Genomic DNA, 57,671 nt, shown 5'->3' with positions numbered 1-57,671 from the left:
CCTTTGTTGAACATGGGGAGATCCTTGTATGTGAATCGAAAACAAATGGTGGCGCCTCAAGGCGCCGACGCTTTCAGCGTGCCTGGCACGATTTTGCCGCCAAAGTCGCGCACCATGCTTTGCACGAAAGGATCGTCCAGAATCAGGCGCTCGGCTTCTCGCTGGCGGGCACTGGCGGCAGCGGCCAGCCGACGCGCCGGTGAGTCCCTGACGGGCCCAACCTCAATCGCCAGTTCAACGCCGTGGCCATAGGCCCGCAAAGCTGCGCTCAGGCGATCCCGGCTGCCGCCCTGTGTGAGTGACTCGCGCTCGACTCGCAGCACCCAGCGCCCAGCATCGCGCGCCACCAGCTGAGATTGCAGCGCCAGCTCGCGGGCCAGCGCGGTTACCGCTTCGGCCTGCACCAAGGCTTGCACCGTGACCAGCCAGAAGTCGCCCTCGGCCGTGGTTTCTGGCTCGGCATTGGCGTCGCCTACTGGCGCCTCGCGCCGCTGATCCAGTCGGTCGGAGGGACCGTGGTCGCGCACGGGCACCGCCAGCACACGCTGAGGAAAAGGCGCCGGCATGGGTGCGCTCGGCGGTTCATCGTCCCAAGGCGGCGGCGAAGGTGCGGCATCGGGGTCCAGGCGGTCATCGTCGCCAGCCGCGCCGCCTGCGGGCGCAGGCCTGAATGCTGCCGAGAGCACCGGGGCTGATGCGCGCATGGGTGACGCCGGAGGCTGCGGGCCGGGTCGAGCACCCGCCGCGATCCGGTCAGGCGCAGATGCAACAGCCACGGGCCTGGGTGCTGAGACACGCAGCGCCGCCGGCGCTGGCGAAGGGGTACGGACGGGCTCAGGCCCGGATTTCAGGGTTTTTTTTTCCGCAGCAGCCGCGGTCGCGGCACCGGGTGGCTTGAAGGCCAGCAGCCGCAGCAGCACCATGCTGAGGGCCGCGTACTCGTCCGGCGCCAGGCCCAGCTCGGCCCGCCCGTGCAGGCACAGGCTGTAAAGCAGCTGGGTCTCGTCGGCCGGCAAGGCGTCGGCCAGGCGTTGAATTTCAGCCGCATCGGGGTCATCGGCCTCGCCTTCATGGCTGCGCGAAGGAACCGCCTGCAACACCGCCATCCGCTGCAGCAGTCCCGTCATTTCTTCCAATGTCGACGCCGCGTTCAGCCCATGCGTGCGCAGGCTGTCGATTGTTTCCATCAGCGCGGCGCCGTCGGCTCGCGCCAGCGCGTCGATGAGCCGGAACACATAGGCGCGGTCCACCGCTCCCAGCATCTGGCGCACACCCGCCTCCTGCAACTGGCCGTCGCCAAAGGCAATGGCCTGGTCTGTGAGGGAAAGCGCATCGCGCATCGACCCGCGCGCCGCGCGCGCGATCAGGCGCAGCGCCTGCAGCTCTGCCGGCACTGCTTCGGCCGCGAGCACCTGCTGGAGGTGATCCAGCACCGTCTCCGGCGGCATGGGCCGCAGGTTGAACTGCAGGCAGCGCGAGAGCACCGTGACCGGCACCTTTTGCGGGTCGGTCGTGGCCAGCACGAACTTGAGGTACTCGGGCGGTTCTTCCAGCGTCTTCAACATCGCGTTGAACGCGGTGTTGGTCAGCATGTGCACCTCGTCGATCATGAAGACCTTGAAGCGCCCCTGCACCGGTTTGTAGACCGCCTGCTCCAAGAGCGACTGCACCTCGTCCACACCCCGGTTGGACGCCGCATCGAGCTCGGTGTAATCCACAAAGCGACCGGCATCGATGTCGGTGCAGGCCTGACACACACCGCAGGGCTCGGCGGTGATGCCGCCCTGGCCGTCGGCGCCCAGGCAGTTGAGCGATTTGGCCAGAATGCGCGACACCGTCGTTTTGCCAACGCCGCGCGTGCCGGTGAAGAGGTAGGCGTGGTGCAGGCGCTGGCTAGTGAGCGCGTTCGACAAGGCCTGCACCACATGCGCCTGGCCCACCATTTCCGCAAAATTGCGCGGACGGTATTTGCGGGCCAGGACAAGGTAAGACATGGCACCGATTCTAAGCGGCGCCCCTGGGCTTCCCCTCGACGCTTCGTGCACCGATGGCCTACAATCAGCGGGGACGGGCCTTCCCGCATGGTGAAGCGGCCAACCGGGTCAGGTGGGGAACCAAGCAGCCCTAACTGTGTAGCCAGTGCCGGGGTCAAGGCTCGTCACCTTATCACTCGCAAAGCCAAGCGGGGCGCGGTCTCCAGCGTTTATGCGGGGTCCGAGGCGGTTTGTGTGTCAGTGTGGTGTGTCACTTTGAGAAACCCACATGACCAAACCATGCGTTGCAAAACCTCTTGGCCTATTTCTCCGCGCTGGTGTGTACCAGGTCCGCGTGATGATCCCCCTCGCTCTGCAGCCCGCCTACGAGGGCCGCAGCAAGCTCATCCGAAGCCTCAACACCACGGACCGCAAGGAAGCCGACAGGCTGGGCACAGAAGCCCGCGCTGCCCTCCTCGCTGAGTTCGATGACAAGGCCCGCCAGCTCAACCTGGAACGCACCCTGCGGCACTTTGAAACGCAGCACCCTGGGGTGCCCCTTAGGGACATCTCGCGAGGCATGGAATACCTCTACCGTACGTGGCTGCTGGAGACCTGCAAGACGCCCAAGACTGCGCGGGATCGGCTCGCGGGCATCAACTCGTTGTTGAAGTACGCCTCCCGTGATCTGGAGTGGGCCGAGCACCATAAGTGGGAGGATCTGGACATCAAGGCCAAGACATCGGCCCGCCGTCGCTCATTCACCGATGACGAACTGAAGAAGTTGTTTTCCACGGGACTGCACATGCGGTACGCCATGGGGGTGCGGACCAAATGCCGACCTTGGGCACCAGCGAGAACTTTCACTCGGCGCAGCCTGCCACTACTGGTTTCAGCGGCAACTCCCACGCAATCATATTCACTCGCGAACTCCTGTTCAAACGCTTGACACATCTAGCCCGTAGCCTCTTGCTATGAAAACAGCAACTTCACCCGCAATTCCAGTGCAAGCATTGAAGGATCTGGACCGTCTTTTCAAAGCTGCGATAGCCCAAAGCAATGGTGGGATATCACCGATTTCATTGTTGCGTGCGATGAGCGATTGGATCCTCAACTTGGCCGAATCTCCGGGTGCTCAAGCCAGACTCGCCCTGGACGGCAAGTTTCTGTTTGATCAGTGGATCGCCGAATCGCTCCTGTCACTCAAGCCCGTTGTGTCAAATGCCAGCACACGGGTCTCCGCTCACGAAGGTGAGTATCCCTCCCTTGCGCTTTCTGCAGCGATCGCCAATGACACCAGGTTCAGCAGTCCTACATGGCACCAGTTTCCGTGGAGCATGCTGGCGGCGGGCAACAAGGCCCTAGAAATCTGGTGGCAAGAAGCCACAGCACTTGACGGCATGGAACCCCATTCCAAAGAGCAGATGCGGTTTTATGCCAAACAAACCGTTGACATGATGTCGCCTTGCAATTGGCTGTTGTCCAACCCCGAAGCGCTCCAACGCGCTGCTGAGACCAGCGGCACCAGTTTGCTTGCGGGTCTGATCAACGCACGAAACGAGTGGTCCCGCAAACATGGTCTGCTGCCGCCGAATGAAGCAGAGAACGATCTGGGACCCGGAAAAGCCTTGGCCACCACACTGGGCCAAGTGGTGATGCGCAACGAATTGATCGAGCTGGTTCAGTACCAGCCGAGCACGGCTCAGGTGCGACTTAACCCAGTCTTGATCATACCCTCGTGCATCATGAAGTTTTACATTCTGGACCTGTCACCGGCAAACTCCATGGTTCGCTGGTTGGTCGCACAGGGGCACACTGTCTACATGGTTTCTTGGCGCAATCCTAGCCATGATGACGCGCTTCTGGACATGGACGACTACGTGCGCCTGGGTGTGCTCAGCCCGATGACCCATGTTCACGCGGCGACACAAGAACCGGTACACCTTGCTGGCTATTGTCTGGGCGGCACCTTCGCATCCATTGCTGCAGCGGCACTGGCGGCGCAAACCCAGTCATTCGATGCCGGCGGTCCACAGATGGCCAGCCTGACCTTGATGGCAGCCGAGACGGACTTTTCCGAGCCCGGTGAAATGAGCGTGCTTATCGATCAGGCGCAGGTCGAGCAACTCGAAGCTCTGACTGCAGCACAGGGCTTCCTGAGCGGACAGCAGATGGCCGCGTCGTTCCAATTCCTGCATTCCCGGGAGCTCATCTGGTCTCAGCGCACACACTTGGTGTTGATGGGTGAGCCAGCGTTCAGCAACGACCTGATGACCTGGAACGCTGACGTCACCCGCCTGCCGGCCGTGATGCACAGCGAATACCTGCGCCACATGTACCTGAACAACGATCTTGCAGAAGGTCGCTACACATTTGAGGGCCAGCTGATTTCTCTGCACGCCATCCGTGTGCCCGTGTTTGTGATCGGCACAGAGAAAGATCACGTCTCGCCATGGAGGTCTGTATTCAAGATCCATCAACTTGTGCCAACTCCCATCACCTTTGTTTTGACCAGCGGTGGGCACAATGCTGGCATCGTTTCCGAGCCTGGGCATACCGGCCGGCACTACCAGATGCATTGCACAGATACCTCAATAGATCAGCCATCACCTGACCAGTGGATGAACTCGGCCGCCAAGCATGCGGGTAGTTGGTGGCCGGCATGGAGCGATTGGCTGGTGGCTTCAGGGTCTCAGACTTTGATCGAGGCACGCGTCCCCTTCAAAGATCCTGAGCTGGGCCCCGCACCTGGCCGTTTTGTGATGGTCCGCTACCAGGATTGAGCACTGCAGATCACGGGCTACGCCAGCTTACACGCCGGCCGCTTCGATCTGCCCGTCGCTACGCCGGACTGAGAACGTTAACGTCGGCGATGGTTTACGACATTCGATGCGCCACCAGTTGGGCCAATACGGCCGAAGCCACCCGGGCCTTTGGTCCTTCGGAACGGCTGCTCAGTGCAATGGGCACCCGGGCGCCCAACACCACTCCCGAAGCGGTCGCTCCTCCAAACGTTTGCAATTGTCGAGCGAGCATATTGCCGCTTTCGAAGTCCGGCGACAGCAGTACATCGGCCTGTCCTGCAACGGCCGAATCGATTTGGCGCAGATGAGTAGCCTGGATGGAGATGGCGTCGTCAAAGGTCAGCGGTCCGTCGATCAAGCAACCGGTGATCTGCCCCCGCTCGGCCATCTTGCACAGCGCCGCCGCATCGATCGATGAAGCTACCGCCGGATTGACAATTTCGACTGCGGACAATACTGCCACCCGGGGCACCTCCAGGCCGACCGCGTGGGCGCACTGAATGGCGTTGCGCAGAATGTCAGCCTTCTGTTCCAGGTCAGGCCGCATGTTGAGCACCGTATCTGTGATCAGCAAGGGCTTGGCGTAGAGCGGCACATCAAAACGGTACACATGTGAGAGCAGACGACCAGTGCGCATAGCGGCACTTGCCTGAACCGCGTGGATCAATTCGCCGGTGGACAGGCTACCTTTTATCAGGGACTGCACCTGCCCTTGCACCGCGAGTGCCACGGCTTGTTCTGCAGCGTCGTGACTGTGTGCAGCAGGAATCATTGTGATGCCCTGCAAATCCATCCCTATTTCTTCGGCGATCGCTCGGAGCCGGAATTCGGGACCGACCAACAGTGGCTCAATCACGCCATGTCGAGTGGCATCCAGCACCCCCTTGAGTGAGTCGGCATCGCAGGGATGCACCACAGCGCATCGCACCGGTGGCAGACCATCGCCCAATGCCAGCAACTCCCGGAACCTGGCCAGCGGATCGAACAATCCGATCTGCGGTGCGTGCATGCGAGGCAGTCGAACTTTTTGTGTCGGGGCGATAACGCGGGCCAAGCCGTGCAATACCCTTTCGCCGCGCTGATTCAATACCTGACAATCCAACTCAATGCGATTCTTTTCGGCATCTTTGGCGCTGACCGTGGCCAGCACCGTAAGCGTGTCGCCGATGCGAACGGGCTTGCTGAAATGCAGGACCTGCTCAAGGTAAATGGTGCCCGGGCCGGGAAACTGGGTTCCGAGCAGAGCAGAGATCAGGGCGCCGCCCCACATGCCATGCGCGATGAGGCCATGAAACATCGACGCGTTGGCGTAGTCTGCGTTCAGGTGGGCCGGATTGACATCGCCCGATACGGCGGCAAAAGCCTCGATATCGCTGGGCTTTAGCTTGCGCACAAGTTGGCCACTCTGACCTATTGAGAGTTCGTCAAAAGTGAGGTTCTCGATCCACTCACTGGTTGAGGCCGCTTCTTGGGCTATTGGTGTCAAGCGCATTTGGGGTGCTTTCGGGTTCAAACTCAACCGAACGGGTTCAAGCCACGGCGTGACAACCAGCGTCCACGTAAATCGTCTGGCCGGTCATGCCCGTTGCCGCGTCGCTGCAGAGAAAGCTGCACAGACCTGCGATCTCATCGAGCGTCACCAAGCGTCCCCGCGGAGCCTTTTGCTGTGCGTGCGACATCAACTCATCAAAGTGATTGATGCCCGAAGCTGACCGCGTCTGGATTGGCCCCGGTGACACTGCGTGCACGCGGATACCCTGTGGCCCTAACTCAACCGCCATGTAGCGCACCAGCGACTCCAGCGCCGCCTTGACCGGGCCCATCAGTCCATAGTGAGGCACCGCCTCGTCTGCGCCGAGATAGCTCATGGTGACCAGGCTTCCGCCGGCCGACATGTGCGGCGCACATAGCCGCGCCAAGCGCGCAAACGAATGGCAAGACACGTCCATCGCGCGTGCAAATCCGGCGCGACTGCTAGCAACCACAGGGCCGTGCAAGTCAACCAACGGCGCCCACGCGATCGAATGCACGACAAAGTCGATTCGCCCCATTTGCGCGGCCGCCTGCTCAACGGCTTGCTCAAGCGCACCGTCGTCTTCCACATCGCAGTTCAACAATGTGATGTCCAGCGGATTCGTCAGTGGCTCGACATAGGTGCGAGCCTTGTCATTGAGGCAAACAGCCACGAGATCGGCACCTTGCTCGCGCGCATTTTTGACACATCCCCAGGCGATGCTGTGCTCATTGGCCAGGCCCAAGATGAGTCCCTTTTTTCCCGACAGGCCAGATGGTTTTCGATCGTTCATGAAGGGACCTCAATTCTTGGTGCATTGCTTTCAGGGTGCCGTTTGTCTGCGGGTTTTGCCCTGAGTATTCGGAGGCGCTCGATGAGCGCCTCATCAGCGACGCTCATGGTCTCGACCTTCCCGGCATAGACCTGCCCTTCGTTTCCGTCCAGCGTGATGACATCGCCCTCGAACAGGGTTTGGGCCCCCAGCTGTATGCATCGGCTGGGCTCATCGATGCGCAGGGTACTGCAGGCGACCAGACACACCTTGCCCATCTGGCGCGCAACCACCGCGGCATGAGATGTTCGGGCACCGCGTTGTGTCAACAGACCGCCCACTGATTGCAGTGCAGCAATATCGCTGGTCTGGGCGTCCTGTCGCACCAATACCGCCGAAACACCGAGGGCCTGACGCTCTTGCGCACGCGCAGCGTCCAGCGCGATTTCACCGGAAACCACACCATTGCAGGCCGGCAGGGCAGACGCCAAGGGTTCGATGATGCTCGTGTTTGTTCCTTGAGCTACCAGATGTAGCGTGGCGAGATCTTGGTGTCGCAATGCAGCGGTGCGCTCCAACGCTGTGTTTGTGTCGATAATGCCGTCGTCACACAGATCGAGGGCGATACGCGCAGTCGCCAAAGGTGTGCGCTTGCCCGATCGCGTTTGCAACATGTAGAGCTCGCCATCTTGCACAGTGAACTCAAAATCTTGCATGTCCTCAAAATGCTGCTCTAGGCGGGTCGCTACGTTCTGCAACTCCTGCCAGGCCAATGGCGCCACTTGCTCAAGCGCGGCATGGCCATGGGCATTGCGTTGACCCGACACCACGTCTTCACCTTGAGCATTCACCAGAAAGTCGACCCAGAGGCCAGGCTCGCCGGTGGTCGGGTTACGGGTGAAACCCACACCGGCTCCTGCATGTCCACCCGAATTGCCGAACACCATTTGCTGCACCGTCACCGCAGTGCCCATACGCTCATCAATGTTGTGAATCCCTCGATACGTGATGGCTTTGGGCTGATCCCACGAAGCAAACACGGCTGCCACAGCGCCGCTCAATTGGGTGTTCACGTCTTGGGGAAACGGCTCTCCTGCCAGTTCACGGTAAATCACCAAAAACTGCTGAACCAAATCGCGCAGTTCACTGAAATCAAGTGTGCGCTCATCCCGCCCTTGTGTCTTGGCGGTGATGGCGTCTTCGAACAATGCCCCCGATACCCCCGCCACCACTTCGCCATAGGTCGCAATCAATCGACGGTATGCATCCCAAACCAAACGAGGGTTCCCGGTCTGGCGAAGCAGTCCCGGTAACGTGGCATCACAAAGGCCCACATTGAGCAAGGTTTCCATCATGCCTGGCATGGACACCGGCGCGCCCGAGCGCACCGATAAGATCAGTGGCTGGCGCACATCGCCGAACTTCAAGCCAGTAACGGTTTCGAGTTCAGGCAGCCCCACGCTGAACAGGGGGAGCATGGCATCTTCAGGCGCGCGCGTGAAATGAGTTCCGATGACCAATGCTGGCGGTACCGGCAAGCCGATGCCCGTCATGCGAAGCAGGTTGTGTGCTTTGGAGCCCATGTTTTCCTTCGTGGGCTGATGGTGTACCGGCGTAGCATCGCGTGCAACCAAGTAAAAATGTTTGGGCCAATGTGGCAAGGTGCTCATTTGATTGCTCCGTTCAAGTCGTTGCGAACAGGTTTCTGGCGAGGGCCGGGCGACTATGCCGACATGCCAGATTTCTTGAAAACAAGCTTGCGAAGCCCATAGCCTACCGAGAGCAGGCTGTCACTAGCCCGCTCTATCGTGACGGCCAACTCATTGGCTAACGCGAACAGCGGTGGATGCTTCCCCAGAGTGCGTACGATCTCTTTGCGGGCGTCTCTCAACTGTTCATCGCATACTCGCTCAGCTCTCAAGATGCGCCAAAGGGTTTGCAAAAACACATCGCTATCCGTGGATTCACTGTGGTCGCTCATATCGCGGGCAATCTCAATCGCCTTGATCTGGTCTTGGATCGCCGCCAGCGTCGTATCCGCCAAGCGCCCCAAGACGCTAGCCACTGTGGCTGGCAGGGAGTTCGAAGGCACCATCTGAATCATGCTGTAGACGAAAGTAGCTTCCTCCAGGTCGTCAGCGATATCGTCCATCCGGTCGAGCAATTCCACCATTGGCAACCAGCGAGGTTGGCGCTCGGCTCGGCGCCGCGCCTCCGTCAACACCTGGTCCGCCTTACGCTCCCATTCCTTGGCACGTTGTGTGGCTTCTTCTGCAGGAAGCCGAGCATCGATGAGTTCACTCAACAACTGAGCCAAGGCGTGGCAATACGCCGCATGCTCGGCCAAAAGATCGAACTCGAACGTGCGCCGCTGCAGTACCCGCGCAAGCAGCAACCGTGCCTCGTCTGCGACCAGTGCCGCTGGCTGCTGCTCCCGCAGTTTGATGCTGGCCAGCCGCAGCAGGTTGCTTAAAAAATCTTGGGCGGCTGCGTCGCCCAACACCTGATCCAAGCGATCGCCGATGCGAAAGGCTTCGCCGTCCACCGATTGCATTGCCTCGAATACCAGCTTCTCGCCGCCAGCCAACAGCCATGCCATGTGACCAACATCTTCGTCAGCAGCTTGTTTGAGCACCGCGATGGCCACCGATTTGCGCACAAAAGGCTGGAGCCGTTTTCGCGCGCGGTTCCAGTCAATCACAAACACGATCCGAGAAGCCACCGCTTCTAGGCCTTGCAGCAGCGCAGCAAGGTCGCGAGCATCAAGCTCCGCATGACCAACCGTGTAGGGCTTACCTTGGTTGAGTCCCTCGGTCGTGCGGGGACTGAAGACATCCCATGAGAATCCATGGCGCTCCAGCAGTTGCTTGAAGAAATCAAAGCGGGCAGGATGCAGATCAGAATAGGTTAACGAAATCTTCAGCGCCTCGACTTCAATCACCAAGACGTGCGCGTCGTTGGTGCCAATGTCATTCTGGATCAACAGCGTTTTCCCATTTCTGGTGGCCGCCGTGTCGAGTCCAGGATGGTTGAACTTCAGTGGAGCGGTACGTGACAGTCCCCGCATGAAAGCCTCGATCAACGGCCGGTCTTGATCGTCGATCTGCCAGACATGGGCACCGTCAATGTCTTCGGTCGACAGCTCGACTGCCATCGCGTTCAAACCTCTGTGCAAATCCATGACCAGCAAATGAAAGCTGTCGGTGCCGCGTCGGTCGCCGCGAGTCAGGTCGCCCAGCGCCTGGGGGTCTAAGCCCTCTTCGCTTTCCATCTCCTCAATACGTCGAAGCCAATGATCCCGACGCTCGCTCAGTGTGCGATCCCTATGTCCGTCCAGATCGCAGAGCGGACGCGCCATCAAGCTGAGATCGGCGGCCAGCGCGCCAAGCCACTGTCCCAGGTTGGGAACGATCAGGATCTCGTCCTGCAGATAGCTGGTGGTGACGAGGTCTTTGATCCAGAGCGCGTTGGTCAGCCCGAGATGGGCGATTTCATGAGTCCAGTCGTGCAAGCCGCCGGCAGGGTTGCCTGCATGTTGCAAGGCAGACTGCAACACCGACAGGTACAACTTGAGGCGATCGTTGGCTCGAAGCGCAGCTTTGATCCAAGCCGGCAACAACAAGGTCGGCTTCCCCAGCGAAGCAACGGCTTTTTCTTTTTCCATGCAAGGCTTCCAGTGATGAGCTTGCTATAGATCTTGTTTGTTCTGAGTTTCGATCTGGTGACAAATAGGGCCAGAAAATTGTCTGATGGCGCTCTACTTTTGATCCAGATCAATCAACGGCGCATCTCAGGGTTGTCACGAATCTCTCATCGAGACACAAGCCGGCTGGAGAGGCAGAACGCCAACGTCCGGGCCGAGGAAGACGTACAGCATATGGCGTGTCCCAACGCGAAGTGGCTTGGGACACTTTCCGGTGAAGGTTGCTCCCAGACCGTTGAGGTGAGCTTCAGCCCCTCGGGAAACACCTGTCGCCGGCACTCGCTTCTGGCCAAATCAATTCTCAACATCGTTTATTTGGTATAAACTGTTTATATTATTAAAATTTTCAAGAGAATTTATGCCCACTGATGCCTCAACCCAATCCGCTGTTTCTGCCACTATCGCTCCCAGTGCGCCTGTTCTCCCTGCTGCACCTGTCAAGACGCGAGCATTGCAGGCAAAACCCAAGCCTGAGGCGACTCTAAAGGTGCCGGCACAAGCCGCCACCAACCGTGGCAGCAAGCCCGCAGCCAAGAAGGCGGCTAGCGCTACCCCGAGCGCGCCCATCCCAAGCAAGACCGGTGTAAACACCCCGCCAAAGCCCACTATCAACAAGCAGGTTGCCAAAGTCGCGGAGAAGAGCGCCAGTGTTGAAAAGAGCACCCCCGTTGCCGACAAGACACCTGTTCTAAAACAAAAAAAGGCAAAGGGAGCAAAAGGCAAGGCAGCACATCGTGCGCCGATAATCAAGATGGTTCGTGACAGCTTCACTTTTCCTGAGTCCGAACACAAGCGCCTGGTTGAACTCAAGAAGCGCCTGATCGCCTTGGGCACAGAAGTGAAAAAGGGAGAGCTGGTTCGGGCCGCTATCGGGATGCTGTTTGCTTTGGACAATGAAAAACTGATTGCTGCCGTTGCCGACGTTGAAAAGCTGAAAACAGGTCGTCCGAAGAAGTGAGCGTTGGACGCAGCGGCCAGATTTTGCAGATGGCTGTGGAATGAAGGCCATCAGCATCATCAATCCGAAAGGTGGCTCGGGTAAATCAACACTGGCCACCAATCTGGCGGGCTATTTCGCCCAGCGCAGCCCTGCTGTCCTACTCGGTGATGTGGACACTCAGCAGTCTTCCCGGCGATGGCTCCAGAGCCGGCACCGGGGCATGGCTTCCATTGAAACTTGGCAAATCGGAGCGGACGATGTAGCACGCCCACCCAAAGGGGTCACCCATGCGATCCTTGACACGCCAGCCGGGTTGTCGGGCAAATCGCTGGCGCAGATTGTCAAGGTGTCAGCCCGCATCATCGTGCCGGTTCAGGCTTCGCCCTTTGACCTTTGGGCCACCAAGCTGTTTTTGGACCAACTAGAGGCGATCAAAGCCGTCAGCCGTGGCAAAGCCGAAGTGGCACTGGTGGGCGTTCGGGTGGATCCCCGTACCCTGGCGGCCACTCAGCTGCGTGAGTTTCTGGCAGCGCAAGGCTTCGAGACTTTGACGATGATCCGACCTACCCAGTTGTATGGTCGGGTGGCTGAAGCAGGAGCGAGCATTTTCGATGTCAGCCCATCTTTGGCAGCGCGCGAAAGGGAAGACTGGCAACCTTTGCTGCAGTGGGTCGATATTTTGTAGCCAGGCCAAATCGTCAAAGACACGCCAGCCGCTGTCAACTGTCCAGACTGCTGCTGTATTTCAAGGGTTAGCGATGTCGAACACTGAGATCGAGCTCAAACTCCTGTTGCCTGGGGCAGATGCCTCGGACATTGAGGGCCGATTGCGCAGTCTTCCAGTCTTGGCACGCCGCAAGTCACAAAGCCAATGGCTGTGGAACTGCTATTTCGACACGCCAGAGGAAACATTGCGCGCGCAACGCAGCGCGCTTCGCTTGCGTTGTGTGAGCGACACGCCTTGGAGGAGCGCCATACCAGGCTTCGCGCCAGACGGTGAATGGATTCAAACGTTCAAGTCTGCGGGGACTTCCCTGGGTGGCTTGAGTGAAAGAGGTGAATGGGAAAGCCGCGTGACCATCGGGTCGCTCAACGAAACCGCTCTGCGTAAGACGCCGTGGAGCCATCTGGATGCCGAAGGCCATCTTTTCGCCGCCCTTTGCCCTTGTTTCGATACCCGCTGCCGCCGCACTACTTGGCAGCTGCAGCGCTACCAGGGCGCCTCGATCGAGGTCGCACTCGATGTGGGCGAAATAGTCGCAGGAGAACGGAACCTTCCGATACTGGAACTTGAGCTTGAACTCAAGAGCGGACCAGCCGAATCATTGTTTGAGTTGGCACAAACGATTGCACACTCCATCGCAGTTTTGCCCTGCGATGCCAGCAAGGCAGAGCGCGGCTATCAACTCACGCGAGGCCACGCCCAAGCTCCCAGACGGGCGAAAATGATCCATCTGGACAAACGGGCCAGCCCACTTGAAGCCGCCCAAGCAGCCTTCGCGGAAACGTATGAGCACCTCACGCGCAACCTGTCGGGACTGACAGATTCAGACGATCCAGAACTGGTTCATCAAGCCAGGGTGGGATGGAGGCGCTGGCGCAGCGCAAAGTGGCTGTTTTCAGCCTGGCTGCCCCGAATGCCTGAATTTGAGGGGTTGAAACCGTTGTTGAACGCACTGGGGCTGCTCCGAGATCTGGATGTGCTGCGATACGACACCTTGGCATCGTGGTTGCCCACATTCCTTGACAGCGGAAACGAGCGCCTGTGCATCGTCAACAAGGCAATTGCTCAGATAGACAAAGCCCGATCACAGCGTCGCGTCCAGCTCAGGTCTCAACTGGCTTCGCCTGCGACAGGTGCTGCGCTTGTCGGTTTATCGCAAGCGATGTTCGAACTCGCTGGTGTGCAAAGCACGCATGCGGTCGTTCGAAAGAAGAAGGGGAAGAAGGCGCAAACGAGCCAATGGGCAAACGAACGCATGACAACTCTGCGACGGCGCCTCGAGCGCACGCTAAAAAGCAGCAACGAACCCGGGGCCCCTGTCGAGCTGATCCATAGATCCCGCCTTCAGGCCAAGCGTGCTCGTTATGCAGCAGAAATGCTGGGTGATGTACTCCCTCCAGAAACCGGCTCCAAGTTGGCACGAAAAGCGACCGCTATTCAAACCCGCGTGGGTGCGGACAGAGACTTACAACAAGCCATCACGCTGCTGCAATCACTCAACGTGGATGCCAGCCTGATCACGTTTCTGCAGGGTGTGCTTGCCGGTCGATCCGATGGAAAGATAGCGCACTGATGCAGACTGAATGGTACTCATGAGCGGGAACACCATTTCATCCTTGGAGTTAGCAGTCGTTCCCGGGCCTTGGTCTGTTCGACTCCGGTCGAATGACCAGTCTGGGTGATCAACCGGTCGCTTGGGGCCTTGTTCTGCGAATGACCGGTTGGATCCCAGCCGATTTGTGACTTCTGTCATTTTTTGCGAGCAGAGCTGCTATTCGTCGAGGGCGGGATACCGAGTCCTTTCCGAGTTCTCGCCGCACAGAACACTGGTCAGCAGTGCAATGCACTTTAGGCGACTGGAATATGCACCCTCACGGGACTGCCCTGGGACAGGCTCATTTGCATTTCAAGTCATCGGCAAGCCAGCTGCGTCGGACCTTGTGGTCGCCAGCCACCGCACCACACCCTCACCCGCCGCCACGCCGCTGCTGAGGCAAGCAGTCAGCAGGTAACCGCCGGTGGGCGCTTCCCAATCCAGCATTTCACCGGCGCAGAACAGGCCGGGCCGCTCGCGCACCATCAGCTGTTCGTCCAATGAGTCAAAGGCCACGCCACCCGCGGTGCTGATAGCTTCGTCAATCGGGCGTGGGCGCAACAGCGTAAGCGGCAAGGCCTTGAGTAGTTTGGCCAGTGCTTGGGGATCGTGCAGCGTGGCTTTGTCCAGCAGCTCATTGAGCAGCGCCATCTTGATGCCACCCAGGCCCAGGCGGCTCTTGAGGTGGGCCGATAGGCTGCGTGAGCCTCGCGGATGTGCGGTGTGCGCGGCGACCTGCTCGGCGCTTTGATCGGGCAACAGGTCCAGGTGGATGATTGCCCGCCCACTGCGCGCAATCTGATCGCGAATCAGGGCGGAAGCGGCATACATCAGGCTGCCTTCAACACCGCCGGCGGTGACCACGAATTCCCCGCGCCGCTTGAAGTGGCGACCCAGGCTGTCGGTGAAGTCCAGGACGACGGATTTGAGCGGCTGCCCCGCAAAGCGCTCTTGGAAAAACGCACTCCAGCCTTCTTCCTCTGCATGCACCCCGGATGCGGCCACATCAAAACCGCAGTTGCTCGGCTGCAGCGGCGCCACGGCCACACCTGCCCCTTGCAGCCAAGGCGCCCAGGCGCCGTCAGACCCGAGCCGCGCCCAGCTGGCCCCCCCGAGCGCCAGCACGGTGGCGCGGGCGCGCATGGTGAGCACTCCGTGTGGTGTGTTGAAGCGCAAGGCGTCGCCTTCGCTGCTCTCGGCGGGGTTTACCCATCCTTGCCATCGATGCCGCATGTGAAAGTTCACCGGCGCGCCACCCGCATCGGGATGGCGCAGCCGGTGCAGCCAGGCCCGCAGCAGAGGAGCGGCCTTCATGTCAGTCGGAAATACGCGCGACGAGGTGCCAACAAACGTATCGATGCCGAGGCCAGCAGCCCAGTCGCGCACGGCTTGCGGGCCGAAGCGCTGCAGCAGCGGGCCCACCAACTCGGCGCGCTCGGCGTAACGCTGGACAAAGGGCGCCATGGGCTCGGCGTGGGTGAGGTTCATGCCGCCCTTGCCGGCGAGCAAAAACTTGCGGCCAACCGAAGGCATGGCGTCGAACACATGCACCGCGTGCCCTGCGCGCGAGACCACCTCGGCCGCCATCAGGCCGGCCGGCCCGCCGCCGATCACGGCAACGTCGACTTGCAAATCGGAGTTCAAAGCAGACATCGGGGTTTCGCTGCGAGTCATAGTGAAGGCAGCTCGATCAAACGGCCATCGGCATTGATGAAGGCCACGCGAAGCGGCTCGCCGGGATGGGCGGCGGCCACAGCGGCTCGGTAGCTGGCCATCTGGCGCAGCAAACCGACCTGCTGCTGGGGTTGGGTGGCGGTCTTGAAGTCCAGCACCCACCAGGTGGCCAGATCGCCACCTGAATCGCACGTGCGCACCAGCCGGTCCAGCCTCAGCTGCTCGCCCTCGTGAACCAGCACCACCTCGTTGCTCCATTCGGCCACGCGCTCCGGGTCCCAGGCCCAGGCGGCCTCTGCGCTCACCATGCGCTCGGCCATGGCGCGGGCTTCGCTCGCGCGCTCGGCCAGCAGCTCAAACTCCGCAGCCACGGCGTGCACATGGGTATCGCTCCAGGCAAACCGATCGGGCAGAGTCGGATACCACTGAAGCAGGCGGTGTACCGCCAGACCAAACCGACGGCGCTCATCGTCTTGCGTGAAGGCAGACACCTCGACCACGGGCGTCTGCAGTTCGGGCGCCGGGCGTGCCGAACGGGTCAGCGCCGGCAGGGTGACCAGCTCGAAACTGGGCTCGATCTGAGCTTGGAGGTCTGCCACCACCGGTGGAGCCTCCACCTCTGGGGCCAGGGTGTGCAAACGATCGTGCCAGCTGGGTGAACTGCCGCGCTGGTGTGGTTCAAAACTGGAAATGACGAGTTGCGACTCGGCGCGCGTCAACGCCACGTACAGCGCATTGAGCTCTTCGAGTGACCGCGCTTGCTGCTCCACCTGCAAGGCGTCCACTGCGCAAGCCGGTGGCGTTTTTTCACTGGCGAGAAACACGAAACGACGCGGGTGCGCGTCGTCGCCAGGCCAGTCCACCAGCACGCCCATGCTCTCTGGCCGTGACGATCCAGTCGCCGTGTCGAGCAGGAGCACGGTATGAGCCTCCAGGCCCTTGGCGCCGTGGATGGTGAGCAGCCGCACGGCGCCTGGGGTCTGGCTGGCCGAGGCTTTGATGCCACCGGCCTTGAGCGCGCGCACGAAACGGTACGGTGTAAGAAAGCGACCGCCTTCGATGGCGAGCGAGTGGGTCAGCAGATCGCGCAGTTGGGCGAGCACCGCAGGCCGCTGGCTGGAGGGGACCGCGCACCCAAAGCGGGCCAACACATCGCCATCGTCGTAAATGGCAGACAAGGCATCGTGGGGTGGCAGGGTTTGCAACCAGCCGTGGTACCGCTGCAGACGCTCCACGGTTTCCAGCAAGGCTGCAATCCCGGCAGCGTTTGCTGCTTCGCCAGCAGGGCAGATTTCGACCCACACGCTGCGCTGTTCATCAGCGGGCAAGGCAGCGAAGCGCAGCAGCACGGCCCACCAGGAAAGGGGCACGAGCTTGACGCTCACATCCTCAGGGGCGCGTTCTGTCCAGTGTTGGCGAAGCCGCGCCACCTGCGCCAGCATGGCGTCGCTCCAGCCGAACAAGGGGGACTTGAGCGCACGGGCCAGGCTCAGGTGGTGGCGCTGCGAGACCAGCACGTCGAGCAGTGCGATCACATCCTGCACCGCAGGTGCCTCCGCGAGCTCCAGCTTCTCCGGCTGTTCGCTCGGAATGCCACGCGCCAGCAGTGCCTCGTGCATCCAGCCCAGGCGCTCGCGCCGTCGCGCCAACACCATGATGTCGTCCGCCCGAAGCCTCCCGGCGTCTACCTCGGCGGCGATCCAGTCGGCGGCTTGTTGGGCTTCTCGCGCTGAGTAGCCGTCCTCAAGCTCGACCAGTGGCGTGTTCAGGCTGTCGCGCCACTCCAGACCTTGTGCCTGGCCAGCGCTGTCGCGTGCATCGCGCGCAATGGTGGGCAAGGCGATCACGCGGCCTGGCGCTGTGCTTTCTGTGGTGTGGGCGCGGTAATGCGCGCTGTAGTCGCCAGCCTCCACCGCCGCCAGCATGGCCTGGTTCAGCACGGCCACCACCGGCGGCGCGCAGCGGCGCGTGTGGTCGCAGCTGAGCAAGCGGCCGCTCAAGCCATCGACCACAAACTGCTGCGCCGCGCGAAACACCTGGGGTTCGGCGCGTCGAAATCGGTAGATAGACTGCTTGGGATCGCCCACCAGAAACACCCGGGGAGCTTCGCCCGAACCGGCGCCCGCGTAGGCCGACAGCCAGCCGTACAAGGCCTGCCATTGCAAGGGATTGGTGTCCTGGAACTCGTCGATCAGCAGGTGGCGAATGCGGGCATCCAGCCGCTGCTGCATCCAGCCCGAGAGCTCGGCATCGCCCAGCAGCCGCAGCGCGGCGGTCTCCACATCGTTCATGTCGACCCAGCCGCGTTCGCGCTTGAGCTCGGCGAAGCAGCGCAGCAGGACGCGGCTCAGCCGTGTCATGCGCTGGTGGTGCTGCCAAGCCTGGTGCTGGTTGACGGCACTCAGCAATTCCAGCGCCTGGGTCTGAGCCTCGCGCACCTGCGTGATACCCGCGATCCTTTCACCAAACTTGCGGGGCTCTCGCTTCTGGGTCAACAGCGCATTCATCACGCCGGGGAAACTGCGCGCGCTCAGCGCCTGCTCCAGCTCAACGCCCTTGGCGGCAAACGTCACCGCGCTCGCCTGACCCAAGGCACGCGCTGCGTCCCACCAAAGGCTGGGCACTTCGGACGCGGCTTCAAAAAAGGCTTGTGGTTCGGCCAGGTGCGCGAGCGCCGGGTACGCCTCTCCAAAAGTGTCGACCGAGTCGTCTAACTTGCCTGCGCGATCGGCCAGGCTGAATTCGATGCGCTTCTGCAAGGCCTTTTTCAAGGCAGCCTGAGTCTGGAACCGGCCGATTTCAGCGGCGCTCTCTACGAAGTCCTGGTAGGCACTGGCGTCGGTGGCGAGCGCAATGTAGAAGCGCGGCCAGACCAGGTCCACAGCGGGCTGGTCGTCTTCCAGCAGCTCGTACTGCGCAGGCAGCTCCAGCTCCTGCAACACCGAAAGCGGCGCGCCGCGCAGCAGCGCGGCAAACCAGCTGTGAAAGGTGCGCACCTGTACCGGCCGGCCTAGGCCAACCGAACGGCTGTACAGCGTGAGCAATTCAGGGGCGCGCCGCTGGGCTTGTTCGTCGCTCATGCCGCGGTCCACCAGCGCCTGTACCCGCTCGGCATCGCTCATGCCCGAGAAAGAGCGCAGCTGCTCATCCAGGCGCTGGCGCATTTCGCCAGCCGCCTTCTTGGTGAAAGTGATGGCGAGAATGTCTTGCGGCGCAACACCGTCGAGCAGCGCGCGCGCGATGCGCGACACCAACATCCAGGTCTTACCGGCGCCGGCACAGGCTTCCACGGCGACGCTGTGCGCTGGATCGCAGGCCACGGCATAAAAGGCTTCGCGCGTGGCCGTCTGGCCGTCGATGCGGTATGCCGCTGGTGTGACCGTGCTCATGGCGCACCCCACTGATCTTTGCGGCACAAACCCCGCGCCGCGCAGAAATCGCACACCGCACCTTCACCCAGCGCGGGCAGAGTGGCACCGGCTGCGATGCGGGTGAGGTCGTGCACCAGGCCGGTCAGCAACTGTTCTCGCGCCGCGAGAATCTCGGGCTGTTCAATCAGGCGTGTGGCGTCGCCATCTCGGCTGTCGGTGATGCTGAGGTAGGCGGCGCGCAGGGTTTCGGCCGGCAACAGGGCGGCGTAGAAAGCCAGCTGCGTGTCTTCCAGCGGCTGCTTGACGCGCGCCAGGGTCTTGGTTCGGCTCTCAGTCTTGTAGTCGATCACGATGGATATCGCACCTTCCGGGCTGGGCTGCTCATCGATGCGATCCAGCTTGCCGAGCAGCGTCCAGCCGTCCACACGTTGCGTGAGCGCCTGCTCAGCACTCACGAAGCGGGGACCAGGTGCATATTCGGCGGCTTCGAAGCCGACCAGCCAGCTCAGGTAACCGTCGCGCAACGCCGGCCAGGTAGCCAGGTAAGGCAGAAAGCCGGCTCCGCCCTCCCCGGCCTGCAGGCCCATGGCCTCGGTAGTTCGATCGGCCTGTGCATCCAACGCTGCACGGTCTGCCTCCCAGCCCGGTCGCTGATCGCCCCGCGCTTCATGGAAGGCGCGCAACACTGCGTGCAACCAGTTGCCCAGATCGCGCTGATCAGGCTCGGTTTCGAGCTCGGGTGCATCCTGCAGACGCAGCTGGCGCAGGGCAAAAAAACGGTACGGGCAATGGCGCAGGTCCTGGTAGGCACTGGCAGAAAGAGCGTCGGGCAGCAAATCGCGCGCAGAAGGCAGCGGACGACTCTGCAAGCTTGGCGGCAGTTCACGCAGGACCCGCGGGTCGGTGGCGGGCCCAGAGGCAGCCGCGTCGAGTGCCTGAACCCAGGCGCCGGGCAGCAAGGTTTCGCCGCGCTCCTGAGTGCGCCAAAGCACATCTACGCTCGGGTGACGCAGAGCACCGTGCCAGGCGTGCGACGCGGCCAGGGCCAGAGCATCGCGGCTGGGCAGGCCAATCGCCTCGCGCTGCGCGGCGGTCCAATGACCGGGCGGTTCCGGGCTGGGACTCAGGTGGGCCTCGTCACAACCTGGGATCACTATCGCCCCCACGGTGCGGCCCAGCAGCTGGGCCAGCGGCAGCGTCACCACCTCGGCCGCGGCCGGGCTGCGCGGCTGGAAGCTTTCGCCTTCCAGCACCTCACGCACCCAGGCGGTGAACGCGGCCAGCGTCAGAGGGGGCGCGCGCGCGCCGTCGGCCTCACTCTCGGGCAAGAGCGCATGCGCCAGGGCGTGCAAAGACTGGGCCGCATCAGGCCCCAGGCGCAGCGCTCGCAGGATTTGCTGCCCGGCAGCATCGGCCTGCAGCGGCGACCAGAGTTCTGCGGCCGCCAGGGCATTGGCCAACGCATCGAGCCAGGCAGCCAGCGGCCGTGGGAACTGCAAGGCTTCGAGCAAGGCCGGCAGCTCAGCGGGACAGACACCGGCGACAAGGGCAGGCTCCGCCCGCCAGCGCGAGACACCCACATCTCGCGCCCACTGTTCCAAGGCCTGCACCTCAGCGGCTTTCCAGACCGTTGTCTGCTTGAGGAAATCGAGCACATCGTCCATGCGTGCACGCGGCGAAGCCGCCCGCAGCAGGCTCATGAGGCGAGCGGCGGCGCGGGTCGTGGACAGCTTCCAGCCGGTCTCGTCGTGCACCGCCACACCGGCGCTGGTCAAGAGCGCGCTGACCCGGCGTGTCAGCATGCGGTCGTTAGCCACCAGGGCGACAGGGGTCTCGCCCGCCTGCACCCGCGCCAGCACGCAGGCCGCCGCGCGCTGCGCTTCGTCCTCGGTATCGTCGCAGGCATGCAGCCTTGGCAAAGGTGCGACAGGCAACCGATGCGGTTCACGTTGAAGCACACGCGCATGTGTGCCCCAGCGTTGCGTCAGCGCTTCAACCAGCGGGTCCGGCTGGAAGCCTGGCAAAACCAGCAGCAGATCGGCATCAGCGCCCGGCGCAGCCAGCTCGGACCACAGCACATCGGTGGCGTAGCCCGAGCTGCCCGCCCAGGCCAGCGCCAGCGACTGCAGCAAGGCCTCCCAATGCAGCGCGAGTTGCCGGGGCGCGATCGATTCGCGCAGCGCATCGGCCCAAGCTTGCCGCCGCTCGGGTGACCGAGCCGCCGCGATGGGGGCCAGCTGGCGAGCGGCTTCGACCAGGCGCGTCACCATCACCGCCCGCAGAGCCGCATCGATGCGACGAGGCGCCACCCGGTCGATGAACGCCGCTGCCACCAGGCTGTCGTGCGCCATCGCCCCGTGCAGATCGGTGGGCGCGGGCACGTGAGGCATCAGGGTCTGGGCCCAGTTGCGCGAGGACTCGAAACGAGGTGCAAAGCCGCTGTGGTGCCGCTGTGCCCAGGCGCATCGCCCGACTTCCATCAACTGCGCGTAGGGCACCAGCACCACCGCGCGCTGTGGTCGCACACCGGTCTCGCGCAAGGCGTGATCGATCTGGTCCAGCCAAGCAGGCCAGACGCTGAACACGGCGTCACTGCTGCTGGCCAATAGCGGTGTGTCTGGGCTGGACTGGGCAGGCGGAGGAGCGGGCGTCGTCATGGATCGGGCGTTTCTGTCACAATGGAAGGCACCACGCCCCCGGCGAAAGACCCTGAGCTTTTCCCCTGCGTTGCGCGTGACCAAACTTTAACCTCTGCCTTCAACCCCAATAGGAAAAATCATGGCCAGCGACCTGATCAAACACGTATCCGACGCCAGCTTCCAGGCCGATGTGCTCGAAGCCAAGGCACCAGTGTTGGTGGACTTCTGGGCCGAATGGTGCGGCCCCTGCAAGATGATCGCGCCCATCCTCGACGAGGTCGCCGGCTCTTACGACGGCAAGCTCAAGATCGCCAAGATGAATGTGGACGACAACCGCGATGTGCCGGCCAAATTTGGCATCCGCGGCATTCCTACGCTGATGCTGTTCAAGGACGGTCAGCTGGCTGCCACCAAGGTCGGCGCCCTGAGCAAGGCGCAACTCACCGCCTTCATCGACCAGCAGATCGCCTGACCCACCCGATAGGCCTGGGCCCTGGGCCGGGTGCAATGCCCGGCTTTTTCTCAGGCTCCGGATTTTTCCTGTCATAATCTCCATAGGTTCAGGTTAGACACAAGCCTGCTTCCCCGCCACCGCGCACCGTCCGCCAACCGGACGCCAGCGCCCCTCCCCCGACTTCCGATTCCAACTCCTTCCCGGAGTGAATTCCATGCACCTCAACGAACTCAAGGCACTTCACGTGTCTGAAGTCCTCAAGCAGGCTGAAGCGCTTGAGATCGAAAACACCGGCCGCATGCGCAAGCAGGAGCTGATGTTCGCCATCATCAAGAAGCGAGCCAAGGGCGGCGAACTGGTGAACGCGGACGGCGTGCTGGAGGTGCTGCCCGACGGGTTTGGTTTCCTGCGCGCGCCCGACACCAGCTACACCGCGAGCACGGATGACATCTACATCTCGCCCAGCCAGATCCGCCGCTTCAACCTGCACACCGGCGACATGATCGAAGGCGAGGTGCGCATCCCCAAAGACGGTGAGCGCTACTTCGCACTCAACAAACTCGACAAGATCAACGGCTTGCCCCCCGAGGACAACAAGCACAAGATCATGTTCGAGAACCTGACGCCGCTGTTCCCCAAGGAACAGATGCGCCTGGAACGAGACATCAAGAGTGACGAGAACATCACCGGTCGCGTCATTGACATCATCGCGCCCATCGGCCGCGGCCAGCGCGCCCTGATCGTGGCGCCGCCCAAGAGCGGCAAGACGGTGATGATGCAGCACATCTGCCACGCTATCGCTGCAAACCACCCCGAGGTGGAACTCATGGTGCTGCTCGTGGATGAGCGCCCAGAGGAAGTGACCGAGATGCAGCGCACCGTGCGTGGTGAGGTCATCGCCTCCACCTTCGACGAACCCGCCGCGCGCCACGTGCACGTGGCCGAGATGGTGATCGAACGCGCCAAGCGACTGGTCGAGCTGAAAAAGGACGTGGTCATCATGCTCGACTCGATCACGCGCCTGGCCCGCGCCTACAACAACGTGCTGCCCTCTTCGGGCAAGGTGCTGACCGGTGGTGTGGACGCCAACGCCCTGCAACGCCCCAAGCGATTCTTCGGCGCCGCCCGCAAGATTGAAGAAGGCGGTTCGCTGACCATCATCGCCACTGCGCTGGTCGACACCGGCTCGCGCATGGACGAGGTGATCTTTGAAGAATTCAAGGGCACCGGCAACTGCGAAATCCACCTGGACCGCCGCCTTTACGAAAAGCGCGTTTTCCCCTCGATCCAGCTCAACCGCAGCGGTACCCGCCGCGAAGAGCTGTTGCTGCAGCCTGAAATCCTGCAGAAGACCCGCATCCTGCGCCAGTTCATGTACAACATGGACGAGATCGAGGCCATGGAAATGGTGCTCAAGAGCATGAAGGCGACGAAAAACAACTCGGAGTTCTTTGACATGATGCGCAGGGGAGGCTAAACCCCCCGCTCCGCCTTCGGCGTCACTCCCCCGTGGCGGCGGCACTGGCCGACTGGCAAAGCCATATCGGCGGTGCCTTGGGGTTCAAACAGCCCGCTCCGGCTGCTCTTTTCCCAGGCTATAATGGAAGGTTGTAATTTGCAGTAAGTACAGCGAAATGGTTTCGCTGCGGCTGCCGCACCTGAACCCCAAGGAATCGTCATGAAAGACGGCATTCACCCCAATTACCGCGACGTCTGCTTCGTGGACCTGTCGAACAACTTCAAGTTCGTGACCCGCTCCTGCGCGAACACGAAAGAGATGATCAAGATGGAAGACGGCCGCGAGTTGCCGCTCTTCAAGCTGGATACTTCCAGCGAGTCGCATCCCTTCTACACCGGCACCCAGAAAAGCGTGGACAACATGGGTGGACGCGTTGAGCGTTTCCGCAACCGTTACGGCAAGACGCCTGCGGCGAAATAAGGCGATCTCCCGCCTGTCCTGCCGGGTGCATGCACCTGCCAGACACCCGATCAGCAGCCGGCCCGACCGGCTGCTTTTTTTTGCCCGCCTGTATCTGAGCGTGTGCCCTGCACACACAACGAAGGCCCTTGTATAGTCCCCGCAGTGAATGCTGTCACCCCCGCCCTCGTGAGTCAGACTGCCGTGCGCCGCCTGCCGCGACTGGCGTTGATCCTGTTTTGCGTGGCCTACGTGCTGCCCGGCTTCCTGGGCCGCGAACCGTGGAAGGTCGCAGATGTCACCGCGTTCGGCGTAATGCTGGAAATGGCGGCCGGCCACAGCGGTTGGTGGCAACCGCAGGTGTTGGGTATGGCGGTGGAAGAAGCGGGTCCCTTGCCTTACTGGCTGGGCGCAGCTTTCATTCGCTGGCTGCCTTTCTTGTCACCCGAGTTCGCCGCGCGCATTCCATTTGGCGGCCTGCTGGCCCTCACGCTGGCGAGCACCTGGTACACGGTGTACCAACTGGCACGCCAGCCGGCTGCCCAGCCGCTGAGCTTCGCCTTTGGCGGTGAAGCCAACCCCAAAGACTACGCGCGGGCGCTGGCCGACGCGGGATTGTTGGCCCTAATCGCCTGCCTCGGTCTCGCCCAGCTGTCGCACGAAACCACGCCCGATCTGGCCCGCCTGGCCATGGTCGCCACGCTGCTCTACGCCGCCACCCGGCTGGCCCAGGGAAGTAGTCGGTCCCTCACCCGCGTGCTCATCCTGTGGGGCACTGCCGCCGCCGCCTTGGTGCTGAGCGGCGCGCCGTGGATCACGCTGTTGCTGGGAGTGGGCTGGCTGGTGTTGGCTGGCTGGTCCCGCGGCCAGGTCGAGGCGGTGGCGAGCAACTGGGAGGTGGCGGCAGCGCCAGCCGCAAGGTGGTTCCCCGTGCTCGTGGCGGGTAGCGTGTTGGCGCTGGTGCTGGCTGCTGCACTGGCGCTGGGCTGGATGCCCTGGCCTTCGCCTCTGGCCCAGCGCGTTGGCATGGACTGGGGCAACTGGGGCCGTTTGCTGGTCTGGTTCAGCTGGCCGGCCTGGCCGCTGGTGCTCTGGACGCTGTGGCGCTGGCGTCGGCAGTGGAGCAGTCCGCATGTGGCCTTGCCGCTGTGGTCGGTGCTGGTGAGCTTGGGCGACAGCGCACTATCGGGAGAGCGGGACCGCGCCCTGCTGCTGGCATTGCCCGCCCTGGCGGCATTGGCAGCGTTCGCATTGCCTACGTTAAGGCGAAGCGTCTCGGCGCTGATCGATTGGTTCACCCTGCTCTTCTTCACTGGCTGCGCCCTCGTGATCTGGGTCATCTGGGTCGCCATGCAGACCGGTGTGCCGGCAAAGCCGGCTGCCAACGTGGCCAAGCTGGCGCCAGGTTTTCAACCCGAGTTTTCGCTGGTGTTATTCCTCATCGCCGCCGTCGCCACGCTGGCCTGGATCTGGCTGGTGGCTTGGCGGGTCGGTCGGCACCGTGAGGCGATGTGGAAGAGCCTGGTGCTGCCCGCGGCAGGCGCCACGCTGAGCTGGCTGCTGCTGATGACGCTGTGGTTGCCCCTGCTCGACCACGGGCGCAGCTACGGGCCGATTTCGCGCAGCATCGCGCGCATGGTGCCGGCGCAGACCTGTGTGCTGGCCGACGGTTTGTCTCAGGCACAGATTGCAGCCCTGCAGTACCACGGTCAGCTCACCCTGTACCGCACCGATCCACAAGCGGATCCTGGCTGCCGCACGCTGGTGGTCACGCCCGAGGGACAAGAGACGCTGGACGAGCGCGTGGAACTCACGCAATGGGCCTTCAAGGCCACGGTGTTCCGGCTTACCGACCAGAAAGAGCGCTTGCTGGTCTACCAGCGCCTGGGCAACTGAGTCACTAGCAGCCTGCGCTAGGTCAGGCGATCGAGCGTTGCCGGATGCGGGAGGCTGGCAGGTGGATCATGAAGGTCGATCCCTGCCCAGGCGTGCTCTGCACCTCAACCTGCCCACCGTGGCGCTGGGCCACGTGTTTGACGATGGCCAGCCCGAGTCCGGTACCGCCCGTTTCGCGGGAGCGGCTGCGGTCCACCCGGTAAAAGCGTTCGGTCAGACGCGGCAGGTGCTCGGCCGCAATACCCGGGCCGGTGTCTTCGACAAAAAACTGCGCCCCCCCGTCGGGTGTGCTTCGCCAGCCCGCGCGGATGTTGCCGCCACCCGGTGTGTAACGCACCGCATTGCTCATGAGATTGGACATCGCGCTCAGCAGCTCGGTCTTGGCCCCGGAGACCAGCAGCGCTGCGTGCTCAGACACCTCGATCTGGTGAGGCGGGTGTGCGATGGCCTGGGTGAGGCCGCGCGCTTCCTGCAGCACATGGCTGAGCAGCTCATCGCCATCCACCCATTCGCCCGCGCCAGGCGCCGGGCTGCCTTCCAGCCGCGAGAGCGTGAGCAGATCGCTGACCAGCGTCTGCATGCGCTGGGCCTGCTGGCTCATCAGGGCCAGGTAGCGCTCGCGGTCAGCCGCCTCCAGCGGAATGCTCTGCATGGTCTCGACGAAGCCGCTGAGCACGGTCAGCGGCGTGCGGATTTCATGCGACACGTTGGCCACAAAATCCCGACGCATGGTCTCGGCCAGTTGCAGCGCGGTCACATCGCGCGTGAGCATGAGTTTGCGTTTCTTGCCGTAGGGGTGAATCTGCAGCGAGATCTTGGACGGTTGTGAGGGCCGGGGGCCAGGCCCGTCGACCTGGATTTCGTAGGAGAAGTCAGCAGCGTTGAGGTAGGCGGTGAAGGCGGGTGCGCGCACCATGTTGCGCACGTACTGGCCCAGATCGCGCTGCGGGTCAAAGCCGAGGTGGTTGGCCGCAGTCAGGTTGGCCCATTCGATGCGACCGGTCGCATCCAGCAGCACCACGCCGTTGGGAGAGGCCTGGATCGCCGCCAGAAAGTCCTCCAGACGAGCGTCGCTGTTTTGGGCCTTTTTTTCCAGCTTCTTGATCAGCTTGCGGCAGCGTTCAACCAGCTCACCCCAAGTGCCGGACAAACTGGGTGCACGAGACGCTTCGCCTTTGGCGATCCAGTTGAGCAACTCGCGCGCGCGCAAGCCATCGAAGATGGCCCAGACCAGCGCTCCCAGCAAAGCACCGGCAAACGTCCAGGGTGGCGAATCGTTGGCCCAGCCCCATACCGCACCCAGTGCCACCAGGCACAGCAGCTCGAGAGCCCGACGCGTCATGCTGCGGCGGTGCTGGAGCCTTGCGCGGGTCGTCCGGTGTTGTTGAGCCCCGTCAGGCGGTAGCCAGCGCCGCGCACCGTCTCCACCATGCTGGCGGCTTCACCCAAGGATTCCCTCAAACGCTTCACATGCACATCCACGGTTCGCTCCTCGATGAAGACATGGTCTCCCCAGATCTTGTCGAGCAGCGTACCACGGGTGTGCACGCGTTCAGCGTGCTTCATGAGGTAGTGAAGGAGCTTGAATTCGGTCGGTCCGACCTTGAGTTCGTTGCCACGGAAGCTCACCCGGTAGGTGCCCGCGTCGAGCGCCAGCTCACCCACCTGCACGGAGTCATTGACGATCTCGGGCGCACGACGGCGCAGCACGGCGCGGATGCGCGCGAGCAGTTCCTGGGTGGAGAACGGCTTGGTGATGTAGTCGTCGGCACCAGCGTCCAGCCCCTGCACCTTGTCCGACTCGTCGCTGCGCGCGGTCAGCATGAGGATGGGCACCGTCTTGGTCCGGTCGTGCTTTCGCCACTGGCGCGCCAGTGAAGCGCCGCTCTCGCCGGGCAACATCCAGTCAAGCAGGATCACATCGGGCAGCACCGCGTCCACCTCGCGCCGGGCGGCGGCACCGTCGAACACCACCGTGGGCGCAAAGCCGTTGTGCCGCAGGTTGACGGCGATCAGCTCGGCGATGGCGGGCTCATCCTCCACCACCAGCACGCGGGGCAGTTTCCTCATGCGAACACCCCGCAGCGCCAGGGAGCGGCGCGCGGCTGGGGCTCACGTGGCATCAAGACGCTCATCGGACCACCGACTCCACGTTTTCCATCGACGTGTGGCGCACGTCTTCGCCCTTGACGATGAAGATGATCTGCTCAGCAATGTTTTTCGCGTGGTCACCCACGCGCTCAATGGACTTCGCCAGAAACATCAGGTCAAGGCTGGCAGAGATGGTGCGCGGGTCTTCCATCATGTAGGTGATGAGCTTGCGTATGAAGCCGTTGTACTCGTGGTCGATGTGGTCATCTTCCCTGATGATGGTCACCGCCATCGCGGTATCCAGCCGGGCGAACGAGTCCAGGCTCTTGCGCAGCAGCGCTGAGGCCATATCGGCGGCCACGCGCAGCTCCGAGCTCGGCAGGTTGCGTGGCGAGCCGCTGTCAGCGATGGACTTGACCATGCGGGCGATGCGCGCCACCTCGTCACCCGCGCGCTCCAGGTTCTGGGTTGTGCGCGAAATCGCCATGAGGAAGCGCAGGTCGCGAGCAGTGGGCTGGCGCCGGCCAATGGTAGAGATGATCTCTTGATCGATCAGCACCTCCATCTTATTGATCTTCGCTTCGTTTTCGAGCACCTGATCCGCGGACTCTTGACTCATGTGAACCAGGGCGTAGACTGCCTGGTGCAGCTGCGACTCGACCAAGCCACCCATCTCCAGCACATGGGTGGAGATGGAGTTGAGCTCGGCGTCGAACTGGCTGGAGATGTGTTTTTCGGGCATGTCAACCAAACCTTCCTGTGATGTAGTCTTCGGTCGCGCTCTTGCTGGGCTTGAAAAAAATCTGCTCGGTGGCACCGAACTCGATCATTTCCCCCAGGTACATGTAGGCGGTGTAGTCGCTGCACCGCGCCGCCTGCTGCATGTTGTGGGTGACGATGGCAATCGTGTAGTCCTGCTTGAGCTCGTGCACCAGTTCTTCCACCTTGCCGGTGGAGATCGGGTCCAGCGCCGAGGTGGGTTCATCGAGCAGCAACACCAGGGGCTTGACCGCCACGCTGCGTGCGATGCACAGGCGCTGTTGCTGGCCGCCAGAGAGAGACAGACCACTTTGACCGAGCTTATCCTTGACCTCGTTCCACAAAGCGGCCTTGGTCAGTGCCCATTCAACGCGGTCGTCCATCTCACCGGCGCTCAGGTTTTCGTAGAGCTTCACGCCGAAGGCTATGTTGTCGTAAATCGACATGGGAAACGGCGTGGGCTTCTGGAACACCATGCCGATGCGCGCGCGCAGCAGATTGATGTCTTGCTTCGGGTCCAGGATGTTCTGGCCGTAGAAATTGATGGTGCCTTCGGCGCGCTGGCCCGGGTAGAGACTGTACATGCGGTTGAGCGTGCGCAGCAGGGTGGACTTGCCGCAGCCTGAAGGACCGATGAACGCGGTGACCTTGCGCTCTTCGATGTCGAGGTTCACATCCTTGAGACCCTGGAACTTGCCGTAGAAGAAGTTCAGGTTGCGCAGTTCAAGTGCGTTGTTTACGGGGGTAGAAGTTTCGCTCATGGTTGTGTGCACAAGGGTTGTATCGGGATGTGGTGGGCGTCTGGTCAAACCGGGGTTTTCTCGCGGAGGATGACGCGGGCCAGGATGTTGAGCACCAGCACGGAGAGCGTGATCAGTAGCGCACCACCCCAGGCCAGACGGATCCAGTTGTCGTAAGGGCTGAGCGCAAACTGGTAGATCACGATCGGCAGATTGGCCATTGGTCCACTCATGTCGGTGCTGAAGAACTGGTTGTTGAGCGCGGTGAACAACAGCGGAGCGGTTTCTCCGGTGATGCGGGCGATGGCCAGCAGCAAACCAGTCATCACGCCGCTTTTTGCCGCGCGCAAGGTCACCTTGATCGACACCTTCCAGCGCGGCGCACCCAGAGCAAAGGCGGCTTCCCGCAAGGTTCCCGGCACCAGCCGCAGCATGTTCTCCGTGGTGCGAACCACCACGGGGATGGCGATCAGGGACAGGGCCAGGCTGCCCGCCCAGCCCGAAAAATGGCCCACCGTGGCCACCGCGATGGCGTAGACAAACAGGCCAAGCACGATAGACGGCGCCGACAGCATGATGTCCGTCACGAATCGGGTGACCTCGGCGGTCTTGCTGGTGTCGCCATACTCGGCCAGGTACACGCCAGCCAGGACGCCGATGGGCGTGGACACCAGCACGGCGAAGCCCACCATCATCAGACTGCCGACGATGGCGTTGGCCAGGCCCCCGCCTTCGGTGCCGGGCGCCGGGGTGGACTGGGTGAGGATGTTCCAGTCCAGCGCCTTAAAGCCGTTGGAAAACAGCACGAAAAGGATCCACAGCAGTACCGCCAGCCCCAACACCATGGCGGTCATGGACAGGGTCAGGCCAATGGCGTTGGTGCGCAGGCGCTTCTTGTAGAGGGCGGCATTCATTTCCATGTTGTTCTCGCGTCAGACGGCTCAGAAGCCCTTGGCGCGCTCGGCGCGCACCAGCATGATCTTGGCTGTGGCCAGCACCACAAAGGTGATGACGAACAGCAGGAAGCCGAGGGCATACAGGGTGGACACGTGGAAATCCACCGCTTCGCCGAACTCGTTGGCCAGAGTGGAGGCGATCGAGGTGCCCGGCGAGAAAAGCGAAGTGGGCATGCGGTTGGCATTGCCGATCACAAAGGTCACCGCCATGGTTTCACCCAGGGCACGTCCCAGGCCCAGCATCACACCACCGATCACGCCCTTCTGGGTGTAGGGCAGCACCACGCCCTGCACCACCTCCCAGGTCGTGCAGCCCACGCCGTAGGCGGATTCGCGCAGGATGGGGGGCACGATTTCAAACACGTCGCGCATCACCGCGGCCACAAATGGCAGCACCATGAAGGCGAGCACCACGCCAGCGGCCATGATGCCGATGCCGTTGGTGGCTCCGCCGAACATCCAGCCAACCAGCGGCATGCCGCCAATCAGCTCCTGCACCGGAATCTGAAAATAGTCCGCAAACAGCGGTGCAAACACAAACAGGCCAAACATGCCGTAGATGATGGAGGGCACTGCCGCCAGCAGTTCGATGGCGGTGCCCAGCGGACGGCGCAGCCAGACCGGGCAGGTCTCGGTGAGAAACAGCGCGATGCCGAAGGCCAACGGCACCGCGATCAACATCGCAATGCCTGCGCTCAACAAGGTGCCGGTGATGGCAATCGCAGCACCGAACTCATCGTTCACCACGTCCCATTCCACCCGCCAGACGAAGCCGACACCGAACTTCTCGAATGCCGGCCAGGCGTTGATGAGCAGGGACACGATGATGCCCACCAAGGCAATCAGCACCAGCAGCGAGAAGCCCTGGGTGCCGCGGTGGAAGATGACGTCCTGCCAACGCTGCCGGCGAGCAATCACCTGCATGTTGGGGTTGCCCGTCTCAGCGGGCATGATCCTAGATTCCATGGTGGTTTCCATGTTCATGAGGTCTCCTCCAGTGGCTGCGGAGGCTCTAAGCGACCGCCCCGCGACAGCTGAGCTGACGCGGGGCGGATGCGCAAGAGCCTTTTACCTTACTTGGCGATCTGCGACCAGACCTTGGAGCGGATGTCGGCGGTCAGCTTGTCCGGCAGCGGCACGTAATCAAGTTCCAGAGCCATCTTCTGGCCATTCTTGAAGGCCCAGTCAAAGAACTTCAGGACCTCAGCGGATTGCGCCTTGTCAGCGGGGTCCTTGTACATCAGGATGAACGAGGCGGTGGAGACCGGCCAGGCGTCGGCACCGGCTGCGTTGACCATGGACACGCCCATGCCGGGCACGCTGAACCAGTCCACACCCGCAGCGGAAGCGGCAAACGTCTTGTCGTCAGGGCGCACAAAGTTGCCGTCCTTGTTTTGCAGCGCCATGTAGGGAATGTTGTTCTTCTTGGCGTAGGCGTATTCCACGTAGCCCACTGCGCCCTTGATGCGGGTCACGTTGGCGGCCACGCCCTCGTTGCCCTTGCCACCCACGCTGGTAGCGGCAGGCCACTTGACGGCAGAGCCCTTGCCCACGGTGTCGGCCCAGGGCTTGCTCACGGCGGAGAGGTAGTCGGTCCAGTTGAAGGTGGTGCCCGAACCATCGGCGCGGTGCACCACAGTGATCGCCTGGTCAGGCAGTGTCTTGCCGGGGTTCAACGCGGCGATCCTGGGGTCGTTCCACTTGCTGATGGTGCCCAAGAACATGTCGGCCAAAACCGGGCCAGTGATGCGCATTTCGCCCTGGGCAAAGCCCTCGACGTTGAACACCGGGACGGTGCCGCCGATGATCGCAGGGAATTGCACCATGCCGTCCTTGTCCAGGTCAGCGCCCTTTACCGGGGCGTCGGAAGCGCCGAAGGCCACGGTCTTGGCGCGGATCTGGCGCAGGCCACCAGACGAACCAATGGACTGGTAGTTCAGGCCGATTCCGGTTTCTTTCTTGTAGGCCTCGGCCCACTTGGCGTAGATGGGGAAGGGAAAAGTGGCGCCAGCGCCGGTGATGTCGGCGGCCAGGGCGCTGCCCATGGCCAGCGATGCGAAAGCGGCAGCAGCCACGGTTTTGAGCAGAGTGCGTTTGGTGTTCATGAGAGTCCTCTCGGTTGGTGAAAAATGGTTCACAAACGAGACTCTAGGGGGCTTGTGTGACATCAATGTGACAGTCACACAAACGGAGCTGAGGCCCAAACATCCTGCTTTTTAAGCATTACGCATTCTTCTGGGGGCTGCGCACCGAGCGCCCTGCCCACCAGCGTTCACAGCAGCTGGGCCATTGCCTCCACATCTTCAGCGAACATCTGCCCGCGCTCGGCCAGCAGCAGCCGACCTTCACGACCGCGCAGCAGCGTGATGGGCAAGCCCTTGGGCTTGGGGAAACTCTTGCGCCAGTCCGGGCTGGCCCAGGCCGCGGGGAACTGGTAGCCCTTGCGCGCCAGGTAGGCCTGAGCGTCCTCCGGCTTCTTGTCGATGGACAGAGCCACCATCTGCAAGCCACGTCCCTTTTGCGCCTGCCAGAACTGGTCCATGCTCGGGCTTTGCTGGGCGCAGAACGGGCAGGTGCTGGACCACCAGTACAGCAGCAACGGTTTGCCGGCGGTGCCAGCGGGATCCACCACCCGGCCATCGAGCAGGGTGATGCGTGGCAGGTTGAGCACCGAGCCCACGGCGGGCATGGGTGGCGCCTGGGCCTCTTCGGCCGCCGCAGACGCCGGTTGTGCCTGCAGGCTGGGCATCACAGCCAGCGCGCTGGCGGCGCCTGTGGACTGCAGCCAGCGCCGGCGGGACCAGGAGGGCGCCGGTTCGCGCGACTCGCCGGTGGGGCTTTGGGATGTGGGACGAGCAGTAGATGGCATACCGGACTCCTGGACCAACAAGAGCAAAAAAAAAGGGGGGGCAACCGGCGCCAACGGCACCCATGGCGCTACCTCCACCAGTATCGCGCGTTCCTGGCAGCGCGGGAACGGGGGCTGTCCTGGCGGCGTCAGGCGGTCCATGGTGTCAGCCCGCCGGAACTTGCATGCGTCACAATCTGACCGTTTCATCTGTTGCCCGCGCCCCAGCGGCGCCTGGGCACCCAGGTGCCCCGAATCCACCCTTCCCCATGCAAAACGGAACCCTCCTCGCTGCGATCGATCTCGGCTCCAACAGCTTCCGCCTCGAAATCGGCCGCTACCAGGGCGGTCACATCGAGCGCATGGAGTACCTCAAGGAAACGGTGCGCCAGGGCGCTGGCCTGGATGAGAACAAGGTCCTGAGCCCAGCGGCCATGCAACGTGGCTGGGACTGTCTGGCCCGCTTTGCCGAACGACTGCACGGCTTCAAGAAACAGCAGGTGCGCGCCGTGGCCACGCAGACCCTGCGCGAAGCCAAGAATCGCGACGAGTTCCTCAAACAGGCACACACGATTCTGGGTTTTGCGATCGAAGTGGTCTCTGGTCAGGAAGAGGCACGGCTGATCTACCAGGGCGTATCGCGCCTACTGCCCCAGTCCGACGAGAAGCGGCTGGTGGTCGATATCGGCGGGCGATCCACTGAAATGATTCTTGGCCAGGGCTACCAAGCCCACAGCATGGAGTCGTACCGGCTGGGCAGCGTGGCCTGGACGCAGAAGTATTTCGGACGCGGCGAATTCACGCCCGCTGCCTTCAAGACCGCCGAGGTGGCCGCCAAGGCGGTGCTCGACCAGGCACTGGACAGTTTTCCGCCGGCCGACTGGGCAGTCGCCTACGGCTCCTCGGGCACCGTGAGTGCGGTGGCCGATATCCTGGGCGCCAACGGCTGGGCCACGGGCCTGGTCACCCGCAGCGGTCTGGACTGGCTGGTCGAACGCATGGTCAAGGCGGGTCATCAGGAGAGCCTGCGGCTCGATGGTCTGAAAGACGATCGTCGCCCGGTATTGGCCGGCGGCGTGGCGGTTCTGCACGCTATTTTCGACCTGTTCGACATCCAGCAAATGTTGCCAGCGCAGGGTGCTTTGCGCCAGGGCGCCCTGTACGACCTGATTGAACGCGAGAGCGAGGGCGGCGACGTGCGCGAGCGCACGGTGCGCTGGCTGGCCCACCGATTTTCCGCCGACGAAGCCCATGCCCAGCGCGTCAGCGCCGTGGCCACCGCCCTGTTTGCCCAGGTGGCTGCGGTGGATCCGCAGAATGAGCGCTACTCCCAGAAACTGGCCTGGGCCGCGCGGCTGCATGAGATTGGCACCCACATCTCCCACGACCGCTCCTACCATCACGGCGCCTACATCCTGGACAACGTGGATGCGCCCGGCTTCTCCCTGCCCGAGCTGCACCGCATGAGTCAGCTGGTGCTGGGTCAGCGCGGCAAGCTCAAGAAACTGGAGCTGTCGCTGGGCGATGAGCTGTTCGCCAAGCAGCTGATGTGCCTGCGCCTGGCGGTGCTGCTGTGCCACGCGCGCAAGATGCCGGAGCACGAGTCCCTGCGGCTGAGCTACAAGTCAGGCGCCTTCAAGCTGGTCACGAACCCGGGCTGGGCGCGGCGTTACCCGCAATCGGCCTGGCTGCTGGGGGAGGAGGTGTTGGCCTGGCAGAAATCGGACTGGAAGTTCAGCGCTGACATCCGTTGACATCCGTTGACAACAAACCATAGCCGTGTGACGGAATCACGGCATGCGCTGGTTTCTCCACGGGTCGGGCGACGCTGGCGCCAGAGCAGGACCAACTCACCCTAGGATGACCCGTAATCGTCCATCCTGGCCGGTGTCACACCCCTAGAATCAAGCCCCATGGCCCTGATCGCCGTCGCAGAGGACGACCCCGGTACCCTGAAGCTGATCTCGGTGGTTCTGAAGAACATCGGGCACGAGGTGCTCGCGGCCCCTGACGGCGCGGCCGCCTGGGACCTCATCACCGCCCACGCGCCCGAACTGGTGGTCAGCGACATCCATATGCCGCGCATGAGCGGCTTTGATTTGCTTGATGCGCTGCGCGGCCACCCCACGTTGGGCGCTACCCCGCTGATCCTGCTGACCTCCCTGCAGGAACGGGAGCACATGCGACAGGGCATGCGCCAGGGCGCTGACGACTATCTGACCAAGCCATTTCAGACGCGAGAGCTCCGAGATGCCGTGATGGCACAGCTCAACAAGCAGCAGATACGGCAAGTAGCTCAGGACTTGACCATCCGTTCGACCCTCACAGCCGAACTCGAAAAGCAGTTGCGCACCCTGGGCGACGCTTTCGAAGACCGTCTGGCGCTGGCGCTGAACCAGCAATGGCCCACCGCCAACGCCCAGGATGTGCAAGGTGGCCATGAGCAGGCCACGGTACTGGCAGTCTGTTTGCGCAACCATGCGGCCTGGTCCAGTGCGCTGCCTGCCGCCGATCTCAGCGTTTTGCTGCGGCGCTTTCACCAGGCCTGTGGCGACACCGTGTTTCTGTTTGGCGCAACCACGCTGCAGTTCCTGGGTGACGTGCTGGTGGCGGTGTTCGCGGACGTTGAAAACGACGCCCCAGCGTCCCATCCCTTGCGCGCGGTGCGTGCGGCGTTTGGCGTTCGCAACTCGTTGGCCGGCCTGCAAGCCTTCGCTGAGGCAAGGTGGGTCGATCACGCCCCGCCTCCGCTGGAAGTCGGCAGCGCACTCCACAGCGGCCCCGTGGCCATGATGCGGCTCGACGGCTTGCTCGGCGGTGCGGCCCAGCTGATTCCGGTGGGCGAGACGGTGGACAACGCGGTGGCATTGGCGCGCCACCCAGACCTGCACGAAGCCACCTACCCAGTCGCCTCCGTGGAGGTTTTGCGCAGCGTGACCGGCGTCGTGCAAACTCAACCGCGTCTATGGCTGGAGCTTCCCCAACGGGGCAAATCGATGGATGTGAGTTGTCTGATGCCCTTGCGCGCTGCCCCAGACTCCGCATCCGGCCCTAGGCCATGAGCGACAAGGCGCCCTGGCGCCTGCCACTGGGTCCGGCCCTGCTGGGCGCGCTGGTGTTTTCTGCTCTGACGCCTGCGCTGCTCGTGGCCTGGGTGCTGTCCTCCAACAGCGCAGAGGCCATCGACACCCTGGCCGCAAGCGCCATGGCGCAGGCGGCACAGCGGGTCGACGTCGGCGCCCTGGCCCATCTGGGCGAAGCGCACACGGTAGTCAACGCGTTGCTACCGCCGTTCAAGCCAACGGGCACTGAGGGAGATCGTGCCCGCGGCTGGCTGCATGATACCGATGCCTTCGAACGCATGGCATTTGCGCTCACCCAGCAGTCACCCAACGTGCCCTATCTTTACATCGGCGCAGCCGACGGCAGCTTCTTTGGGCTGGAGCGCGAGGACCGCGGCTTTGTGGTGCGCCAGATCAGACCGGGTGAACCAGGGCGAACCCATCATCTGCTCCAGCAGCCCGGTGACCGAACCCAGCTGCTCAAGACCGAGGCCACGGTGTATGACCCGCGAGTGCGTCCCTGGTATCAGCTGGCGATTCTGCGTGGCGAGCGCACCTTCACCGAGGTCTACCGCTCGGCGGTCAAGCCCCAGTTCGACCTCACGCTAGCCCAACCCATCTTCGCCACCGACAACAGCACCGTGATGGGGGTGTTGGCCGTCGACATGAGCCTGGCACGCCTCACCGAACTGATCCGTAGCACCCGGATCAGCGAAGGCGCAGTGACCTACTTGGTCGACCGGGCCGGGTTGCTGGTGGCCTCTTCGGTGGACGAGCCTCTGAGCCAGATGATCGATGGCAAATCGCAGCGCATCACCCCGGCGCAAAGCCGCGACGCATTGGTTCGGATGTCCCACGAGCGCCTAGGCCAGCGGACAACGCCATCGGCAGCGGCAGCGGCAGCGCAGACCGGTGTGGTCCGCCTGGACGGCAGCAGCAGCTGGTGGGAGCGGCTGGGACTCAGCTCCAATCGACTGATCGCGCTGCAGCGCCCGTTTGGCGAACGCTACGGCCTGGCCTGGCAATTGGTCGTGGTGGCACCAGAGCAAGACTTCACGCGCCGGGTGCTTGAGGCCCGGCAATGGGCGCTGGCCGCGATGGCGGTCCTGATCGCCTTGGGCACACTGCTCGCTCTCATGCTGGCACGCAGCTTGTCGGGTCAGTTCAGCCGGCTCAACGCCTCTGCCACGGCCCTCGGGCAAGGCCAGGTGCCCGAGGTGCAGCACCGCGCCCAGCTGCGCGAGGTGCATCACCTGTCCGAGGTGATGCACCAGAGTGCGCAAAAGCTGCAGACCTACACCCAGGAAATCCAGCAAAAAAACGAGGCTCTGCGCGATGCCGCCCTGTTGCTGGAACGGCGGGTTCGCGAGCGCACCACCGAGCTGCTGGCTTCGCGTGAGCAGGCCCTGGCGGCGGTCCAGGCCAAGGCGGGCTTTCTGGCGGTCATGAGCCATGAGATTCGCACGCCGCTCAACGGACTGGTGGGCATGGGTGAGCTGTTGCAGGACACGGCGCTCACGCCCGCACAGCGCGACATGCTGGACGTGTTGCAGATGTCCAGCGACCAATTGCGTTCGGTGGTCGATGACATTCTTGACTTCTCCAAGATCGAGGCCGGCAAGCTGACGCTGGAACATCGGCCATTCGACCTTCAGCAAGCGGTGCGGGGGGTTTGCGATCTGATGCGGCCTCGTGCCGCAGACGGCGGGCTGGACCTGGTGCTCACGCTGGAGCCAGATGTGCCGCGCGCCGTGGCGGGCGACATCACCCGACTGCGGCAGGTGCTGCTCAACCTGCTGTCCAACGCCATCAAGTTCACTGGCGAAGGCGCCGTCACGCTGGCGGTACGGGTGGTGGCTACCCACCCGACGCTGCGCCTGGGCTTCAGCGTCACCGACACCGGCGTGGGCATTTCACCTGACCGCATGGGCTCACTGTTCCAGCCCTTTGCTCAGGGCGATACCTCAACCGCACGGGTCTACGGCGGCACAGGGCTGGGTCTGATGATTTGCAAACACCTGGTGGAGCTCATGGGCGGCGCCATCGAGGTCGGCAGCGCGCCTGGCCGTGGCAGCCGTTTTGATTTCAGCATCCTGGCCACACGGGCCGACGTGGCTGATCTCGACAGCGAAGGCTTGCCGCAAAGCGTGCCCGAAGATCAGCGTCTGCATGTGCTGGTGGTGGATGACAACCCGATCAACCTCAAGGTCGCTGCGGCCATGCTGAAACGACTAGGTCACGTTTTCACGACGCTGGCGGACGGACAGGCCGCGATCGAGGCGGTGGAGCAGGCGCAAAGCCGAGATCAGCCGTTCGACTTGTTGCTGCTTGATGCCCACATGCCCGGGCTCGACGGTCTGGCGGTGGCTCGCGTTCTTCGGCAACGCTGGGGCAGCAAAGGTCCCACGGTGATCGGCGTTTCGGCCTCCAGCCTCTGGCAGGACCGCCAGCGCTGTCTTGATGCTGGCATGGAGGACTACCTCACCAAGCCCCTGTCCCTCAAAGTGCTGGGCGACACGCTGGCCCACTGGCAAAAACAAGGACCGTCCAGACCACTGCCACCCCACCCCAGCGCTCCCACCGAACATCCTTCCAACACCGGTCTGGCAAGCACCCAGGACGTTGAGCCACCTTGGGTCGACGGCGAACGCTGGGCCCAGTTTGCGGCCATGGACGACGAACAGGGAAGCCTGCGACGCGAGATTGTGCAGGGATTCCTGCAGAACCTAGACACCCGCGCCGCCGCCATCGAGCAGGCCATCGAGCAGAACAGGGACGATGCTTTGCGCGAACTGGCACATTCGCTGGCTGGCTCGGCAGGCAATGTGGGCGCCGATCGTTTGAGTGCTCTGTGCGCGCGGCTGGAGCAGTCGGCTGGTGCCAGAATTTCCTGGAATTCCAGCACCTGGCGCAAGACCATTGAGCGCACACGCGAAGCGCTCAAACCCTGGGCCTGAAGCCGGGGCGCGAGCGGGCCGACCAGATGCGCGCGCTTCAGGTTTGCCCAATCTGAGGGCTTAGCCGCGGCGCCCAGGCGCTTGACGCATGCAAGTCGTTGATCCGTTGCCAACATGGAGAGACCAAAGCCCCCACCGTTGCGCGTGCCTACAGCAGCTCGGGCGTCTGCACCGTGAGCAGCACGGTCTGCTGCTTTCCATCGCGCTCGCGGTGGTGCAGCCACCAGACAGCGCCTTTCTTCACCGCGCACTCTTCTTCGCTCAGGCCCAGCAAGCGTGCCACCACTTGCCCGAGCGTGGGCTGATGGCCCACCACCAGCACCGGGCCTTTGCCCTCGGGCCACTGCACCAGTTCAAGCAAGGCCAGCGGATCCCCGCCAGGCGCGAGCTCGTCGCGCATCTTGAACTTGCGCCCCAGGGCGAGCGCGGTCTGCTCGCTGCGCTGGGCTGGGCTGGCGAAGACACGGGCACCGCTGGGCAACTGCCGGTCCAGCCAGGTGGCCATGCGCGCGGCGTGTTTCTCGCCGCGCGGGGTGAGTCGCCGCGCCAGATCTTGCGCGTCGCCCTGGCGCCCGAGCACGGGGTCAGGATGGTCCTGGGCTTCGGCGTGGCGCCAGAGAATCAGGTCCATCTGCTGCCTCCCGATCAGGCCTTGCTGCCGTAGCGGTCCATGAGACTGGTCTGCGCCGACAAGGTCTCGGCGCGGCTCTTGCGTCCGCCGCGTCCGCTGGCGCCAGCCGCAGGCACATAGGTGCCATCGGGCTGCAGCAGCCAGGCATCGCGGGTGTCGTGCAGGTAAGCCATTAGGCATTCGTCCACCAACCGGTGGCGCAGTGCTGGATCGGTCACCGGCCAGGCGAGCTCGACACGGCGCAGCATGTTGCGGTTCATCCAGTCGGCGCTGGAGAGCCACAGCTCTTCCACCCCGTTGACCCGAAAATAGAAGACGCGGGAATGCTCCAGCAAGCGGCCAATGACCGAGCGCACGCGCACGTTGTCGGTGACGCCCGGCACCTGCGCCGGCAGGATGCAGGCGCCGCGCACGATCAGGTCGATCTTCACGCCCTGCTGCGAGGCATGCGCCAGGGCGCGCGACAGCGGCTCGTCGGTCAGCGCGTTCATCTTGAGGATGATGCGGGCCTCATGCCCGGCTTTCGCCGCTGCCGCCGCGGCATCGACGCGCTCCAGCATCGCCTTGTGCAGCTGGAACGGCGCGATCAGCACCTTGTTGAGCTTGGCCAGCCGGTTCTGGCTGGCTAGGTGCAGGAAGACCTGGTCGAGATCGGCAGTGAGCGCTTCGTCTGCGCTCAGGTAGCTGATGTCGGTGTAGAGCTTGGCGGTGCCGGCGTTGTAATTGCCGGTGGACACGTGCGCATAGCGCCGCAGCCGGGTGCCCTCGCGACGGGTCACCAGCAGCATCTTGGCGTGGGTCTTGAGCCCGACCACGCCGTACACCACCTGTGCACCCACCGATTCCAGGCGTTCGGCGTAGCTGATGTTGGCCTCTTCATCGAAGCGCGCCTTGAGTTCCACCACTGCCGTCACCTCTTTGCCGCGGCGCACCGCATCGCGCAGCAACTCCATCAGCTCGGACTTGGCGCCTGCGCGGTAAATGGTCTGTTTGATGGCCAGCACGTCCGGGTCGGCCACCGCCTCGCGCAGGAACGCGAGCACCGCATCAAAACTCTCGTATGGCTGGTGAATGAGCACATCGCCTTGCTGCAGGCGGTCGAAAAACGACTGCCCGGGCGTGAGCTGAACCGGCCAGCCAGCCAGGTAACGGGGAAAGCGCAGCGCGGGTGCCTCGACCTGGTCGATCAGCTGGTTGAGACGCACCAGGTTGACCGGGCCGGGCACGCGGTACAGCGCCGCTTCGGGCAAGTCGAACTGGGCGCGCAGAAAGTTGGACAGGTACTCGGAACAGCCTGCGGAAACTTCCAACCGCAGCGCTTCACCGTAGTGGCGCTCCTGCAGCCCCTTGCGCAGCGCGGTGCGCAAGTTTTTCACCTCTTCTTCATCCAGCGCCAGATCGGAGTGGCGGGTAACGCGGAACTGCGAGAACTCGGTGACCTGGCGGCCGGGAAACAAGTCGGCCAGGTGCGATCGGATCAGGCTGGAAATGGAGACGAAGTGGGTCTGCTTGGAGCCCTTGATGGGAGGCATGCTGAAAAAGCGAGGCAGGATGCGAGGCACCTTGACGATCGCGATCTCGTTTTCCCGGCCGAAAGCGTCCTTGCCGGTCAGCCGCACGATGAAGTTGAGCGACTTGTTGGCCACCTGCGGGAATGGGTGAGAAGGGTCCAGACCCACCGGCATGAGCAGCGGCTGCACCTCGCGCTGGAAAAAATCCTTGACCCAGCGGCGCTGGCGCTGATTGCGCTCGCCATGTGCCACCAGCTTGATGCCCTTCTTCTCCAGCAGCGGCAGCAACTCATCGTTGTAGATCGCGTACTGCTGTGCCACCAGCGAATGAACCTCGGCGGATAGAGCGTGGTAGCCCGGTGCGGTGTAGTCGCCGCGCTGCTCATTGGTCTTGTGAGCGCTGAGTTGCGGCGCCATGCGCACCTCGAAAAACTCGTCGAGGTTGCTGGAGACGATGCCGAGGTAGCGCAGGCGTTCGAGCAGCGGGACGTCGGGCCGGCGAGCCCAGTCCATCACCCGCGCGTTGAAGGCGAGGATGCTGCGATCCCGGTCAAGGAAGTTCAAGCGACCGGAGGGGCTGGTGTTTGTGGCGATGTCGCTCATGGTACCCGTCAAGGTGCGCAGGGGGCGACCGATCCCTTTGGCCGCCGAACTGCCCGCGCATTGTGACGATTATTCAACGACTGAATGACGTTTGCGTGACAGGGCTGACATCTTCACCACCGGAAGCGCCGCTCCGTCCTCGTCCGCCCGGGAACGTCCGCGGCGGCGCGGCGAGGCAGGCTCCGGGATCTGCACCGTCAGGAACGACAGGAACAGGTCAGCCGCGCGCTTCCAGCCAAACTCCATCGCCCGCGCACGCGCCTCGCTGCGCCGGATGCGCAGAGCGGCGCCCCACGCCTCGCGCAGGTCCTCGCGCAGGGCGCCGGCGCCACTCTCGCCCACCACCTGCAGCGGCCCGTCCACCGGGTAGGCGGCCACCGGCACGCCGCAGGCCATGGCTTCGAGCATCACCAGGCCAAAGGTCTCACTGCGGCTGGGGAAGACAAACACGTCGGCCGCCGCGTAGACACGGGCCAGTTCGTGGCGCGGCAACACACCGAGCCAGTGCACGTTGGGGTAGTGCTCGCGCAGCCCGGTCTCCAGCGGCCCCACGCCGCAGACCACCTTGCTGCCGGGCACATCGAGGTCGAGAAAGGCGTCGATGTTCTTCTCGTAGGAAACGCGCCCCACGAACAGGCTCACCGGCCGGGCCAGGGCACCCAGCGGTGGGTACGCCACCGGCGCCTCGGCCAGGGCAAACAGCCGGGTGTCCACCCCGTGAGTCCATTCCTTCAGACGCTGAAAGCCCCGCTGCTGCAGCATGGCCAGCACGCCCGAGGTGGGCACCATTACCGCCTGGCTGGGTCGGTGGAAGTGGCGGAACAGTGCATAGCCCCAGGTCAGCGGCACGCCCAGCGCCGCGTTGAGGATTTCGGGGAACTTGGTGTGGAAGGCGGAGGTGAACGGCTGCTGGCGGCGCAGGCAGTAGCGGCGCGCAGCCCAGCCCAGCGGCCCCTCAGTGGCGATGTGGATGGCGTCGGCCTGGGCCGCGTCCAGCATCCTGGCCAGGGCACGGCCAGGAAACAAGGCCAGATCAATGCCAGCGTAGCCCGGACAGGGACGGGTTCGAAACTGCCCGGGCTGGATGACCACCACCTCATGGCCTGCCTCCTGCAGTTCACGAACCAGTTCCACCAGCGTGGTCACCACGCCGTTGACCTGGGGCTGCCAGGCATCGGTCACCAGAGCGATTTTCATGCGAGCTCCTTGTTGAGCGGCGCTGCAGGGTCGACACGCGCGTCCGAACCAGCGGCGTGATGCCATTGCACCAGCGCCAGCGTGCCGTCGCGCTGCTCGACCAGGGCGGTCAGGCTCTCGACCCAGTCGCCGTCGTTGCAGTACAGCGTGCCGTCAATGCTGCGCATTTCGGCGCGGTGAATATGGCCACAAACCACGCCGTCAAAACCGCGTTGCCTCGCCTCGGCGGCGACGGCGCGTTCAAAGTCGGTGACGTAATTGAGGGCGCTCTTGACCTTGTGCTTGAGGTACTGCGAGAGTGACCAGTAGGGCAGGCCCAGCCGAGCGCGCAGCGAGTTCAGGTGCCGGTTGAGCCGCAGCGTGAACTCGTACATGTTGTCGCCCACATAGGCCAACCACTTGGCGCACTGGATCACGCCGTCGAAATGGTCACCGTGCACCACCCACAGGCGCTGGCCAGTGGCGGTGGTGTGAACCGCCTCATTGCGCACCTCGATGCCACCGAAATTGTGGCCGTCGAACTGGCGTGCAAACTCGTCGTGGTTGCCCGGCACGAACACCACCCGGCAGCCTTTTCGAGCGCGGCGCAGCAGCTTCTGCACCACGTCGTTGTGCGCCTGCGGCCAGAACCACTTGCGCCGCAACTGCCAGCCGTCGACGATGTCGCCCACCAGGTACAACGTGTCGCTCGGGTGGTGGCGCAGGAAGTCCAACAAGGCCGCAGCCTGGCAGCCAGCGGTCCCGAGGTGGACATCGGAGATGAACACCGCGCGGTAGGCATGTCCCGCATCGGCAGTCGCAGAAGCGTTTGGCTCATCAACTTCCGGCATGAGCCCTGCCCAATGCACGGCGCCTCCCAACGCGCCGTCATCCATGCCCCATTGCCTGAAGGTGATGGGCGCGGGGAACATCACGCGCCCAGAAAATGCTTGCGGTAGCGAGCCGGCAGGTCGGCCAGGCGCATCATGAGCGGCAGGTCGGCGGCGTTGAAGGCCGGATCCCAGGCCGGTGGACCCAGCACCTTGGAGCCCAGCCGCAGATAGCCTTTGATCAGTGCAGGTGGTTCCACATCGAGCGAGTCATCCAGCCGCTCCAGCGGCAGCGGCAGGCGCGGGCGCACATGGAACTCGATCGACGCCAGATGTTTGTCCTTGACCTGGCGCCAGATGCTGGCGGCGGCATGGCCAGCGCCAGCCACGTGCGGGGTGCACATCGGGATGCTGGCGCAGCCGATCATGGTGTCGAGCTGGTTGCGCACCATGAACTCGCCCAGCGCACCCCACAGCGCCATGACCACGCCGCCCTGGCGGTGGTCGCGGTGCACACAGCTGCGGCCCAGTTCCACCATGCGTTCGCGGACATGGCGCAGTCGGGTGAGGTCGAACTCGGTGTCGCTGTAGGTGCTGCCAACACGCTTGGCCTGGGCCGGCGTCAGCACGCGGTACGTGCCTATCACCTTGCCACCGGGCTGGTCACGCACCAGCAGGTGCTCGCAGAAGTCGTCAAACAGGTCCACGTCGTGGCCGGGCACGGTGTTGGGCAGGGTGGCGCCCATTTCGCCAGCGAACACCGCGTGCCTCAGGCGCTGTGCTTCACGAACCTCGTCGAGATGGCGCGCCCAGCCGACGCTGATGCCGTGCGAGGCCTCAGACTGGGGCTGCGGGTGAAACGCAGGAACCGGCTGGGCAGGAGGTCGCGGATGAAGCGACCCCCGGGTCAAGGTGACTGGAGACAGGCCAAGGGTGGGAATGGGCAGTTCTTTCACAACGGGACTCCTCTTTCGGGTTTTCATGAGATGCCGTCAGTGTGCAAATCGGTCGTGACGCCGACATGGCGTTCACATGACGTTTTGGCGACTCACCACACACCCGCACAGAGCCTGCATGGACACGCCTTTGTCACACAGCCACCCTAAACTCATGCTCCCGTCCAGCCATCTCCTGCCATGAGCCCCAACCACGAAGACCTGGTGCAACGTATCGAACGCGACCTGCTCGACAGCTACGACGAAGAGCTGGAACTGGAGATCGAGGACCGCGACCTTCCGGACACCCTCGACGGCCTGGACACGCCGCGCACCTCAGCGGACAAACAGGCACGCATGGCTTACTTCCGCGAACTGTTCCGCCTGCAGGGCGAACTGGTCAAGCTGCAGGACTGGGTGGCTCACGAAAAGCAGAAGGTAGTGATCCTGTTTGAAGGGCGAGACGCCGCAGGAAAAGGCGGCGTCATCAAGCGCATCACCCAGCGCCTGAACCCTCGCATCTGCCGCGTGGTCGCCCTGCCCGCCCCCAACGACCGCGAGCGCACGCAGTGGTACTTCCAGCGCTACGCTTCGCAGCTGCCTGCAGCTGGCGAAATGGTGCTGTTCGACCGCAGCTGGTACAACCGCGCCGGCGTGGAACGGGTGATGGGTTTTTGCACCGACGACGAGTACGAAGAATTCTTCCGCTCTGTGCCCGAGTTCGAGCGCATGCTGGTGCGCAGCGGCATCCGGCTCATCAAGTACTGGTTCTCCATCACCGACGATGAACAGCACCTGCGCTTCCTGGGCCGCATTCACGACCCGCTCAAGCAATGGAAGCTCAGCCCCATGGACCTGGAGAGTCGGCGTCGCTGGGAAGACTACACGCGCGCCAAGGAAACCATGCTGGAGCGCACCCACATCCCCGAAGCGCCCTGGTGGGTGGTACAGGCAGTGGACAAAAAAAAGGCGCGACTCAACTGCATCGATCACCTGCTGGGCCAGTTCGACTACCGCGAAGTTCAGCGCCCCGAGGTGGTGCTGCCAGCGAGGGTGCGCAACCCCGACTACCTGCGCCAGCCGGTGCCCACATCGATGGTCGTGCCCGAGTTGTATTGAGGGTCGAAGCGCGAGGCATCGTCCGCTCACGCACCACTTTCTGGTCTGTGGCCACCGGACCATGGCTGTGTTTTTTTGGATGCTGCAGCCAGTTTGAACGAACACAAAGCGCGCTTTTTCATTTCAACTATCATTGAAAAATGGAATCAATGTCATCCGACGAGCAGCAAGCTGTCCGAGCGCTCTCGGCGCTGGCACAGGTGCAGCGATTGCGAGCCTTCCGCGCATTGGTCGTCGCAGGCCACGAAGGGTTGACGCCTGGCGCCATGTCGGTGCAGCTCGGGGTTTCGCCCAGTGCGCTGTCTTTTCACCTCAAGGAGTTGGCCCATGCCGACCTCGTGAGTGCCGAGCCCCAGGGGCGCTACCTGATCTACCGGGCCCAGCTTGCCCGCATGAACGACTTGCTCGCCTACCTCACGGCGCATTGCTGCGCGGGCGAATCCTGTGAACTCATGCCCGCCCCCCTCTGCCAAGACTGCTGACCCCTCTGTGGCAAGGCCTTGAAGCCTTTTCACACCCACCTGCTTGTCAACGCGGCATCGCAAAGCGACCACCACTGTCATGAGCGTGTCACGCAGAAACCCAACAATTCAATACATGTTGAAATATTGGCGCACTCTGCACAGATGCCCAAACAGCACACCAGAAGGAAAGAACAGATGAAAGTCGGTATCAACGGCATGGGCCGTATGGGGCGCCTGGCCCTGCGCGCGGCTTGTGGCGCGATCGAACGCGAAGCCATCGACCCGCGCAACGGCAACCGCCTGGAGGTCGTGCACCTCAACGAGCTCAAAGGTGGCGCGGCCGCCACCGCCCACCTGCTGGCCTTTGACACGGTGCAGGGCAAGTGGCGCGCAGACATTGCCGCTGAGGGAAGCGACGCCATCCGCATCAACGACCGCCGCCTGTCGTTCAGCGAACACCCCACCGCGGCGGAGATCCCCTGGGGCGATCTGGGCGTGGACGTCGTGCTCGAATGCACCGGCAAGTTCCTCACGCCTGAGACTCTGCAGGGCCACCTGGACCGCGGCGCCAAACGCGTGATCGTGGCCGCGCCCGTTAAAGTCGGCGATGTGCTGAACATCGTGGTGGGTGTGAACGAACACCTGTACAACCCGACGCGCGACCGCATCGTGACCGCCGCCAGCTGCACCACCAACTGCCTGGCCCCGGTGGTAAAGGTAGTGCACGAAGCCATCGGCATCCAACACGGCCAGATCACCACGCTGCACAACCCCACCAACACCAATCTGGTGGTCGACGCGCCGCACAAGGACCTGCGCCGTGCGCGCAGCGCCATGGTGAATCTGGCCCCCACGACCACCGGCAGCGCCACCGCCATCGCCCTGATCTACCCCGAACTCAAGGGCAAGCTCAATGGCCACGCGGTGCGCGTGCCGGCGCTCAACGCCTCGCTGACCGACTGCGTGTTCGAGCTCAACCGCGCGACCACGGCGGAGGAAATCAACGCGCTGTTCGAAGCCGCCGCCAAGGGCCCGCTGGCCGGCATCCTGGGCTATGAGACCCGCCCGCTGGTGAGCGCCGATTACGCGCGCGACACGCGCAGTTCCATCGTCGATGGGCTCTCCACCATGGTGACCGATGGCACGCTGCTCAAGGTCTACGCCTGGTACGACAACGAGATGGGCTACGCCACGCGCATGGTGGACCTGGCCTGTCATCTGGAATCCGTCGGCATCTGATGAACGCTTCGACGACCACTACCAGCCACGCGGTGCGCAACTACGCCATCGTCACCGCCGCCTACTGGGGCTTCACGCTCACCGACGGCGCGCTGCGTATGCTGGTGCTGCTGCACTTCTACAAGCTGGGTTATTCGCCGTTCACGCTGGCCTTCCTGTTCCTCCTGTACGAGGCGGCCGGCGTGCTGGCTAACCTGATTGGCGGCTGGCTGGCCACGCGCTACGGCATCCAGCGCATGCTGACCGTGGGCCTGGTCACGCAGATCACCGGCTTCACCTTGCTCTCGCTGCTCAACCCGGCCTGGACGGCGACGATGTCGGTGGCCTGGGTGGTGGTCGCGCAAGGCATCTGCGGCGTGGCCAAGGACCTGACCAAAACCGCCAGCAAGTCGGCCATCAAGGTCACGCAGGCGCAGGCCAAGGCCGAAGACGGCGGCCACAACCAGCTCTTCAAGTGGGTGGCGTGGTTCACCGGCAGCAAGAACGCCATGAAGGGCTTCGGCTTCTTCCTCGGTGGCGTGTTGCTGCAGGCGCTGGGCTTCCAGCACTCTCTCTGGGCCATGGCTGCCTTGCTGGTGCTGGTGCTTGTGGGTGTAGTGAGCTCGGTCCCGCCCTTGATGGGCAAGGCCAAGGCCTCTAAGTCGGCCAAGGAGCTGTTCGCCAAGAACGCCGGCATCAACGGGCTGGCCGCCGCGCGCGTGGCGCTGTTTGGCGCCCGCGACGTGTGGTTCGTGGTCGGCGTACCGGTATTCCTGTACTCGCAGGGCTGGAACTTCACCATGGTCGGCGGCTTTCTGGCGGCCTGGACCATCGGCTATGGCCTGGTGCAGGCATTCGCACCGAACCTCGTCAAACGCAGCCTCGACGGTCTGAGCACCGAAGTGCCGGCCGCGCGCTGGTGGTCGCTGGCACTGGCGCTGATTCCAGTGGGCATCGCGGCGGCCGTTGTGCTGGACCTGCCCCATATGCAATGGTGGGTGGTTGGCGGGCTGGGCCTGTTCGGCTTTGCCTTCGCCGTCAATTCTTCGGTGCACTCCTACCTGATCCTGGCCTACGCCGGCAGCGAGAAGGCCGCCGAAGACGTGGGCTTCTATTACGCCGCCAATGCGCTGGGCCGCTTCTTCGGCACGCTGATGTCGGGCCTGCTCTACCAGTGGGGCGGCCTGCTCTACGCGCTGGTGGGCTCGGCCCTGATGCTGTTCACCTGCTGGCTGCTCACCCTGGCGCTTCCCACCAAGCTGGATTTACCGAATCCCCAAACCACCTGAACACCTCCAACCTCTGCAAAGGACCCCTTCATGAACGCACCCAAGGTCTACAACGTGCTTTTCCTGTGCACTGGCAACTCGGCGCGCAGCATCATGGCCGAAGCCATCCTCAACGCGCAGTCAGCCGGGCGCTTTCGAGCCTTCAGCGCAGGCAGCCACGCGGTGGGCACTGTGAACCCGGGTGCGCTGGAACTGCTGCAACGCAACCATTACAAGACGGATAGTCTTCGCAGCAAAAGCTGGGACGAGTTCGCCGCACCTGGCGCACCGGTGATGGACTTTGTGTTCACCGTCTGCGACCAAGCCGCGGCCGAGGTCTGCCCAGTCTGGCCCGGCCAGCCAATTTCGGCTCATTGGGGCGTGGCTGATCCCGCCGCCGTGACAGGAGGCGCGGAAAAAGTCCACCGCGCGTTCAACGATGCCTTCAGCGTTCTTTCGCGGCGCATTTCCCTCTTCATGTGCCTGCCGATCGAAAAGCTCAGCCGACTGGCGCTCACCCAGGAAGTACAGCAGATCGGGCAAGATCAAAACGCTAGCGCCTGATACCGACACCACATGGGACTTTTTGAACGCTACCTGACGGTCTGGGTGGCCCTGGGCATCCTCGCGGGCGTTGGGCTGGGACTGCTCACGCCCGCCACCTTCGCCGCGATCGCAGCGATCGAATTCGCCCACGTCAATGGTGTGGTGGCGGTGCTGATCTGGATCATGATCTACCCGATGATGATCCAGATCGACTTCGCGGCGGTGCGCGACGTAGGCAAACGACCGCAGGGCCTGGTGCTCACCTTGGTCATCAACTGGCTCATCAAGCCCTTCACCATGGCAGCGCTGGGGGTGCTGTTTTTCCGCTATCTGTTCGCGCCCTGGGTCGATCCGCAATCGGCCAATGAATACATCGCCGGCATGATCCTGCTCGGCGTAGCGCCCTGCACCGCCATGGTGTTCGTCTGGAGCCAGCTGACCAAGGGCGACCCCAACTACACCCTGGTGCAGGTCTCGGTGAACGACCTCATCATGGTGTTTGCCTTCGCGCCGATTGCCGCATTCCTGCTCGGTGTGACCGATCTCACTGTGCCGTGGCAGACGCTGCTGCTGTCCACGCTGCTCTATGTGGTGCTGCCGCTGATCGCGGGCGTACTCACGCGGCGGTGGCTGCACCAGCGCGGTGGGGATGCCCGCGTGGCCACCTTGGTCGCACGGCTCAAACCCTGGTCGGTGGTGGGCCTAATCGCCACCGTGGTGCTGCTGTTCGGCTTCCAGGCACAAACCATCGTCGCCCAGCCGTTCGTGATTGCCCTGATCGCCGTGCCATTGCTGATCCAGACCTACGGCATCTTCGCCCTGGGCTACGTCGGTGCGCGCTGGCTCAAGCTGCCGCACGACATCGCCGCCCCTGCCTGCCTGATCGGCACCTCCAACTTCTTTGAGCTCGCCGTGGCGGTGGCCATCTCGCTGTTTGGCCTGCACTCCGGCGCTGCGCTGGCCACCGTGGTCGGTGTGCTGGTCGAGGTGCCGGTGATGCTGTCACTGGTGGCGCTGCTCAACGCCTGGCGACCTGCCGACAAACCCCTGGAAACATGAACCCATGAGCCGGATCACGATCTACCACAACCCGGCCTGCGGCACATCGCGCAACACCCTGGCCATGATCCGCAACAGCGGCGAAGAGCCCGAGGTGATCGAGTACCTCAAGCAGCCTCCCTCGCGCGACACACTGCGCACCCTGGTCGCGGCCATGGGCGGCACCGTGCGCGACCTGCTGCGTGAGAAGGGCACGCCGTACCAGGCGCTCGACCTGGGCGCCACCCACTGGAGCGACGACCAGCTGCTCGACTTCATCGGCCAGCACCCCGTGCTCATGAACCGCCCAGTCGTGGTCACCCCGCTGGGCACCCGGTTGTGTCGGCCCTCTGAGCGGGTACTCGAGATCTTGCCGTCGCCACAAAGCAGCGATTTCACAAAGGAAGACGGTGAACGAATCCAACGGACCTGAGGTCAAGGGGCTCCCCGCAGACACCCGCCTACCCCCGATCGCTTCCGAGCATTTCCAGCCGTTCGATCCGCAGCGCCTGCGGCCGGTGGCCATGTCCACGCATGCGCCGCGCATCCTGCTGCTTTATGGCTCCCTGCGAGAGCGCTCGTTCAGCCGCCTGCTGGTCGAAGAATCGGCGCGCCTGCTGACCGCCATGGGCGCCGAAACCCGCGTCTTCAACCCCAGCGGCCTGCCCTTGCCCGATGACGCCCCCGACTCGCACTCCAAGGTGGTCGCGCTGCGCGAACTCGCGGCGTGGTCGGAAGGCATGGTGTGGTGCTCGCCGGAGCGCCACGGTGCCATGACCGGCATCATGAAAACCCAGATCGACTGGATCCCGCTGGCCCTGGGCGCAGTGCGCCCCACGCAGGGCAAGACGCTGGCGCTCATGCAGGTGTGCGGCGGCTCGCAGTCGTTCAATGCCGTGAACCAGATGCGGGTGCTGGGACGCTGGATGCGGATGCTGACCATACCCAACCAGTCCTCGATCGCCAAGGCGTTTCAGGAATTCGATGAGCATGACCGCATCAAGCCCTCGGCCTACCTGGACCGGGTGGTCGACGTGCTGGAGGAGCTGGTGAAGTTCACCTGGCTCACACGCGACGTGTCGCCCTACCTGCTGGACCGCTACAGCGAGCGCAAGGAGTCTGCCGAAGAACTGATAAAGCGCGTCAACCAGACTCGCCTCTGAGCGCCCGCCCCAGCGCCTGAGAGAATACGGAGCTGTGAAACTCCCAGGCCCTGGCCCCACGCTGCAGCTGCCATGTCACCCGGCCACACCGGCGGGCGTCTGTTTGAGCGTCTCGGTGGCCGCGAGCGTTACCGCCACGGGCTTGCGGCTCGTGTACACGGTGGCTGGAAACATCGCTGAGCTGCAGATTCCACGCGCCACAGCGCCCAGTCAAGCCGATGGTTTGTGGCAGCACACCTGCCTGGAAGCCTTTGTGGCGACCGAGGGCGATCATGCCTACCGAGAATTCAACTTCTCGCCCTCGGGCCAATGGGCAATCTACGACTTTGCGCGTGAGCGCGTCCGCTCGTCTGAAGGCATTGATGTTGCCGTGTCCCCTATCTTCCAGACCAGTTTCGGTCAAGACCAGTTCACACTCACCACCGATCTCGCCTGGGTAGTCTTGCCCGCTCGGGGCTCGGCGTTGTGCCTGGGCTTGAGCGCTGTCATCGAGGAAGCCAACGGCCAACTCAGCTACTGGGCACTGACCCACCCCGGGGAGCGCCCCGATTTTCACCACCCCGCCAGTCGCATGCTTCGACTGCTGCTTCCAGAGAACTGAACGCCATGCAATTCGGCATCGAACGCCTGCTGCAAAACCCGACACTGCGAGCCCCATTGGCCGGCCAGCGCGTCGCCCTGCTCGCTCATCCGGCCTCGGTCACCCGCGACCTGACCCACAGCCTCGATGCGCTCGCCGCCCTGCCCGACGTGCGGCTCTCGGCCGCATTCGGTCCCCAGCACGGCCTGCGCGGGGACAAGCAGGACAACATGGTGGAGTCGCCCGACTACCTCGACCCGCGCCTTGGCATCCCGGTGTACAGCCTGTACGGCAGCGTGCGCCGCCCCACCGACGCCATGATGGCCAGCTTCGATGTGCTGCTGGTCGACCTTCAAGACCTGGGCTGCCGCATCTACACCTTCATCACCACGCTGCGCTACGTGCTGGAAGCGGCTGCGACGCATGGCAAGGTGGTGTGGGTGCTGGACCGGCCCAACCCCGCGGGGCGGCCGGTTGAAGGCACGCTGTTGCGCGAGGGGTGGGAAAGCTTCGTGGGCGCTGGTCCCATGCCCATGCGCCACGGCATGACCATGGGCGAACTGGGCCACTGGTTCATCGCCACCTTGGGGCTGAAACTCGATTACCAGGTGATCACCATGGACGGCTGGTCGCCCGACGCTGCACTCGGCTATGGCTGGCCGACAGAGCGCAGCTGGGTCAACCCCAGCCCCAACGCGGCCAACCTGTCCATGGCGCGCGCCTACGCCGGCACCGTGATGCTGGAGGGCACGACCCTCAGCGAAGGCCGCGGCACCACCCGGCCACTGGAGTTGTTCGGCGCGCCCGACATCGACCCGGTGCGCCTGCTGGGAGACATGCGCCGCATGGCGCCCGAGTGGATGGCTGGCTGCGTGCTGCGTCCCTGCTACTTCGAGCCTACCTTCCACAAGCACGCGGGCCAGCTTTGCGCCGGCATCCAGATCCACGTCGAAGACCCCACGCATTACGATCACGCGGCCTTTCGGCCTTGGCGACTGCAGGCGCTGGCTTTCAAGGCCCTGCGCGCTCAGGCGCCAGGCTACCCGCTTTGGCGAGACTTCCCGTACGAATACGAACACGATCGCCTCGCGATCGACCTCATCAATGGCGGGCCGGTACTGCGCGAATGGGTGGACGACCCGAACTCAAAGCCCGCAGACCTCGACGCGATCACAAGGCCAGACGAAGCTGCCTGGGAAGTGGAACGCAAGCCCCACCTGCTCTACTGAGCAACGAGGATCCAAGTCGCAGGATGCAGCCGAACCGGCTCCGCCGGGCAGCTCGCATCGCCCTCTGGGGGAGGGTAACGAGCTTACTCAGAGCCCGGCGCGGGGGGTAACAGCTTCTGCAGGAACTGAGCTGAGCCCATCGCCGGATCCAGCTGGTAACCCGCGTAGCCGACGCGTTGGTACAAGCGCACGGCAGGCGCATTGCCCGAGAGCACTTCCAGGGTCATCTTGATGGCACCGCGCTCGACAGCGATGCGCTCGGCCTCAGCCAGCATGGCCTCGGCAATGCCACGACCGCGGTGACTGGCCAGCACCGCGACGTCGTGCACGTTGACCAGCGGCTTGCAGGCAAAGCTGGAGAACCCTTCGATGCAATTCACCAGGCCCACAGGCGCTTCGCCGTCAAACGCGAGCACGCTGTAGGCCTGCGGGCGCGCCGCGAGTTCGCACACCAGATGGGTCTTGGTGTAAGCCGACAATGGCTCGCCACCGCCCGCCGGGTCGCTGGCATAGGCGTCGAGCAGCATCACCAAGGCGGCCGCATCGTTGGCCGAGTCGTAGTCGGCACGCCGCACCGAGAACGCGGCGGCCATCAGCCAGCCTCCACCGCAGCGACCAGCCGCTCGGCATAAGCCTGTGACTGCGCGGCGTCACGCGCTTCCACCATCACCCGCAGTAGCGGCTCGGTACCGCTGGCGCGGATGAGCACGCGGCCGTGGTCACCCAGCTCGGCTTCCACCGCCTGCGTTTCACTGGCAAGCAGAGTGTTGGACTTCCAGTCTTGCCCCGGTTGCAGGCGCACATTGATCAGCGTTTGCGGAAACAGCGTCACATCGGCCAGCAGCTGCGCCATGGTCTTGCCGCTGTCGACACAGGCGTGCAACACCTGGAGGGCCGACACAAGACCGTCGCCGGTGGTGTGGCGATCGAGTACCAGCAAGTGGCCTGAGCCCTCGCCACCCAGCGTCCAGTGGTGGCGTTCCAGCTCTTCGAGCACATAACGGTCACCCACCTTGGCGCGCACAAACTGCACACCCTTGGCCCGAAAAGCCAGCTCGACCGCCTTGTTGGTCATGAGCGTGCCGACCACACCTGGCACGTCGATGTCTCGAGCAATGCGGTCGGCCACAATCAGATACAGCAGCTCATCGCCATTGAAGAGGCGCCCGCTGGCATCCACCATCTGCAACCGGTCGGCGTCGCCATCCAGCGCTACGCCGTAGTCGGCACCGTGCTCCTTCACCGCGGCCACGAGTGCCTCAGGGTGGGTAGCTCCCACGCCCTGATTGATGTTCAGGCCATCGGGTGCGCAGCCAATTCTCACCACTTCGGCACCCATTTCGTGGAACACATCGGGCGCGATGTGATACGCCGCGCCATGCGCCCCGTCGACTACGATTTTCAAACCCTTGAGCGTGAACACGTTCGAACAGGTGCTCTTGCAGAACTCGATGTAGCGGCCGGCCGCATCATCCATGCGCCGGGCCTTTCCCAGGCTGGCGGCATCGACCCAGACCGGGTCTTCCTCCAGCACGGTCTCGACGGCAGCCTCCCAGGCGTCGTCCAACTTGGTGCCGAGGGCACTGAAAAACTTGATACCGTTGTCGGCAAAGGGGTTGTGGCTGGCGCTGATCACCACACCCAGGCTGGCGCGCTGCGCCCGCGTGAGGTAGGCCACGGCGGGTGTGGGAATGGGACCCAACAGCACGACGTCCACCCCCGCCGAATTGAAGCCCGACTCCAGGGCAGACTCCAGCATGTAGCCGGAGATGCGCGTGTCCTTACCGATCAACACCGTCGGGCGCTCCTCGGTGCGCCGCAGCACGCGGCCCACCGAGTGAGCTAGCTTGAGCACGAAGTCGGGGGTGATGGGCGCCTGGCCGACCGTGCCGCGGATGCCGTCGGTGCCAAAGTGCTTGCGGGTCATGGGAAAACGCCTCCGGATAGATTCTTGTGGTGCGGGTCTGCGAAGACCCTGCGCACTTTCAAAGTACGCCAACCCCATGATTATCGGTTGGGACGTTCACGTCACTGGGCAAGCGGCTTGCCAGATCGCCAAGGCGTCCACGGTTTCGCGTACATCGTGCACCCGCACCACCCTGGCGCCGCGGTCCACCGCCAGCAGCGCCGCCGCCACGCTGGCCGATACCCGATCGGCCGGATGTTCGTGACCGGTCACCGCGCCGAGCGAGGACTTGCGCGACCAGCCAGCCAGCAGGGGCAGGCCGAGCGCCAACAATTCATCCTGCCGCGCCAGCAGGCTAAAGTTCTGAGCCACCGTTTTGCCAAAACCGATGCCCGGATCCAGCACGATGCGCCCGGCGTCCACACCCGCTGAGGTCAGCGCTTCAGTCCGCTCACGCAGGAAGTTCGTCACGGGAGCCACCACATCACCAGCCATCGGCGCCACCTGCATCGTCTGCGGGTCGCGGTGCATGTGCATCAGGCAGACGCCACAGCGCGCATGCGCGGCCACGACCGCCAGCGCGCCCTCGCGGCGCAGGGCCCAAACGTCGTTGACAATGTCTCCCCCCAGATCGAGCACCGCTTGCATCACCTCAGGCTTGTAGGTATCGATGGAGACGGGCACGCCCAGGCTCAAGGCACCTCGCACCACCGGCAGCACCCGCGCCAGTTCCTCCTCCAGCGCCAGGGCCGGGCTGCCCGGACGAGTTGACTCCCCGCCGATATCCAGCAGTTGAGCGCCCTCCTTGATCAGCTGTTCGCAGTGGCGCAGCGCTGCGGCTGGCGAGTCGAACTGACCCCCGTCCGAAAACGAGTCGGGCGTGACGTTCACGATGCCCATCACCTGCGGCCTTGACAGGTCAATGTCGAATCGGGTGGTGGTCCAGCGCATCACATAGGGCTTTCCAGACAGCACAACGGGGCGCAAGGCCCCGTGTGTGGATGGAATGAGCGGATCAGGCCGCAGTCGGCGCCGGATCAGGCGTGACGGCTGGCGTGCCGCCGCTGCCACCACCGCCCACCGGCGGGTTGCGGGGCGTCCAGTCCTTGGGCGGGCGTGGGGGCTTGCCTGCCATGATGTCGTCGATCTGCTCAGCGTCGATGGTTTCCCACTCCAGCAGGGCATTTGCCATCGCGTGCATCTTGTCGCTGTTCTTTTCGATCAGGTCCCGCGCCAGTTTGTACTGCTGATCGATGATGCGGCGCACCTCGCCGTCGACCTTCTGCATGGTCTGCTCGCTCATGTTGGTGGTCTTGGTCACCGAACGGCCCAGGAACACCTCGCCTTCATTCTCGGCATACACCATTGGGCCCAGGGCATCGGTCATGCCGTAGCGCATCACCATGTCGCGGGCAATGGTGGTGGCCCGCTCGAAGTCGTTCGAAGCGCCGGTGGTCATCTGGTGCATGAACACCTCTTCTGCGATACGACCACCGAACAACATGCTGATCTGGTTCAGCATGTAGTCCTTGTCGTAGCTGTAGCGATCTTGCGCCGGCAGGCTCATGGTCACGCCCAGCGCGCGTCCACGCGGAATAATAGTGACCTTGTGAACCGGGTCGCACTTGGGCAGCAGCTTACCAATGAGCGCATGGCCCGACTCGTGGTACGCCGTGTTGCGACGCTCTTCTTCGGGCATCACCATGCTCTTGCGCTCGGGGCCCATGAAGATCTTGTCCTTGGCCTTCTCGAAGTCCTGCATCTCCACCGTGCGAGCGTTGCGGCGTGCAGCCATGAGGGCGGCTTCATTGCACAAGTTGGCCAGGTCGGCGCCGCTCATGCCAGGGGTGCCACGGGCGATGATGGATGCATTCACATCGGTACCGAGCGGCACCTTGCGCATGTGCACATTGAGGATCTGCTCGCGGCCGCGGATGTCGGGCAGGGTCACATAGACTTGGCGATCGAAACGGCCTGGGCGCAGCAGGGCGGCATCCAGAATGTCTGGCCGGTTGGTGGCGGCCACCACGATCACGCCGACATTGGTCTCAAAACCGTCCATTTCG

48 protein-coding genes and 1 other RNA gene (1 of these 49 running past the window's edge) are annotated in these 57,671 nt (G+C 63.4%); 23 read left to right on the top strand and 26 right to left on the bottom strand.

The window, feature by feature from the left end; translation table 11 throughout:
- On the bottom strand, window positions 1-14 hold the 5' end (the start) of the coding sequence (locus GPT34_RS05635; RefSeq protein ID WP_291010274.1) for a YbaB/EbfC family nucleoid-associated protein. Its footprint begins 319 nt before the window's first position; 14 of the gene's 333 nt are visible here — the first part of the coding sequence; it begins with the start codon at window positions 12-14; its stop codon lies beyond the left edge, outside the window.
- Between the two features lie 42 nt (window positions 15-56).
- The gene (gene dnaX / locus GPT34_RS05630) at window positions 57-1,994 is read right to left on the bottom strand and encodes a DNA polymerase III subunit gamma/tau (RefSeq protein ID WP_291010273.1); all 1,938 of its coding nucleotides are present in this window, start codon (window positions 1,992-1,994) and stop codon (window positions 57-59) included.
- Between the two features lie 72 nt (window positions 1,995-2,066).
- Between dnaX and ffs the strand changes: the two genes are divergently transcribed.
- The 3 genes from ffs (at window position 2,067) to GPT34_RS05615 (ending at window position 4,756) form a co-directional block, all read left to right on the top strand.
- Window positions 2,067-2,163, top strand: an RNA gene (gene ffs / locus GPT34_RS05625) — signal recognition particle sRNA small type.
- Window positions 2,164-2,262: 99 nt separating this feature from the next.
- Window positions 2,263-2,922 (top strand): DUF6538 domain-containing protein, encoded by a 660-nt coding sequence (locus GPT34_RS05620; RefSeq protein WP_291010272.1) that lies wholly within the window; start codon window positions 2,263-2,265, stop codon window positions 2,920-2,922.
- A gap of 25 nt (window positions 2,923-2,947) precedes the next feature.
- Complete coding sequence (locus tag GPT34_RS05615; protein ID WP_291010271.1) at window positions 2,948-4,756, top strand: alpha/beta fold hydrolase; 1,809 nt, start codon at window positions 2,948-2,950, stop codon at window positions 4,754-4,756.
- A gap of 94 nt (window positions 4,757-4,850) precedes the next feature.
- Here the strand turns inward: GPT34_RS05615 and GPT34_RS05610 are convergent, their stop codons facing one another.
- The 4 genes from GPT34_RS05610 to GPT34_RS05595 are packed head-to-tail and all read right to left on the bottom strand — an operon-like array spanning window position 4,851 to window position 10,726.
- Window positions 4,851-6,263: a bifunctional enoyl-CoA hydratase/phosphate acetyltransferase gene (locus GPT34_RS05610; protein WP_291010270.1), complete on the bottom strand. Its 1,413-nt coding sequence runs from the start codon at window positions 6,261-6,263 to the stop codon at window positions 4,851-4,853.
- A 43-nt stretch (window positions 6,264-6,306) separates the two neighbouring features.
- Window positions 6,307-7,083 carry an enoyl-ACP reductase FabI gene (gene fabI / locus GPT34_RS05605; protein ID WP_291010269.1) on the bottom strand — a complete coding sequence of 259 codons (777 nt, stop codon included), beginning with the start codon at window positions 7,081-7,083 and terminating at the stop codon, window positions 6,307-6,309.
- Window positions 7,080-8,732 carry a PEP/pyruvate-binding domain-containing protein gene (locus tag GPT34_RS05600; RefSeq protein ID WP_291010268.1) on the bottom strand — a complete coding sequence of 551 codons (1,653 nt, stop codon included), beginning with the start codon at window positions 8,730-8,732 and terminating at the stop codon, window positions 7,080-7,082. Before GPT34_RS05600 ends, fabI begins: the two co-directional genes overlap by 4 nt.
- A 53-nt stretch (window positions 8,733-8,785) precedes the next feature.
- Window positions 8,786-10,726 carry a phosphate transport regulator gene (locus GPT34_RS05595; RefSeq protein ID WP_291010267.1) on the bottom strand — a complete coding sequence of 647 codons (1,941 nt, stop codon included), beginning with the start codon at window positions 10,724-10,726 and terminating at the stop codon, window positions 8,786-8,788.
- A 397-nt stretch (window positions 10,727-11,123) separates the two neighbouring features.
- Here GPT34_RS05595 and GPT34_RS05590 point away from each other — a divergent pair, with 397 nt between their 5' ends.
- The 3 genes from GPT34_RS05590 to GPT34_RS05580 all read left to right on the top strand — a co-directional run bounded on the left by GPT34_RS05590 (window position 11,124) and on the right by GPT34_RS05580 (window position 14,002).
- Complete coding sequence (locus tag GPT34_RS05590) at window positions 11,124-11,723, top strand: hypothetical protein (protein WP_291010266.1); 600 nt, start codon at window positions 11,124-11,126, stop codon at window positions 11,721-11,723.
- Between the two features lie 40 nt (window positions 11,724-11,763).
- Entirely contained in the window at window positions 11,764-12,390 is a 627-nt protein-coding gene (locus GPT34_RS05585) for a ParA family protein (protein WP_291010265.1), read from the top strand.
- A 73-nt stretch (window positions 12,391-12,463) separates the two neighbouring features.
- Entirely contained in the window at window positions 12,464-14,002 is a 1,539-nt protein-coding gene (locus GPT34_RS05580; protein WP_291010264.1) for a CYTH and CHAD domain-containing protein, read from the top strand.
- 333 nt (window positions 14,003-14,335) lie between these two features.
- Here the strand turns inward: GPT34_RS05580 and GPT34_RS05575 are convergent, their stop codons facing one another.
- The 3 genes from GPT34_RS05575 to GPT34_RS05565 are packed head-to-tail and all read right to left on the bottom strand — an operon-like array spanning window position 14,336 to window position 21,725.
- Window positions 14,336-15,676, bottom strand: coding sequence for a TIGR03862 family flavoprotein (locus GPT34_RS05575; RefSeq protein WP_291010263.1), 1,341 nt, complete (start codon window positions 15,674-15,676; stop codon window positions 14,336-14,338).
- 17 nt (window positions 15,677-15,693) lie between these two features.
- The gene (locus GPT34_RS05570; protein WP_291010262.1) at window positions 15,694-19,086 is read right to left on the bottom strand and encodes a UvrD-helicase domain-containing protein; all 3,393 of its coding nucleotides are present in this window, start codon (window positions 19,084-19,086) and stop codon (window positions 15,694-15,696) included.
- Complete coding sequence (locus GPT34_RS05565; RefSeq protein WP_291010261.1) at window positions 19,083-21,725, bottom strand: PD-(D/E)XK nuclease family protein; 2,643 nt, start codon at window positions 21,723-21,725, stop codon at window positions 19,083-19,085. The genes GPT34_RS05570 and GPT34_RS05565 overlap by 4 nt, the downstream gene beginning before the upstream one ends.
- A gap of 121 nt (window positions 21,726-21,846) precedes the next feature.
- Here GPT34_RS05565 and trxA point away from each other — a divergent pair, with 121 nt between their 5' ends.
- From trxA to GPT34_RS05545, 4 genes are all read left to right on the top strand, one after another.
- On the top strand, window positions 21,847-22,179 hold the full coding sequence (gene trxA, locus GPT34_RS05560) for a thioredoxin TrxA (protein WP_291010260.1): 333 nt from the start codon (window positions 21,847-21,849) through the stop codon (window positions 22,177-22,179).
- Window positions 22,180-22,375: 196 nt separating this feature from the next.
- Entirely contained in the window at window positions 22,376-23,638 is a 1,263-nt protein-coding gene (rho, locus tag GPT34_RS05555) for a transcription termination factor Rho (protein ID WP_291010259.1), read from the top strand.
- A 201-nt stretch (window positions 23,639-23,839) separates the two neighbouring features.
- The gene (locus GPT34_RS05550) at window positions 23,840-24,100 is read left to right on the top strand and encodes a type B 50S ribosomal protein L31 (RefSeq protein WP_291010258.1); all 261 of its coding nucleotides are present in this window, start codon (window positions 23,840-23,842) and stop codon (window positions 24,098-24,100) included.
- Window positions 24,101-24,268: 168 nt separating this feature from the next.
- Window positions 24,269-25,975, top strand: a complete 1,707-nt coding sequence (locus GPT34_RS05545) for a hypothetical protein (RefSeq protein ID WP_363356410.1) — start codon at window positions 24,269-24,271, stop codon at window positions 25,973-25,975.
- 22 nt (window positions 25,976-25,997) lie between these two features.
- Here the strand turns inward: GPT34_RS05545 and phoR are convergent, their stop codons facing one another.
- From phoR to GPT34_RS05505, 8 genes are all read right to left on the bottom strand, one after another.
- Window positions 25,998-27,317 (bottom strand): phosphate regulon sensor histidine kinase PhoR, encoded by a 1,320-nt coding sequence (phoR, locus tag GPT34_RS05540; RefSeq protein WP_291010256.1) that lies wholly within the window; start codon window positions 27,315-27,317, stop codon window positions 25,998-26,000.
- Window positions 27,314-28,045, bottom strand: coding sequence for a phosphate regulon transcriptional regulator PhoB (gene phoB / locus GPT34_RS05535; RefSeq protein ID WP_291010255.1), 732 nt, complete (start codon window positions 28,043-28,045; stop codon window positions 27,314-27,316). Before phoB ends, phoR begins: the two co-directional genes overlap by 4 nt.
- A 61-nt stretch (window positions 28,046-28,106) precedes the next feature.
- A complete protein-coding gene (gene phoU, locus GPT34_RS05530; RefSeq protein ID WP_291010254.1) occupies window positions 28,107-28,808 on the bottom strand; it encodes a phosphate signaling complex protein PhoU in 702 nt (233 codons plus the stop codon).
- A gap of 1 nt (window position 28,809) precedes the next feature.
- Window positions 28,810-29,586 carry a phosphate ABC transporter ATP-binding protein PstB gene (gene pstB, locus GPT34_RS05525; RefSeq protein WP_291010253.1) on the bottom strand — a complete coding sequence of 259 codons (777 nt, stop codon included), beginning with the start codon at window positions 29,584-29,586 and terminating at the stop codon, window positions 28,810-28,812.
- Between the two features lie 44 nt (window positions 29,587-29,630).
- A complete protein-coding gene (gene pstA / locus GPT34_RS05520) occupies window positions 29,631-30,485 on the bottom strand; it encodes a phosphate ABC transporter permease PstA (protein WP_291010252.1) in 855 nt (284 codons plus the stop codon).
- Between the two features lie 21 nt (window positions 30,486-30,506).
- Window positions 30,507-31,445, bottom strand: a complete 939-nt coding sequence (pstC, locus tag GPT34_RS05515) for a phosphate ABC transporter permease subunit PstC (protein WP_291010324.1) — start codon at window positions 31,443-31,445, stop codon at window positions 30,507-30,509.
- A 149-nt stretch (window positions 31,446-31,594) separates the two neighbouring features.
- Window positions 31,595-32,626, bottom strand: a complete 1,032-nt coding sequence (gene pstS / locus GPT34_RS05510) for a phosphate ABC transporter substrate-binding protein PstS (RefSeq protein ID WP_291010251.1) — start codon at window positions 32,624-32,626, stop codon at window positions 31,595-31,597.
- Between the two features lie 167 nt (window positions 32,627-32,793).
- Complete coding sequence (locus GPT34_RS05505) at window positions 32,794-33,390, bottom strand: TlpA disulfide reductase family protein (protein ID WP_291010250.1); 597 nt, start codon at window positions 33,388-33,390, stop codon at window positions 32,794-32,796.
- Window positions 33,391-33,638: 248 nt separating this feature from the next.
- Here GPT34_RS05505 and ppx point away from each other — a divergent pair, with 248 nt between their 5' ends.
- The 3 genes from ppx to GPT34_RS05490 all read left to right on the top strand — a co-directional run bounded on the left by ppx (window position 33,639) and on the right by GPT34_RS05490 (window position 39,388).
- Window positions 33,639-35,123: an exopolyphosphatase gene (gene ppx / locus GPT34_RS05500; protein ID WP_291010249.1), complete on the top strand. Its 1,485-nt coding sequence runs from the start codon at window positions 33,639-33,641 to the stop codon at window positions 35,121-35,123.
- 159 nt (window positions 35,124-35,282) lie between these two features.
- Entirely contained in the window at window positions 35,283-36,431 is a 1,149-nt protein-coding gene (locus tag GPT34_RS05495; protein ID WP_291010248.1) for a response regulator, read from the top strand.
- A complete protein-coding gene (locus GPT34_RS05490; RefSeq protein WP_291010247.1) occupies window positions 36,428-39,388 on the top strand; it encodes a hybrid sensor histidine kinase/response regulator in 2,961 nt (986 codons plus the stop codon). The genes GPT34_RS05495 and GPT34_RS05490 overlap by 4 nt, the downstream gene beginning before the upstream one ends.
- Window positions 39,389-39,536: 148 nt before the next feature.
- Here GPT34_RS05490 and GPT34_RS05485 read toward each other — a convergent pair whose 3' ends face one another.
- From GPT34_RS05485 to GPT34_RS05465, 5 genes are all read right to left on the bottom strand, one after another.
- The gene (locus GPT34_RS05485; RefSeq protein ID WP_291010246.1) at window positions 39,537-40,019 is read right to left on the bottom strand and encodes a histidine phosphatase family protein; all 483 of its coding nucleotides are present in this window, start codon (window positions 40,017-40,019) and stop codon (window positions 39,537-39,539) included.
- Window positions 40,020-40,033: 14 nt separating this feature from the next.
- The gene (gene ppk1 / locus GPT34_RS05480; RefSeq protein ID WP_291010245.1) at window positions 40,034-42,133 is read right to left on the bottom strand and encodes a polyphosphate kinase 1; all 2,100 of its coding nucleotides are present in this window, start codon (window positions 42,131-42,133) and stop codon (window positions 40,034-40,036) included.
- Window positions 42,134-42,202: 69 nt separating this feature from the next.
- Window positions 42,203-43,330 (bottom strand): glycosyltransferase family 1 protein, encoded by a 1,128-nt coding sequence (locus tag GPT34_RS05475; RefSeq protein ID WP_291010244.1) that lies wholly within the window; start codon window positions 43,328-43,330, stop codon window positions 42,203-42,205.
- On the bottom strand, window positions 43,327-44,160 hold the full coding sequence (locus tag GPT34_RS05470; protein ID WP_291010323.1) for a UDP-2,3-diacylglucosamine diphosphatase: 834 nt from the start codon (window positions 44,158-44,160) through the stop codon (window positions 43,327-43,329). The genes GPT34_RS05475 and GPT34_RS05470 overlap by 4 nt, the downstream gene beginning before the upstream one ends.
- Window positions 44,161-44,240: 80 nt before the next feature.
- Window positions 44,241-45,095, bottom strand: coding sequence for a GNAT family N-acyltransferase (locus GPT34_RS05465; RefSeq protein ID WP_291010243.1), 855 nt, complete (start codon window positions 45,093-45,095; stop codon window positions 44,241-44,243).
- 180 nt (window positions 45,096-45,275) lie between these two features.
- On the opposite strand from GPT34_RS05465, the gene ppk2 reads away from it, so the two are divergent.
- The 10 genes from ppk2 to GPT34_RS05415 all read left to right on the top strand — a co-directional run bounded on the left by ppk2 (window position 45,276) and on the right by GPT34_RS05415 (window position 53,699).
- Window positions 45,276-46,193 carry a polyphosphate kinase 2 gene (gene ppk2 / locus GPT34_RS05460; RefSeq protein WP_291010242.1) on the top strand — a complete coding sequence of 306 codons (918 nt, stop codon included), beginning with the start codon at window positions 45,276-45,278 and terminating at the stop codon, window positions 46,191-46,193.
- 140 nt (window positions 46,194-46,333) lie between these two features.
- Window positions 46,334-46,675: a helix-turn-helix domain-containing protein gene (locus tag GPT34_RS05455; RefSeq protein WP_291010241.1), complete on the top strand. Its 342-nt coding sequence runs from the start codon at window positions 46,334-46,336 to the stop codon at window positions 46,673-46,675.
- Window positions 46,676-46,852: 177 nt separating this feature from the next.
- The gene (locus GPT34_RS05450) at window positions 46,853-47,896 is read left to right on the top strand and encodes an ArsJ-associated glyceraldehyde-3-phosphate dehydrogenase (protein WP_291010240.1); all 1,044 of its coding nucleotides are present in this window, start codon (window positions 46,853-46,855) and stop codon (window positions 47,894-47,896) included.
- Window positions 47,896-49,164, top strand: coding sequence for an organoarsenical effux MFS transporter ArsJ (arsJ, locus tag GPT34_RS05445; protein WP_291010239.1), 1,269 nt, complete (start codon window positions 47,896-47,898; stop codon window positions 49,162-49,164). Before GPT34_RS05450 ends, arsJ begins: the two co-directional genes overlap by 1 nt.
- Before the next feature lie 30 nt (window positions 49,165-49,194).
- A complete protein-coding gene (locus GPT34_RS05440) occupies window positions 49,195-49,707 on the top strand; it encodes an arsenate reductase ArsC (RefSeq protein ID WP_291010238.1) in 513 nt (170 codons plus the stop codon).
- A 12-nt stretch (window positions 49,708-49,719) separates the two neighbouring features.
- Window positions 49,720-50,748 (top strand): ACR3 family arsenite efflux transporter, encoded by a 1,029-nt coding sequence (gene arsB, locus GPT34_RS05435; RefSeq protein WP_291010237.1) that lies wholly within the window; start codon window positions 49,720-49,722, stop codon window positions 50,746-50,748.
- 4 nt (window positions 50,749-50,752) lie between these two features.
- Entirely contained in the window at window positions 50,753-51,160 is a 408-nt protein-coding gene (gene arsC, locus GPT34_RS05430) for an arsenate reductase (glutaredoxin) (protein WP_291010236.1), read from the top strand.
- 37 nt (window positions 51,161-51,197) lie between these two features.
- Complete coding sequence (gene arsH, locus GPT34_RS05425) at window positions 51,198-51,890, top strand: arsenical resistance protein ArsH (protein WP_291010322.1); 693 nt, start codon at window positions 51,198-51,200, stop codon at window positions 51,888-51,890.
- Between the two features lie 34 nt (window positions 51,891-51,924).
- Entirely contained in the window at window positions 51,925-52,491 is a 567-nt protein-coding gene (locus GPT34_RS05420) for a DOMON-like domain-containing protein (RefSeq protein WP_291010235.1), read from the top strand.
- 5 nt (window positions 52,492-52,496) lie between these two features.
- A complete protein-coding gene (locus GPT34_RS05415; protein WP_291010234.1) occupies window positions 52,497-53,699 on the top strand; it encodes a DUF1343 domain-containing protein in 1,203 nt (400 codons plus the stop codon).
- 83 nt (window positions 53,700-53,782) lie between these two features.
- Here GPT34_RS05415 and GPT34_RS05410 read toward each other — a convergent pair whose 3' ends face one another.
- From GPT34_RS05410 to GPT34_RS05395, 4 genes are all read right to left on the bottom strand, one after another.
- Entirely contained in the window at window positions 53,783-54,292 is a 510-nt protein-coding gene (locus GPT34_RS05410; RefSeq protein ID WP_291010233.1) for a GNAT family N-acetyltransferase, read from the bottom strand.
- On the bottom strand, window positions 54,292-55,626 hold the full coding sequence (gene glmM, locus GPT34_RS05405) for a phosphoglucosamine mutase (RefSeq protein WP_291010232.1): 1,335 nt from the start codon (window positions 55,624-55,626) through the stop codon (window positions 54,292-54,294). Before glmM ends, GPT34_RS05410 begins: the two co-directional genes overlap by 1 nt.
- Before the next feature lie 96 nt (window positions 55,627-55,722).
- On the bottom strand, window positions 55,723-56,556 hold the full coding sequence (gene folP / locus GPT34_RS05400) for a dihydropteroate synthase (RefSeq protein ID WP_291010321.1): 834 nt from the start codon (window positions 56,554-56,556) through the stop codon (window positions 55,723-55,725).
- A gap of 64 nt (window positions 56,557-56,620) precedes the next feature.
- Window positions 56,621-57,671 (bottom strand): AAA family ATPase (locus GPT34_RS05395; RefSeq protein WP_291010231.1); only part of this gene is annotated, 1,051 nt, incomplete at its 5' end.

The organism is Hydrogenophaga sp. (assembly GCF_011390835.1).
Lineage (GTDB): Bacteria > Pseudomonadota > Gammaproteobacteria > Burkholderiales > Burkholderiaceae_C > Hydrogenophaga.
This window is presented reverse-complemented; position numbering and strand designations above follow the sequence as displayed.

Excerpts from the sequence above, each read along its gene's own strand:
- trxA (WP_291010260.1), top strand. The coding sequence starts at position 21,847 with ATGGCCAGCGACCTGATCAAACACGTATCCGACGCCAGCTTCCAGGCC.
- GPT34_RS05600 (WP_291010268.1), bottom strand. The coding sequence starts at position 8,732 with ATGAGCACCTTGCCACATTGGCCCAAACATTTTTACTTGGTTGCACGC.
- pstS (WP_291010251.1), bottom strand. The coding sequence starts at position 32,626 with ATGAACACCAAACGCACTCTGCTCAAAACCGTGGCTGCTGCCGCTTTC.
- phoR (WP_291010256.1), bottom strand. The coding sequence starts at position 27,317 with ATGACGCGTCGGGCTCTCGAGCTGCTGTGCCTGGTGGCACTGGGTGCG.
- GPT34_RS05590 (WP_291010266.1), top strand. The coding sequence starts at position 11,124 with ATGCCCACTGATGCCTCAACCCAATCCGCTGTTTCTGCCACTATCGCT.
- pstB (WP_291010253.1), bottom strand. The coding sequence starts at position 29,586 with ATGAGCGAAACTTCTACCCCCGTAAACAACGCACTTGAACTGCGCAAC.
- pstA (WP_291010252.1), bottom strand. The coding sequence starts at position 30,485 with ATGGAAATGAATGCCGCCCTCTACAAGAAGCGCCTGCGCACCAACGCC.
- arsB (WP_291010237.1), top strand. The coding sequence starts at position 49,720 with ATGGGACTTTTTGAACGCTACCTGACGGTCTGGGTGGCCCTGGGCATC.
- folP (WP_291010321.1), bottom strand. The coding sequence starts at position 56,556 with ATGCGCTGGACCACCACCCGATTCGACATTGACCTGTCAAGGCCGCAG.
- pstC (WP_291010324.1), bottom strand. The coding sequence starts at position 31,445 with ATGCAGGTGATTGCTCGCCGGCAGCGTTGGCAGGACGTCATCTTCCAC.
- GPT34_RS05615 (WP_291010271.1), top strand. The coding sequence starts at position 2,948 with ATGAAAACAGCAACTTCACCCGCAATTCCAGTGCAAGCATTGAAGGAT.
- GPT34_RS05575 (WP_291010263.1), bottom strand. The coding sequence starts at position 15,676 with ATGTCTGCTTTGAACTCCGATTTGCAAGTCGACGTTGCCGTGATCGGC.
- arsJ (WP_291010239.1), top strand. The coding sequence starts at position 47,896 with ATGAACGCTTCGACGACCACTACCAGCCACGCGGTGCGCAACTACGCC.
- arsC (WP_291010236.1), top strand. The coding sequence starts at position 50,753 with ATGAGCCGGATCACGATCTACCACAACCCGGCCTGCGGCACATCGCGC.
- GPT34_RS05455 (WP_291010241.1), top strand. The coding sequence starts at position 46,334 with ATGGAATCAATGTCATCCGACGAGCAGCAAGCTGTCCGAGCGCTCTCG.
- phoB (WP_291010255.1), bottom strand. The coding sequence starts at position 28,045 with ATGAGGAAACTGCCCCGCGTGCTGGTGGTGGAGGATGAGCCCGCCATC.
- GPT34_RS05415 (WP_291010234.1), top strand. The coding sequence starts at position 52,497 with ATGCAATTCGGCATCGAACGCCTGCTGCAAAACCCGACACTGCGAGCC.
- GPT34_RS05485 (WP_291010246.1), bottom strand. The coding sequence starts at position 40,019 with ATGGACCTGATTCTCTGGCGCCACGCCGAAGCCCAGGACCATCCTGAC.
- GPT34_RS05585 (WP_291010265.1), top strand. The coding sequence starts at position 11,764 with ATGAAGGCCATCAGCATCATCAATCCGAAAGGTGGCTCGGGTAAATCA.
- GPT34_RS05580 (WP_291010264.1), top strand. The coding sequence starts at position 12,464 with ATGTCGAACACTGAGATCGAGCTCAAACTCCTGTTGCCTGGGGCAGAT.
- dnaX (WP_291010273.1), bottom strand. The coding sequence starts at position 1,994 with ATGTCTTACCTTGTCCTGGCCCGCAAATACCGTCCGCGCAATTTTGCG.
- GPT34_RS05450 (WP_291010240.1), top strand. The coding sequence starts at position 46,853 with ATGAAAGTCGGTATCAACGGCATGGGCCGTATGGGGCGCCTGGCCCTG.
- ppk2 (WP_291010242.1), top strand. The coding sequence starts at position 45,276 with ATGAGCCCCAACCACGAAGACCTGGTGCAACGTATCGAACGCGACCTG.
- GPT34_RS05595 (WP_291010267.1), bottom strand. The coding sequence starts at position 10,726 with ATGGAAAAAGAAAAAGCCGTTGCTTCGCTGGGGAAGCCGACCTTGTTG.
- GPT34_RS05620 (WP_291010272.1), top strand. The coding sequence starts at position 2,263 with ATGACCAAACCATGCGTTGCAAAACCTCTTGGCCTATTTCTCCGCGCT.
- GPT34_RS05410 (WP_291010233.1), bottom strand. The coding sequence starts at position 54,292 with ATGGCCGCCGCGTTCTCGGTGCGGCGTGCCGACTACGACTCGGCCAAC.
- GPT34_RS05505 (WP_291010250.1), bottom strand. The coding sequence starts at position 33,390 with ATGCCATCTACTGCTCGTCCCACATCCCAAAGCCCCACCGGCGAGTCG.
- rho (WP_291010259.1), top strand. The coding sequence starts at position 22,376 with ATGCACCTCAACGAACTCAAGGCACTTCACGTGTCTGAAGTCCTCAAG.
- ppx (WP_291010249.1), top strand. The coding sequence starts at position 33,639 with ATGCAAAACGGAACCCTCCTCGCTGCGATCGATCTCGGCTCCAACAGC.
- phoU (WP_291010254.1), bottom strand. The coding sequence starts at position 28,808 with ATGCCCGAAAAACACATCTCCAGCCAGTTCGACGCCGAGCTCAACTCC.
- GPT34_RS05495 (WP_291010248.1), top strand. The coding sequence starts at position 35,283 with ATGGCCCTGATCGCCGTCGCAGAGGACGACCCCGGTACCCTGAAGCTG.
- glmM (WP_291010232.1), bottom strand. The coding sequence starts at position 55,626 with ATGACCCGCAAGCACTTTGGCACCGACGGCATCCGCGGCACGGTCGGC.
- GPT34_RS05470 (WP_291010323.1), bottom strand. The coding sequence starts at position 44,160 with ATGCCGGAAGTTGATGAGCCAAACGCTTCTGCGACTGCCGATGCGGGA.
- GPT34_RS05490 (WP_291010247.1), top strand. The coding sequence starts at position 36,428 with ATGAGCGACAAGGCGCCCTGGCGCCTGCCACTGGGTCCGGCCCTGCTG.
- GPT34_RS05550 (WP_291010258.1), top strand. The coding sequence starts at position 23,840 with ATGAAAGACGGCATTCACCCCAATTACCGCGACGTCTGCTTCGTGGAC.
- GPT34_RS05475 (WP_291010244.1), bottom strand. The coding sequence starts at position 43,330 with ATGAAAATCGCTCTGGTGACCGATGCCTGGCAGCCCCAGGTCAACGGC.
- GPT34_RS05565 (WP_291010261.1), bottom strand. The coding sequence starts at position 21,725 with ATGACGACGCCCGCTCCTCCGCCTGCCCAGTCCAGCCCAGACACACCG.
- ppk1 (WP_291010245.1), bottom strand. The coding sequence starts at position 42,133 with ATGAGCGACATCGCCACAAACACCAGCCCCTCCGGTCGCTTGAACTTC.
- fabI (WP_291010269.1), bottom strand. The coding sequence starts at position 7,083 with ATGAACGATCGAAAACCATCTGGCCTGTCGGGAAAAAAGGGACTCATC.
- GPT34_RS05440 (WP_291010238.1), top strand. The coding sequence starts at position 49,195 with ATGAACGCACCCAAGGTCTACAACGTGCTTTTCCTGTGCACTGGCAAC.
- GPT34_RS05570 (WP_291010262.1), bottom strand. The coding sequence starts at position 19,086 with ATGAGCACGGTCACACCAGCGGCATACCGCATCGACGGCCAGACGGCC.